The sequence below is a fragment of the Aeromonas sp. 600724 genome (genome assembly GCF_049175135.1).
GTDB lineage: Bacteria > Pseudomonadota > Gammaproteobacteria > Enterobacterales > Aeromonadaceae > Aeromonas > Aeromonas veronii_A.
The window spans coordinates 1-57671 of record NZ_JAAKUM010000022.1 but is presented as its reverse complement, the minus strand read 5'-3'; the positions used below and the strand labels follow the sequence as shown (position 1 = coordinate 57671).

Genomic DNA, 57671 nt, shown 5'->3' with positions numbered 1-57671 from the left:
AACCTGCTGCCCAGCATGGCGGAAGGGATGGCGACGCCGACCAATATGCGGCAGGCGATCCTCGATGTGCTGAGCAACTTCTTCAACGACCCCAAGGCCAACCCGGAGCAGACGGCGCTGCATCTGGAGCGGGCGATGCGCTCGACCCGCTGATCCGGGCACATTGCCAAACGGCAGAAATGACAAAGGCGGAACTGCTCCGCCTTTGTTGTTGAATCATCATCCGATTCAGGATTGATCGTTCTCGTCCTCATCCTCGTCATAGTAATCGCTGAGCTCGATCCAGAGCCCCAACCCGACCATCACCATGGAGCCGAACCAGGTACCGGTATTCCCGATCGGGCTGCCCATCACTATCATGGCGAAGGACAAGAACCCCATGCCTGCATAGGCTTGTAATCTGCCGTAGGAGACCTGCATATTCACCTCCTTGTTGAATATGGTTCAATTTTTATATTACTCGTCCGGCGCAAGCTGGATAGGGCTGAATAACATTTCGGTTACATATGCTGGTTAATGGGTCGTTTGTTTGATTATTTTTTAGCCCTGAGTATCATTGGCAGCCGAATAGGTTGAAGGTTGATAATAGATGAGTGATTTATTCTGCGGCGCAACCCACGAGTTGGACGCAATCGGGCTTCGTTGCCCGGAACCCGTTATGATGGTTCGCAAGAAAGTGCGGCTGATGGCGGATGGCGAGACCCTGCTGGTCAGTGCCGACGATCCTTCAACCACCCGCGACATCCCCAGTTTCTGCCGCTTTATGGATCACACCCTGGTCGCCAGCGAGACAGAGCAGGCCCCCTACCGCTATCTGATCCGCAAGGGTCAATAAGCCCCCGTACCGGAGCACTCCATGACAACCATTACCCGAATCGGCACCACCCAGCGTTGGTCTGACGTGGTCATCCACAATGGCACCCTCTACGTGGTGGAAGTGCCCGTCAGCGAAGAGGCCGACATCCACCAGCAGACCCGCGAAGTGCTGGCAAGCCTGCAACGCCTGCTGGAAGCCAACGGCTCCGGCGTCGACAAGATCCTGATGGCCAATATCTATCTCAAAGACATTCAGGACATCGCTGCCTTCAACGAGCAGTGGGATGCCTGGATTCCGGCTGGCACCGCACCGGTTAGAGCCTGTGTACAGGCCCGTCTGGCCCACGAAGGCTACAAGGTCGAAGTACAGCTGACTGCAGCTGTCTAAGAGGCGCTTATCCCCACCCCTTCTCCCACGAGGGGAGAAGGGAGCAAACAACAAGGCGCCATTGCTCGCAACTGCGCCAATAGAAAGGCCCCGCCATTACTGGCGGGGCCTTTTCGTTACCGAAACCTGAACGACTTAGGCGGTCGGGGTCAGGGTAATGGTCACGCGGCGGTTCTGGGCTTTGCCAGCGGCGGTGCTGTTGGTAGCAACCGGCTGATCCGGGCCCACGCCGGTGGTGGAGATGCGGCTGCCTGCTACGCCCTGACCAATCAGCTGGGCGGCAACGGCATCGGCACGATCGCGGGAGAGCTTCATGTTCAGATCGCGGGAACCTGTGCTGTCGGTGTGACCGACCACGTTCAGGCGGGTCTTGTCGAACTCGGCAACCACCATGGCCACGCCGGAGAGGGTGTTGGCACCGGCCGCTTTCAGCTGGGAGCTGGAGCTGTCAAAGGTCACGTTGTTCGGCATGTTGAGGATCAGCTCATTGCCATTGCGGGTCACGCTGACGCCGGTGCCCTGCAGCTTCTCGCGCAGCTTGGCTTCCTGCACGTCCATGTAGTAGCCGATACCGCCACCCAACGCTGCGCCAGCAGCAACGCCGGTCAGGATGCCCTTCTTGCGGTCACCCTTGCTGGAGGAGAGCGCACCTACGGCCGCACCGGCAGCGGCGCCAGCCAGCGCGCCCCAGGCACCTTTGGAGGTCTGGGATTCACCTGTGTAGGGGTTGGTGGTACAGCCGCTCAGGGCAACGGTCAGTGCCAGAGCAGGCACCAGGATCTTGGCTCGCATGAAAAAACCTCTGTGAAAACAATCCGGCACCATGCCGGGGGCCGGATTGTAACGCGCTGGCACGCCATTGTCTGACGCAAGCCTGAACAGATGGCGAGAGTGATGTTTTTTTGGGCAATCGACGGGTTGTCAGCGCGGTAACTGACACTCGGTATGGCAAGGACAGCTGACCAGATGATCGTTCACCATCCCCACCGCCTGCATAAAGGCGTAACAGATGGTGCTGCCGACGAAGTTGAAGCCGAGCTTCTTGAGCGCTTTAGACATGGCATCCGACTCCGGCGAGGTCGCCGGAATATCGCCGTTGCCTTGCCGCTGGTTGACGATGGGGGCGCCGCCGACAAAGCCCCACAGGTAGTCGGCGAAGTCGATCCCCTGCTCCTGCAACGCCAGATAAGCGCGGGCATTTCTGATGATCGACTGCACCTTGAGCCGGTTGCGGATAATGCCGGTGTCCAGCATCAACCGCTCCACATCCTGCTCGTCGAAGCGGGCAATCTGCACCGGATCAAAGTCGGCATAGGCGCGGTAATAGCTCTCGGTGCGCTTGAGGATGGTGATCCACGACAGCCCCGCCTGCTGGCCGTCGAGGCAGAGCTTGGCAAACAGCTCGCGGGCGTCATAGACCGGCCTGCCCCACTGTTTGTCATGGTATTCAATGTATTCCGGGTCCTTGGTCACCCAGGCGCAGCGCAGTTCCATTTCCTCTCCCTCGTTATTTCAGCGGTTTCCCCGACCCTGCCCACTCTGCAGGCGGCACTGCTCACATCATATACCGGACAGCCCGCCCGACCAGCCAGAGCGCAGCACCATCCCGCGAATCCGCTGCAATTTCGCCTATTATCCGACCATGCCAGACGGTATACTCCCTCGGTTCACATTCAGCAAATCTTGCTCTGATTTTCACTTCGCGCGAAAAAAATTATGCAAAAATTCGATGTCAAAACCTTTCAGGGCCTGATCCTGCAGCTGCAGGACTATTGGTCCCGCCAGGGCTGTACCATCATTCAGCCGCTGGATATGGAAGTGGGTGCCGGTACTTCCCACCCCATGACCTGTCTGCGTGCCCTGGGCCCGGAGCCCATCGCCTGCGCTTACGTGCAACCGTCCCGCCGTCCGACTGACGGCCGCTACGGTGAAAACCCGAACCGCCTGCAGCACTACTACCAGTTCCAGGTGATCATCAAGCCTTCCCCCGACAACATTCAGGAACTCTATCTGGGCTCCCTGAAAGAGCTGGGCATGGATCCCGAGATCCACGACATCCGCTTCGTGGAAGACAACTGGGAAAACCCGACCCTGGGTGCCTGGGGTCTGGGCTGGGAAGTGTGGCTGAACGGCATGGAAGTGACCCAGTTCACCTACTTCCAGCAGGTTGGCGGCCTCGAGTGCAAGCCGGTCACCGGCGAGATCACCTACGGTCTCGAGCGTCTGGCCATGTACATTCAGGGCGTGGACAGCGTCTACGATCTGGTCTGGTCTGACGGCCCGCTGGGCAAGACCACCTACGGCGACGTGTTCCACCAGAACGAAGTGGAGCAATCCACCTACAACTTCGAACACGCCGATGTGGAGTTCCTGTTCCACTGCTTCGAGCAGTACGAGAAGGAAGCCCAGAACCTGCTGGCACTGGAAAAACCGCTGCCGCTGCCTGCCTACGAGCGCATCCTCAAAGCCGCTCACTCCTTCAACCTGCTGGATGCCCGCAAGGCCATCTCGGTCACCGAGCGTCAGCGCTACATCCTGCGCATTCGCACCCTGACCAAGGCCGTGGCAGAGGCATACTACGCCTCCCGCGAAGCGCTGGGCTTCCCTATGTGTCAGCGCAGTGAGAACAAGCAAGGTTAAGGAACGGACATGGCACAACATACATTTCTGGTAGAGATCGGTACTGCTGAGCTGCCGCCCAAAGCCCTGCGCTCCCTGGCCGAAGCCTTTGCCGACAACTTCAAAGCCGAACTGACCAAGGCCGATCTGGCCTTTGGCGACGTCGAGTGGTTTGCCTCACCGCGCCGTCTGGCGCTGAAAGTGAGCGAGCTGGCTGGCGAACAGCCGAGCAAGAGCGTCGAGAAGCGCGGCCCGGCCGTGGCGCAGGCGTTCGATGCCGAAGGCAAGCCGACCAAGGCTGCCGAAGGCTGGGCCCGTGGCAACGGCATCACTGTTGAGCAGGCCGAGCGTCTGGTCACCGACAAGGGCGAGTGGCTGGTTCACACCGCCAAGGTCGAAGGCCGTCCAGCCAAAGAATTGCTGGGCGAACTGGTTAGCCAAGCACTGGCCAAACTGCCCATCCCGAAAATGATGCGCTGGGGTGACAAGACCATCCAGTTCGTGCGTCCGGTCTTCACCGTGACCCTGCTGCTGGATGGCGATCTGGTTCCCGCCCACATTCTGGGTATCGACTCTGCCCGCACCATTCGCGGTCACCGCTTTATGGGCGAGAGCGAGTTCACCATCGACAACGCCAGCCAGTACCCGCAGATCCTGCAGGAGCGCGGCATGGTGATTGCCGACTTTATGGCGCGCAAGGCCAAGATCAAGGCTGACGTCGAAGCGGCTGCTGCCGCCTTCGGTGGCGTGGCCGATCTGGACGACGCCCTGCTGGAAGAGGTTACCGCACTGGTCGAGTGGCCTGTGGTGCTGACCGCCAACTTCGAAGAGAAGTTCCTGGCCGTGCCGGCTGAAGCGCTGGTTCACACCATGAAGGGTGACCAGAAGTATTTCCCGGTCTACGACAAGAACGGCAAGCTGCTGCCGAAGTTCATCTTCGTCACCAACATCGAGTCCAAAGACCCGAGCCAGATCATCAGCGGCAACGAGAAGGTGGTTCGCCCCCGTCTCTCTGACGCCGAGTTCTTCTTCAAGACCGACCTCAAGCAGACCCTGGCCTCCCGCCTGCCGCGCCTTGAAACCGTGCTGTTCCAGCAACAGCTGGGTACCGTCAAGGCCAAGGTCGAGCGTATCGAGACCGTTGCCGGCTTTATCGCCGAGCGCATCAGTGGTGGCGATAGTGCCGTCGTGACTCAGGCCCGCCGTGCCGGTCTGCTCTCCAAGTGTGACCTGATGACCAACATGGTCGGCGAGTTCACCGACACCCAGGGTGTCATGGGGATGCACTACGCCCGTCACGATGGCGAAGACGAAGCCGTGGCCGTGGCCCTCAACGAACAGTACATGCCGCGCTTTGCCGGTGATGCCCTGCCGTCCGGTCTGGTTGCCTGCGCCGTCGCGCTGGCCGACAAGTTCGACACCCTGGCCGGTATCTTCGGCATCGGCATGCTGCCCAAGGGTGACAAGGACCCGTTCGCCCTGCGTCGCGCTGCCATCGGTGCCCTGCGCATCATGACCGAGAAGCAGCTGGATCTGGATCTGGTTGAACTGGTTGAAGAAGCGGTACGCGTCTACGGCGACAAGCTGACCAACAAAACCGTCGTTACCGACGTGGTCGACTTTATGCTGGGCCGCTTCCGCGCCGCCTATCAGGACGAAGGCATCGGTGCCGACGTGGTGCTGGCCGTACTGGCCCGCCGCCCGACCCGTCCGCTCGACTTCGATCGCCGCGTCAAGGCCGTCAGCCACTTCCGCACGCTGGATGCCGCACTGGCACTGGCTGCCGCCAACAAGCGCGTGAGCAACATTCTGGCCAAGGTCGAAGGCGAACTGCCGACTGCCGTCAAACCGGAACTGCTGGTCGATGCCGCCGAGAAGGCGCTGGCCACCCAGGTTGCCGAACTGCAAGCCGAGCTGGCCCCGCTGTTCGCTGCCGGTGACTATCAGGCTGCCCTCACCCGTCTGGCCGCCCTGCGCGAGCCGGTCGATACCTTCTTTAACGAAGTGATGGTGATGGCCGACGACGAAGCCCTCAAGGCCAACCGTCTGGCACTGCTGAACAACCTGCGCAACCTGTTCCTGCAAGTCGCGGATATCTCCCTGCTGCAGTGATTCTGGTTGAGTCAGTGATATTAAAAACGGCGCCGCGAGGCGCCGTTTTTTATAAAAATAACTTTTAAATAGAAGATGAATAATCTTTAAAATTATTACCTACGAGGACATTCTCTAATACAATAAAATCAACATGATCATTAATTAATGGCGCATTGAGCAATCCAACTACATTCAACCAACAAATTAACGCTGAATACTTGCCTTCATAAAAACCAACAAGCTCATGATCACCATCACTATTTTTATATATAGATAACAAATGGCCATAGCTATTTAACTCAACGTTTATTAATGAGGCACTTTGTTGTAAAAAGCCAGATATAAAACCATCTGGTACATTTGAGTCAGGCACATTAAACGTTTTGTTATACTTCTTGCTCAGTGATAACGTACCCAACGCTGCCAATATGCTAATAAAGCTACCTTCTATATAAGCTTTCATTTTGGGGTCAAGCTCATTTAGTTCTATATATTGATGAGGGTATAACTGTGGACTAGTATAAATTAACACATCTAATCGTTCAGAATGCCTAGAAAGCAAACTAAGAATTTCTTCTAATTTCATTGTGGCTTTCTGTACATCTAATTGCTTCTTTTGATAGTAAACTGCAAACGCAGCGCCAAGGAATGTCAAAAAAGAAAAAATAGTTCCTATTGTGCCGCCAATAAAACTACCAAAATTCGACCACGCTTGATCAGATGTAGATAATGAATAATGTGAGATTGGTGCAAATATATAGATGTAGAGAAGTAACGGAGCACTAACCAAAACCAACACACAAAACATCACAATAATAAAATTTCGCTTTCCCATAGACTTCGCTCCATATTTTAGCAATGCTAATAATAAAGCTACAGGCTTAATTAGCGAAGAATTATCACCTCGGTAGGTTCGATTAGCCGTCAGGCGTAATCGGACGTTCGCGTAAATAGGCTCTCCCGCCATAACCGCCAGCCGAATTTCCAACTCCGGCTGGCCGCCCCGGCTTCACGGCAACAACCGCAACCAAAGCCTCTCGTTCGTCCGATTACGCTGCGCTAATCGAACCTACAGGGGGCAATGAGCTGTTATCATTTGAGACAGTGCCCAGCGCCGCCACGGCCAATCAGAGGAACGTCATGAACATACCTGCCGCCCCCGCCCCGTCAATCTGCCAGCAGTGTCAGGAGCAGGTGGATCTAGACTTCGACTTCACCATGGCTTTTCAGCCCATCGTCGATTGCAGCAAGCGCACTATTTTCGGCTACGAGGCGCTGGTGCGAGGGCTCAACAACGAGCCGGCGCAGAGCGTGATTGCCCGGGTCAACGACGACAACCGCTACCGCTTCGATCAACTGTGCCGCATCAAGGCCATCGCGCTGGCCGCCCGGCTCGATATGCGGGGCATGCTGAGCATCAACTTTCTGCCCAATGCGGTCTACCGTCCGGAACGCTGCATCCGCACCACCCTGCAGGCAGCCCGCGAGCACCTCTTCCCCATCGAGCAGATCATGTTCGAGCTGACCGAGGTGGAGCAGGTGCAGGATAGCCAGCATCTTCGCGGCATCGTCGATCACTATCAGGCGCTCGGCTTCAAAACGGCGATCGATGACTTTGGCGCCGGTTACTCGGGCCTCAACCTGCTGGCCGATTTTCACCCCAACATCGTCAAGCTCGATATGCACCTGCTGCGCGGCATCGACCATGACCCGACCCGGCAAGCCATAGTGCGCCACTGTCTGGCACTGTTTGCGGAGCTGAAGATCACCCCGCTGGCGGAGGGGATCGAGACCCGCGAAGAGATGGCCTGCCTGCGGGAGATGGGCATCAGCCTGATGCAGGGCTATCTGTTTGCCCGCCCCGGCTTTGAAACCCTGCCCGAGATGGATTTCGCCAGCCTGTAAGCCAGTCGGTCTGCACTGCCTCCCCCTCAGCCCACTCCCACCCGAATAAGAAAACGGACACCCGAGGGTGTCCATGTGCATACCCTGTGACCTTGCGCCATGGTTACACAGTCACCCTCCCCGGTTAATGGGTCAGCTGTGGCAACAGTTGCAACAGGTGAGCCCGTATCGCCAGCGGCGTCTGGCTGACCCAGATCTCCAGCAGGCCATACGCAAGCAACGGCAGCACCAGCAGCAACAGGCAGAGCAGCCCCAGCAAACGGCTTGGTGCGAGCCGATGCACCTTGCTGCCAAGGTGCAGGGCCTCGACCCGCTTGGGGCAGGCGGCCACGCAGCTCAGGCAGCCGGTGCACTCCAGGCTGCGTACCGCGATAAGCTGGTGCACCGCAATGCGCGATGGACAGGCCCGGCTGCACTTGTCACAGCCGTGACCCTGGCTTCGCAGGCAGCGGGCCGGGTCGCGGCGAATGCGCAGCGGCGTCAGTAGCCCCAGCAGGGCGAGCCAGGCGCCATAGGGGCAAAGGTAGCGGCAGAATCCCTGACGAAAGGTCGCGGTAAGCAGCAACACCCAGCCGAGGCACAGACCCGAGATCAGGGTCAGGTTGAAGAAGAAAGCCCCCATCTTCATATCCGCCGCCTGATGGTAGGGGCTGGTGAAGTAGCCGGGCAGGGCAGCAGCCGGCACCGCCAGCAGGATGATGAAGAGCAGAAAGCCGAGCACCAGAAATTTCTGGGTGCGCAGGGCAAGATCCAGCCAGCGCGGCGGGCTCCACTCCCCCGGCAGCAACCGGTGGCGCAGGCCATGTAGCCATTCCCCCACCAGCCCGAGCGGACAGAACCAGGCACAGAACGCCCGCCCCAGCAGCAGGGCCGACAGGGAGAGTACCAGTACGGTGACGGTGGCCGCCGGATGGTGGGGATCCACCAACCCCTGCGCGAACCAGGCCCGCAGCCCGAGGCCACCGGCGATGGGCAGGAAGGCATCCACCACGTCCGGGCGCACCAGCCAGGGGCTCATCCCCTGTCCCAACTGCCAGATATGCAGGCTGTATTGCACTGTGACCAGCCCCCAGCAGAGCAGCAGCAGATGGCGAGTGCGCGCCCGCAGCCACTGGCTGTCGAGCGCTTCTAGGGCGGGCAGCGGCCGCCTCTGGTGCCGGGGGGCAAGCACGGCGGTGACCGTCCCCAGTGCGAGCCAGAGCAGGCTATCCGCCACCAGCAACCAGACCAGCCCCAGCAGGCCGAGCGCAAGACGCCCCGGCCAGCCGGTGCGTACCTGCCACGCCAACAGCACCAGATAAACCATACCGGCCACCATGGTTATCGCTTCAATCACGCTCATGCATCCCCCACTGCCTACATCCGGATCCGGCAGCAAGGATAACTAACATTTGAGTTGATTATTTTGATCTGCATGGGCCGAGGGAGGAGTTATGGCCAATGCCTCCCTCGCAGGCTCTCCCCTCTTTCAACGACACGCCGCCTCACCAGCCAGGAACTAGCCGCGGGCACGGTGGAGGTGGTAGTCAACGTGATAGTCGTTGGCATTACGGAACATGATGGAGTAGTTGAGGAACTCTCCGCTCTCGCTGTATGAGAGTGAGGTGAGCCGCAGGATAGGGGCTCCCTGCTCGATATGGAGCTGCTCGGCAGTAACCCGATCCGCCAGCACGGCACTGAAGCACTCATAGTTGCCCGCAATCGCGATGCCGCACTCCCGTTCGATGTAGTCGAATTTGGACCCTTCCAGATGGGCGACCGACAGATTGCGAAACAGTCTGACCGGCATATAGCTCTCTTCCAGCAGCAGAGCCCGACCATCCACCGAGCGGATCCGGCTTGAGTAATAGACGGGTTCATTCACCTTAACCCTCAGCTGACTGGCGATGGCCGGTGGCGCGGGCATGGTACGAAACTCCAGTACCTGGCTGGTCAATGTGCGCCCCTGCTCGCGCATCAGTTCGGTAAACCCGCTCAGACCTTTGGTCTCATGCTGAACATCCTTTTTCGTCACATAGGTGCCGCTGCCGTGGCGCCGCTCGACTAATCCCCACTCGATCAACATATCTACCGCTCTGCGGATGGTCATGCGGGAGACGCCATACTGTTCTGCCAGCGCTTCTTCGCCCGGCAACACATCTCCCACCCGACACTCGGCACCGTTTACCCTGATCCTGAGTCGATCAGCCACCGATTTATAGATCACTGCTAGACATCTCCTGTGGTCACAACGCCAACCATCTTATTCTTAAGCAAGTGGATAAATTGCATAAAAACAATAACTTAAATTTAAACTAAAGCTGCAAGAACATCACAAAACCAAGAGGTACAACAATATCGCAAAAGTTAGACATCTTTGTCTAAATAACTGCATGCGTCAGATCACATTATTCCAAGATATTTCATGAGGTCTCTTTTTATCGTTGCTAATTTGCATCAGGCAACACCGGCAAGGATTCGATTAGCTATTTCAACCAAGGGACAATATATGCTCAGTCAAATTCAACGTTTTGGCGGAGCAATGTTCACTCCTGTACTGCTTTTTCCTTTTGCAGGTATGGTAGTAGGCATTGCAATTATGCTGAAAAACCCGATGTTTGTCGGTGAATCACTGGCAAACCCACAAGGATTATTCTTCCAGATCATCCATATTATTGAAGAAGGTGGCTGGACAGTATTCAGGAATATGCCGCTTATATTTGCGATTGGCCTGCCAATCGGTCTGGCAAATAAGGCACAAGCCAGAGCCTGTCTGGCTGTATTGGTCAGTTTCATGACCTGGAACTATTTTATCAACGCCATGGGCATGACCTGGGGCAGTTATTTCGGGGTCGACTTCAGTCAGGATGTAGGGGGTGAAAGTGGCCTCGCCATGGTAGCGGGGATCAAAACCCTGGATACCAGCATCATAGGAGCCATCGTCATCTCCGGCATCGTGACGGCACTGCACAACCGCCTGTTTGATCGCCAACTGCCGGTCTTTCTCGGCATCTTTCAGGGCAGCTCCTTTGTCACCATTGTCGCCTTCTTCGTGATGATCCCCTGTGCCTGGCTGACCCTGCTTGGCTGGCCAAAAGTACAGATGGGCATCGCCTCCCTGCAGAATTTCATGCTGGTCTCGGGTCCGGTCGGGGTGTGGGTATACACCTTCCTCGAGCGGATTTTGATCCCGACCGGCCTGCATCACTTTATCTACGGCCCCTTCATCTTCGGCCCAGCGGCAGTAGAGGGGGGCATTCAACTCTACTGGGCGCAGCACATGCTGGAGTTCAGCCAGAGCACTCGCCCGCTGATTGAACAGTTCCCTCAGGGTGGCTTTGCCCTGCACGGCAACTCGAAGATTTTCGGTGCCATGGGGATTGCTCTGGCCATCTATGCCACGGCAGCCAAAGAGAACAAGGCCAAGGTGGCAGGCCTGCTGATCCCGGCCACCCTGACCGCCATTCTGGTCGGTATCACCGAGCCGCTGGAGTTCACCTTCCTCTTCATCTCGCCGCTGCTGTTTGCCATCCACGCCCTGCTGGCAGCCACCATGTCGACTGTGATGTACCTGTTTGGTGTGGTCGGCAACATGGGTGGAGGTCTGCTCGACCAGTTCCTGCCGCAGAACTGGATACCCATGTTCCACAACCATGCGGGAATGATGTTCACCCAGATCGCTATCGGGTTGGTCTTTACCGGAATCTGGTTCCTGATATTCCGCGCGCTGATTATCAGACTCAATCTTAAAACACCGGGCCGGGAAGACAGTGAAATAAAGCTTTATTCAAAATCAGATTATCAGGCAGCCAAAAACCAGCGTGGCAGTGATAGTGCAACACAAATTATCGAAGCGCTTGGTGGAATCAAAAATATACACAGTCTGAATAACTGCGCCACCCGCTTAAGAATATCGTTGGTTAACAGCAAGCTGGCAGCAGCAGATGAGGAGTTTATTAAATTGGGTGCCCATGGGGTCGTCCGCCATGGCGATAGTATCCAGGTAATTATCGGTCTGCATGTACCTCAGGTACGTGAAAATATGGAATCGATTATGAACAACAGTCATCAACAATCGTCTTTAGTAATGGAGTCATGATCATGAAAAAATTCTCTGTAGTCATTGCCGGTGGTGGCAGCACTTTTACTCCTGGTATCGTTCTGATGTTGCTGGAAAATCAACATCGCTTCCCGCTCAAGGAGATCAAATTCTACGACAACGATGGTGCCCGTCAGGAGATCATCGCCGAAGCCTGCAAAATCTTGCTGAAAGAGAAGGCTCCCGAGATCGCCTTCAGCTATGGCACCGACCCCAAAGCAGCATTTAGCGATGTAGATTTTGTCATGGCCCATATCCGGGTTGGCAAATATCCGATGCGCGAGCTGGACGAGAAGATCCCGCTGCGTCATGGGGTGGTCGGTCAGGAGACCTGCGGCCCGGGCGGTATCGCCTACGGCATGCGCTCCATCGGCGGGGTGCTGGAGCTGGTCGACTATATGGAGCAGTACTCACCCAATGCCTGGATGCTCAACTACTCCAACCCGGCCGCCATCGTCGCCGAAGCGACCCGTCGCCTGCGTCCCAACGCCAAAATTCTCAACATCTGCGACATGCCGATCGGGATCGAGGGGCGCATGGCCCAGATTGCCGGTCTCAAATCCCGCAAAGAGATGCGGGTACGCTACTACGGCCTCAACCACTTTGGCTGGTGGACCCGCATCGAGGATCTGGAAGGCAACGACCTGATGCCGAAGATCAAGGAGCACGTTGCCCGCCACGGCTATGTGCCCAACAGCGCCAGTCATGCCGAAGCCAGCTGGAACGATACCTTCGCCAAGGCAAAGGATGTATGGGCGCTCGACCCGGATACCCTGCCCAACACCTATCTGAAGTACTACCTCTACCCGGACTATGTGGTGGCCCACTCCAACCCGGAACACACTCGCGCCAACGAAGTAATGGAGCACCGCGAGAAGCAGGTCTTTACCGCTTGCACCGAGATCGTCAAGGCAGGCAACTCAGCAGCTGGCGAGCTGGAGATCGATGAACACGCCTCCTATATCGTGGATCTGGCAACCGCCATCGCCTTCAACACTCAGGAGCGGATGCTGCTGATCGTACCCAATCGCGGCGCTATCCCCAACTTTGACCCGGAAGCCATGGTCGAGATCCCCTGCCTGGTCGGCAGCAGTGGGCCAGAGCCGTTGCAGGTGGGCAGCATCCCGCTGTTCCAGCAGGGCATGATGGGCCAACAGGTCGCGGTCGAGAAACTGGTGGTCGAAGCCTGGGTTGAGCACTCTTACCAGAAACTGTGGCAAGCCATCACCCTCTCCAAGACAGTGCCCAGTGCATCGGTGGCCAAGTCCATTCTCGATGACTTGATAGAGGCCAACCAAGCCTACTGGCCGGAACTGAAATAAACCGCCCATAAACAAAAACCCCCTCGTGACAGAGGGGGTTTTTCGTGTTGGCAACGGGTGTGGATTAACGCAACGGTTTGACCGAGCGACGGACGATCAGCTCCGGCTGTACCGTCATCGATTCCACTTCCAGCTCCTTGTTGCGGATCCGGCTGACCAGATGCTTCACCGCCAGCTGGCCCAATTCCGCCTTCGGGTGACGGATGGTGGTCAGCGGCGGGCTGGAGAAGCGCGCCATCTCCACATCGTCGTAGCCGATGATGGAGATATCGTCCGGCACCTTGACTCCCGCTTCCCAGGCAGCGCAAATCGCGCCGATCGCCATGGGATCGTCGAAGGCAAAGACCGCGGTCGGACGAGGCTGCAGGGCCAGAATGCGCTGCATGGCATCGAAGCCGCTCTGGCTCTCGTAGTCCCCCTCAAAGATCTGTTCATCTTTGAGGGTAAGACCGTGTTCACCCAGCGCATCACGAACCCCGTCCAGTCGCTGCTGGGTGGTCGGCTTGGAGAGCTGACCCGTGATGCAGACGATGTCGCGGTGCCCCAGCTCCAGCAGATGGCGAACGGCCATGCGGGCGCCGATGCGGGCGTTGTCGTTGATGACGTTGGCGAAATCGCACTCCGTCCCCCAATCCAGTACCACCTGCGGCACGTTCTTGTGGATGCGCAGCATGTCGCGCAACGGAGTGTCGATATCGGTCCCCAATACCAGCAGACCATCCACCCGTTTTTCCATCAGCATTCTCAGGTAATGCTGTTGGCGAGGCGGCTGGTTTTCGGTGTTGCAGAGGATCAGGCTGTAGCCCTGTTCGAAGCAGTACGCTTCAACCCCTTGCACCACTTCCGCGAAGAAGGGGTTTACGCTGGTGGTCACCAGCATGCCAATGGTCTTGGTCGAATTTATCTTAAGACTGCGCGCTACCGAGTTGGGCGCGTAGTTGAGTTCTGCCACCGCCTCAATCACTTTCTGGGTCGCGTCTTCGCTGACCCGCCGAGTGTGGTTGAGCACATGTGAGACGGTGGAGATGGATACGCCTGCGCGCGAGGCGACATCCTTGATAGTGGCCATCTCTGTCTCCTGACTGTCAAAGGCGGAACATTAGCAGATTTCCCGAATAAAGGCTTGGTTTTAACGGGCTCTGCCACGGAATTGTCAATGCCGGCTAATTTAGGCGCTCATTTCTGTTTGCGCAAACGATTAATGGTCAAAATGGGAGCACCATCAGAGTAAAATATCACCAGACTAATCCTCTGTGCTTCATCATAATCACCTCTGGTTACCAAGATGTTAAGGCTAAGAATCGATACTAAATTCCAATTAAACACAAATGACAGGTCATTTATTTCAAAATAAGCCCACCCTACCCCCTCTGGTTAGTATCTTTAACAGCTTGTTATTGCCCCGTGAGGAATGATAGAACCATACCTATAGCCGGATGCACGGGATGTCGATCCGGAATGGCACTCGTAAATGAAACAATCCACTGATTAAGGGACGAATCAATGCATAAGTTGAGCAAAATTACAGTAAGCGCAGCGGTTTCTTTGGCTCTGTTTGGATCGATCTCCATCGCACACGCGGCAGACACCATCAAGATAGGTATCGCAGGCCCGCTCACCGGCCCGGTTGCCCAGTACGGGGACATGCAGTTCACCGGCGGCAAGATGGCGGTCGAGCAGATCAACAAGGCTGGCGGCATCAATGGCAAGCAGATCGAAGCCGTCATCTATGACGATGCCTGTGATCCCAAGCAGGCGGTAGCCATCGCCAACAAGGTGGTAAATGATGGCGTCAAGTTCGTGGTCGGTCACCTCTGCTCCGACAACACCCTGCCCGCCTCCGACATCTATGAAGACGAGGGGATCCTGATGGTTACCCCCGCCTCCACCAACCCCAAGATCACCGAACGCGGTTACCAGCTGACCCTGCGCACCATCGGTCTGGATAGCGATCAGGGCCCGACTGCCGCCAAGTACATCATCGAGCAGGTCAAACCCCAGCGCGTCGCCGTTATCCACGACAAGAAGCAGTACGGTGAAGGGATCGCCTCCAGCGTCAAAGCCGCACTCGACAAGGCTGGCGTGAAGGTGGTGGCCTATGAAGGGATCACCGCCGGTGACAAGGACTTCTCCGCCCTGATCGCCAAGCTGCAGAAAGAGAACGTCGATTTCGTCTACTACGGCGGCTATCACCCTGAGCTGGGCCTGATCCTGCGTCAGGCTGGCGAGAAGGGGCTGAAAGCCAAGTTCATGGGCCCGGAAGGGGTGGGTAACAAGGATATCTCCGCCATCGGCGGCCCGGCTTCCGAAGGCCTGCTGGTGACCCTGCCGAACAAATACGATCTGGTACCTGCCAACGCCCCGCTGGTCGCAGCGTTCAAGGCCAAGGGTCAGGACTCCTCCGGCCCGTTCGTCTGGACCACCTATGCCGCGGTGCAGAGCCTGGCTGCCGGTATCGCCAAGGCGGGTGAAGATGACCCGGCCGCCGTTGCCGCCGCCATCAAGGCCGCACCGATCGATACCGTGATGGGCCCCCTGACCTGGGCACCTAACGGTGACCTGAAAGGCTTCGAATTTGGTGTGTTCCAGTGGCACGCTGACGGTACTTCCAGCCAAGTCAAATAATCTGCCGATCGGGGGTGAGTACGCTCACCCCCTCCTCTCTTTGCGGGCAAGTACAGGGAACGCAGTATGTCCGAACACCTCCTTTATCTCGTTCAGCAACTGCTGAACGGATTAACCATAGGCAGCACCTATGCGTTGATCGCCATTGGCTACACCATGGTCTATGGCATCATCGGCATGATCAACTTCGCCCACGGCGAGGTGTACATGATCGGCTCCTATGTCGCTTTTATGGTGATGGCGGGGCTCATGATGATGGGCATCGACAGCACCTTTCTACTGCTGGGGGGCGCCTTCCTGGTCAGTATTATCATCACCGGCACCTATGGCTGGAGCATCGAGCGGGTCGCCTACCGGCCACTGCGCGGTGGCAACCGGCTGATCCCTCTCATCTCCGCCATCGGCATGTCGATCTTCTTGCAGAACATGATGCGGATGGCTCAGGGCTCGCGGGATATCGCCATGCCCAGCCTGATCTCCGGTGGCTGGACCCTGGGGGGGGAGGATGGTTTTCAGGCCAGCCTCTCTTATATGCAGCTGATCATTTTCGTGGTGACTTTCATCACCATGCTGGCGCTGACCCAGTTCATCGGCCGCTCCCGCATGGGCCGCGCCTGCCGCGCCTGTTCGGAAGATATCAAGATGGCCAACCTGCTGGGCATCGACACCCACGTGGTCATCTCCATCACCTTCGTGCTGGGGGCCGCGCTGGCCGCCGTCGCCGGGGTGCTGCTCGGCATGTATTACGGCGTCATCAACCCCTACCTCGGCTTTATGGCCGGTCTGAAGGCCTTCACTGCCGCAGTGCTGGGCGGTATCGGCAGCATTCCGGGCGCCGTACTGGGCGGCCTGCTGCTCGGCGTGGTTGAAGCGCTCACCGCCGGTTATCTCAGCACCGAGTACAAAGATGTGATGGCGTTTGCCCTGCTCATTTTTGTGCTGCTCTTTATGCCGACTGGCATCCTGGGTCGTCCGGAAGTGGAGAAAGTGTGATGAAACATCAATTTATCCACGCCTGTATCGCCAGCCTGGTGTTGCTGGTGCTATCTTTCTGGCTGCTCGGCTTCAAGCTGGAGACCGATGGCGCCAGCCTGCAGGTAGTGAGCCGCCTCGATGTGTCGCTGGCCTGGCTACTGGGGGGCGCCACCCTCGTTTTCTGGTTCCAGATGCTGCGCGGCCAGATCGCCAAGCTGTTTCAGGCCTCCATCAGCGGCTTCTCGGTCGGCTTTACCAAGCTGGTGCTGCCGAGCCCGGAAGAGGCGCCCAAGCTCTATAACCTCACCGCCGTGCTGGTGCTGCTGTTCGCGGTGAGCTGGCCCTTTATGGCCTCTCGCGGCGCCATCGATCTCGCCACCCTCACCCTGATTTACATCATGCTGGGGCTGGGGCTGAACGTGGTGGTCGGCCTCGCCGGCCTGCTCGATCTCGGCTATGTCGGCTTCTATGCGGTCGGCGCCTACAGCTATGCTCTGCTCAACACCTACTTCGGGCTGAGCTTCTGGGAGTGCCTGCCCATCGCCGGGCTGATGGCCGCTACCTTCGGCTTCCTGCTCGGTTTCCCGGTGCTACGGCTGCGGGGGGACTATCTGGCCATCGTCACCCTGGGTTTTGGCGAGATCATCCGCATCCTGCTCAACAACATGACCACCCTGACCGGCGGCCCGAACGGGATCTCCGGCATCCCCAAGCCGACGCTGGGGGGGTTGGAGTTCAACCGCACCGTCAAGGATGGGGGCTTTGATACCTTCCACAACTTCTTCGGCATTACCTACAACGCCAACCACAAGGTGATCTTCCTCTACCTGATGGCGCTGGTGCTGGTGGTGGTGACCCTGTTCGTCATCAACCGCCTGCTGCGCATGCCGCTGGGCCGCGCCTGGGAAGCGCTGCGGGAAGACGAGATCGCCTGCAAATCGCTGGGGCTCAACCCTACCATCATCAAGCTGACCGCCTTCACCATAGGCGCTACCTTCGCGGGCTTCGCGGGGAGTTTCTTTGCCTCGCGGCAGGGCTTTATCAGCCCGGAATCCTTCGTCTTTATCGAGTCGGCCATCGTGCTTGCCATCGTAGTGCTGGGTGGCATGGGCTCGCAGATCGGGGTGGTGCTGGCTGCCATCGTGATGACGGTACTGCCGGAGCTGGCCCGCGAATTCAACGAGTACCGCATGCTGATGTTCGGCCTCTTGATGGTGTTCATGATGATCTGGCGGCCACAGGGATTGCTGCCGATGACCCGTCCGCATCTGGAGTTGAAGAAATGAGTACACATCAGAAGTTATTGGAAGTTTCTGATCTATCGATGCGCTTCGGGGGCCTGCTGGCCGTCAACGGGGTCAAGCTGGATATCGACAAGGGTGAGGTGATCTCCATCATCGGCCCCAACGGCGCGGGCAAGACCACCATCTTCAACTGCCTGACCGGTTTCTACTGTCCGAGCGGCGGCACCATCCGTTACAAGGGTGAGGAAATCCAGGGGCTGCCCGGCCACCTCATCGCACGCAAGGGGATTGTGCGTACCTTCCAGCACGTGCGGCTGTTCAAGGAGATGACGGCGGTGGAGAACCTGCTGGTTGCCCAGCACCAGCACCTCAACACCAGCTTTATCGCCGGCCTGTTCAAGACCCCGGCCTTCCGCCGTGCCGAGCAGGAGGGGCTGGAGCGGGCCGCCTTCTGGCTGGATAAAGTGGGCCTCAAGGATCTTGCCAACCGCGCCGCCGGTAATCTGGCCTACGGTCAGCAGCGCCGCCTCGAGATCGCCCGCTGCATGGCGACCCGTCCCGAGCTGCTGATGCTGGACGAACCGGCCGCCGGTCTCAACCCGAAGGAGACCGACGAGCTGGACGAGCTCATCATGAGCCTGCGAGACGAATTCGGGGTCTCGGTGCTGCTGATCGAACACGATATGAAGCTGGTGATGGGTATCTCCAACCGCATCTTCGTAGTCAGTCAGGGCACCCCGCTGGCCCACGGCAAGCCGGACGAAATCCGCAACAATCCGGCAGTGATCAAGGCCTATCTGGGCGAGTCGTAAGGACAAAAAGATGTTAGAACTTCGCAACGTATCGACCCACTACGGCAAAATTCAGGCGCTGCACGATATCAGCGTCGAGGTGAAAGAGGGTGAAATCGTCACCCTGATCGGCGCCAACGGCGCGGGCAAGACCACCCTGCTGATGACCCTCTGCGGTGAACCCAAGCCCAGCAGCGGCTCCATCTGGTTTGAGGGGGAACAGATCAGCTCCCTCACCACCGCCCGCATTATGCGCAAGGATATCGCCGTGGTGCCGGAGGGGCGCCGCATCTTCGCCCGCCTGACGGTGGAGGAGAACCTGCTGATGGGCGCCTTCTTCGTCGACAAGGCCGAGCAGCATGGCCTGCTGGATCAGGTGTTCACCCTGTTCCCGCGCCTGCACGAACGCTTGCAACAACGGGCGGGCACCATGTCCGGCGGCGAGCAGCAGATGCTGGCCATCGGCCGTGCCCTGATGAGCAAACCACGCCTGCTGCTGCTGGATGAACCCTCGCTGGGGCTGGCCCCCATCGTCATCCAGCAGATCTTCGACACCATTGAGCAGTTGCGCCAGAAGGGGATGACCATCTTTCTGGTGGAGCAGAACGCCAACCAGGCGCTCAAGCTGGCCGACCGCGGTTATGTGCTGGAGAACGGCCACGTGGTGCTGCAAGACACGGGCGCCGCCCTGCTGGCCAACCCGGCAGTGCGGCAGGCCTATCTGGGCGGTTAACCCACTGACCCGCATGCCATATCAACAAGGGAGCCGCTGGCTCCCTTATCTTTTGTGGGGTTAGTTTGCGCCCAAGCTTGCGGTACACTGGCCCGTAATCAACCTATTCGCAGGACATCCCGATGGACCAGTTTGCCCATATCAATGCCCATGATGCCCACCAGAAACTGAGCGCGGGTGAAGCCCGTCTGGTGGATATTCGCGACCCGCAATCCTTTGAAGCGGCCCACGCGGTCGGCGCCTTCCACCTCACCAATGGCACCCTGGTGCGCTTTATGAATGAAGTGGATTTCGATACCCCGGTCATCGTGATGTGCTATCACGGCAACAGCAGTCAAGGGGCGGCCCAATACCTGCTGCAACAGGGTTATGACGAGGTCTACAGTCTGGATGGCGGCTTCGAGGCGTGGCGCAGGGAGTTTCCCATCGAGGCAGGCGAGGCATGATCCAGCTGCTGGTGCTCGACAACGCCCGCATGGCGCAGGCGCTGGTGGACTATCTGGCGACGCTAGGGATCTCCTGCGAGCTGACCCAGTCCGAGCTGGGGGTCACCATCTGGCTGGCGGACGAGCAACGCCTCGCTCAGGCCCAGCTGGAGGTGAAGCGCTTTCTGGCCGAGCCGGGCCACCCGCGCTATATGGAAGCCTCCTGGCAATCCGGCCGCGCCGATGCTCGCATCGACTACAGCAAGGGGATGACGGACCCCATCACCGATTTCCTCCATCAGGCGGGGCCACTGACGCTGGTGGTTATCATCGCCTGTCTCGCCATCTACGGGATCGAGGCCATCGGCCTGCCCATCTACGATGAACTGGCATTCCACCCGACGCTGGCCCAGTTCACCGACTGGCAGGCATGGCGTTATTTCACCCCCGCCCTGATCCACTTCTCGGTGCTCCATCTGGTGTTCAACTTGCTCTGGTGGTGGTATCTCGGCGGCCAGATCGAACAGCGCCTCGGCAGCGGCAAGCTGCTGATCCTGCTGCTGGTGGGCGCCGCCCTGCCCAATATCGCCGAGTTCTTCGCCAGCGGCCCGCTGTTTGGCGGCCTCTCCGGCGTGGTCTATGCCCTGCTCGGCTACTGCTGGCTGCGCAGCAAGCTGCAACCGGCCTGTGGCCTGACTCTGCCACCGGCGCTGATGGGCTTTATGCTGTTCTGGATGGTGCTCGGCTTCTTCGACATGCTCGGAACCAGCACCGCCAACATCGCCCACCTGACCGGTCTGCTGGCCGGCCTGCTGCAAGGCTGGCTGGATCGCAACCACCAGCCGACCTGATTATTCAGCAGTTGCAGAAACGAGAAAGCCGCCCCGAAGGGCGGCGTTTGCTTATGGTCTGCGCAGTTACTGCTTGAGCAGGGTGTCGTCAGTCACCTTGACCGCCGCACCGCCACTCATAAAGAAGCTGGCGAACTGGGTCTGGCTCTCGGTGGTGACCGCGCCAGTCGGATCAAAGTTCTCGTCAGGGGCCAGCAGCGAGCTATGGCCCCCTTTCAGGAAGCGCGCAGCATGGTGACCCGCCGGGAGCACGCCGGAACCCTTCAGCTCTTGCAAACCCAGTACCCGGAACAGCGGCTCGGTACCACCCAAAGGCGCGGAGGCGATGCTGTTGGGGATCACCTGATCCGGTAAGCTGAGCGCCCCATCACCAACAATTTCGGTGGCGAACAGCGGGAAGCTCTTGGCGACGCCACTGCCCAGATTGATCGGGTCCGCAGAGTCCAGCACTGACTGGGCGGCAAAGGTATAGCTCTGCAAGGTGCTCGCAGCCCCCGCCTGAGTAGCCGCATCCAGACTGGGCAGGAACTCGTTCACGAAACAGGTCGGCACCGCCGTCTGGCAACCGGGAGCATAAGCCTCAAACCCGGCCTTCAACTCAGGACTGCCCGAGGTGAGCACGCTCATCTTGATGGTCGGCCCGAAGCTCGGCGAGTTGAGCAGCAGCGGGGCGATGCCGCCACCCGGCATCGCAAGACCGCCGGTATCGAACTTGAACAGGGCATCAGCCTGAGCACTGCCGGTGGTCTGGTTGGCGACAGCCAGCAGATTGGCCCCGGTAATGGCACCGAGTGAGTGACCGAGGAAATGCACCTTTAGACCAGCACCACCCAATTGGCCACCCAGCCCCTTGGCATTGGCCAGACCGACAGCCAGGCGAAGGCCAAGCAGATCGGCCACGCTCTGTTTCAGGTTGTCCCGCGCCACCGTCAGATAACCCAAATTCAGATAGGGAGTCGGGTTCTCGGAGGTGGTGACGGTATCCATGCTGCCGCTCAGGGCATAGCCACGCTCACCGTGCAGCGGGTGATCGATCACCACCACAGCAACCACCTTGTTCACTGATGGGTCTAACCCGGCACCTATCTGGCTCAGCGCCAGCGCATAGGCGTTCTCCTTGATGGAGGTGACCCCGTGCTGATAGATGATCACATCGGTGACAGTGCTGAGGTCAGTGGTGGGGGCAAAGATCCGCAGCGGTACAGATTGTACTTCGGTCAGGGTCGGCAGCGGGTTGAAACGACCGATATTGCGCTCGGCATCCAGCGGCTTGCCACCCGAGGTGAGGGTCACCCCGATCAGCTTGCTCGCCTCCCTCAGCAGATCGGCCTGACGGCTCGGATCGGCGATCAGCTCACCCAGCAGTACTGGGTCCACACCCGCCCCGACCAGCCCACCGATCACCTCGATATCACCCGCTTTCAACGCATTGGCGATGGCATAGAGGCTGGGAATGGCGCCATGCCAAGATTGGGTCTTGGCCTTGTCCCAGGAGCCGGCTATCGCCGGGGTTGAGAGGAAGTAAGGGAGTTTGACGGTGCCGGTATAAACCTTGGTTACCGCTGCGACTCCATTTAGGGTGCCATTAGCCGCCACAGCGGCAGCAATCGCATCACGATCTTTCTGCGGCAAGAATGGCTCGTTCGCCAGCTGGGTCAGAAAATCCACCCCGCCATTGAGCGCATCAATCGTATAGGTCCCCGGCAGGCTGGTGTTGCCTTTGGCGTCCTGCTTCCACAACGATGCGGCATCCAGGGTCGGGCTCTGCAACACGGTGGCCGCAGCTCCCTTCACAGCCAGCAGCACATCGGCGCCAGATTGGGTGGCAAACCAGTCGGAGAAAATTACCCGATCGCCGGTAATCCCGGTAGCGGCCTTGAACAACGCTTCCTGCAGCACAATCAGGCTGCTGATGGTCTGCTCCTGCGCGGTTGCACCAGCCGTCGATTTGAAGTTGCTGTAATCACCGCCGGCCTTGAGCGGCGTACCACGACTGTCCTTGAGGGAGTCGGTCGCCACGATCATGTAGTAGGAAGAGGGATTGAGCGGCTTGAGCGGAACCAGATTGAGTTTGCCGCCACCATCACTCACCACAAAGTCAGTGCCATAGGTCAGAGGCTTATTGTTCTTCACTCCAACGGGTCGCTGAGTCACCGGATCCAGTACCAGCTCCAGCAGGTAGAGGGGCGCAACGGCAGAGACATACTCGCTGGCCGCCGGGGCCGGCACAGAGACACCGGTCACGGTCGCCGGTACCAGCTGGACGGGTTGGGTGGTTGACCAGCCATCAAGGGTGGAGAGGGCAGATACCGGGTTCGACAGATCAGCAGTTTCTGTCGAAAACTTCAGGGTACCATCGCTGGCGCGGGGGGCCAGCACACTCGGGCGAAGTCCATTGGCTCCACTCAGGGCATAGTCCAGGGAGCTGGTAGTATCTCCCTTGTTGTCATCTCCACCACATCCGCTCAGCAGAGCGCTGACAACAGCTGCATAAATTAGCTTCTTCTTCATTTTTTATTCTCTTTTTATAGGGTTGTTATCCATCACCAGCCAACGAGGCCATCACGACCGCGACTGCAAGACGTTAACATAAAACCAACAACCAACGAGACTCATGTTGGTCATCTTCTGCTCAGGTTTGTGGAGAGAATCAAGGTTTTACGTCAACAAAGGGGCGCAAGGGTAACAACAGTGAGTGATTAACCAGACCCGACCAGCCAGCGGGCACCATCACGACTAAAAAGCCGCCGCGATCTCGGCAAAGTGAGGCAATTGTCGGTAGAATGTCCGCCAACGCTTAAGGAGGACATCATGATCGACCCGAAGAAACTGGAAGAGATCGCCAAGCAGGTGCACAACTCCCTGCCACCCGGCATTCGCAGCATGGGTGAAGAGGCCGAGAAGAAGATGCGTCAGGTACTGCAAGCGCAGCTGGGCAAGCTGGATCTGGTCAGCCGTGAAGAGTTCGACGTGCAGACCAAGGTGCTGCTGCGTACCCGGGAAAAACTGGCCGCCCTCGAAAGCAAGCTGGCTCAGCTCGAGCAGCAGCTCGGCGCCAAAGGCGAATAACGAAAACCCCAGCTCAGCTGGGGTTTTTGCTTTGTATTGAACCTGTAAAAAGCATCACACCTGAAGCAGATACCAGGCCCGCTTGCCGCGCGCCTTGGCCTCGTACATGGCCCGGTCGGCCACCTCCAATGCCTGTCGGAAGCTCAATGGTTGCTCCTCCCACAGGGCGATGCCGATACTCAGCCCCACCCGCTGCGGGCAACCGGGTTTGGGCACGTAACCATGCATCCGGCAGATCAGGGCATCGGCCAGATGAGCCAGAGCATGGTTTGATACATCACGATGCAGATAAACCACAAACTCGTCACCGCCGTAACGGCCGCACAGGGCAGAACCCGGCATAATGAGACGCAACCACTCCGCCATCTGCTGCAGTACCTGATCACCACAAGCGTGGCCCAACTGGTCATTGATCCCCTTGAAGTCATCCAGATCGATAAAGAGCAGTGCCCCCGTCCCTTGTGGCGGCTGTAGAGCGAACGCCTTGCCAAATCCCTGCCGGTTGAGCAGGCCGGTGAGCGCATCGCAGTTGGCACGCTCTGCCAGCCGCTGCTCATAAGCCTTGCGCTGGGTGATATCGATATGGGAGCCCATGATCCGCAATGGCCTGCCCTCATCATCCCACTCCACGACGCGACCACGATCCCACAGCCAGGTGATCTCCCCGCCCGGGCTGATGGTGCGGTATTCAGCTTCGTAGAAGGGCGTTTTCCTCTCAAGGTGGGCAAAGTAGCTGCCCATGGCATGGGCGCGATCGTCGGGATGGAGCTTGGCGCTCCACTGATCGAAATGAGGGGCCATGTCACCGGCCTGAAAGTTCTGCAGATTGAAGACCCGCAGCTCACCGGTGGGAATGGTGCCCTGCCAGAGGCAAATGCCGGTGCCATCGAGGGCGGCATTGAGCTTCTCCTGCAACAGACCATTGTCATGCTTTAGCGCGGCGATATCAGCCTGCAAACGGGCAAACGCATCACCACCGGAGGAGGGTTCCGGCATGGCGGCCAGCTCAGTCGCGCAGGGTGCCTCCCGATCATACCCGGGCTGCCCCCTTGCCTCTTTGCTTAACACTGCGCCTCCTTGTGCTTGCTCTATGGATACTCTTGTCAATCCAAACAAAGATGCCACCAGCCAAGCCAGATTAGTAGCCATTCATAGCCAAAATATTGAAAAATAATGGGATAACGCCGCGATAATCCAACCATTCGGTACGATCAGGTACTGCGGCAGCCACAAAAAAAGCCCCCGGCAAAACCGGGGGCTGCGTCATCCAAGCGGGGATCCCGTCAGATAAATTCGTAGGCATCACCAAAGATGCGCTCCGGCTCGGCGCCAAGGATCTTGAACTCCTCACGCGCGGCACCCGCCATCTCGAAACGGCCGGCGACATAGATGTCGTAGTCGTGGAGGCTGACGAAGTCATCCATGATCGCCTTGTGCACCAGTCCGTTCTTGCCGGTCCAGTCGGCGTCAGGCTCCTGCACCACCGGAATAAAGGTGAGCGGCGCATAGTCACGCTCCCACTGCTGCATCTGCTCCAGTTCGTAAAGCCAGTGAGCCTGACGCACACCCCAGTAGAAGAACACCGGACGCTTGCTGCCCGTGTCGATCAGGTACTCCAGAATGGAGCGGGCGTAAGAGAAACCGGTGCCGCCCGCCATCAGGATCAGCGGACGGGGGGATTCATCGCGCAGGAACGCCTTGCCAGCCGGCAATTCAACCTCGATCTCCCCCTGCTCGCGCATGCGGGCCAGCACCTGACCGGCGTAGGCGTTCTCGGGAGTGGCGCCGATCTGCAGCTCCAGCACGCCCGGGCGGGTCGGCGAGTTGGCGATGGAGAAGGGGCGCTTGTCCGAATCGCTCATCACCACCAGCAGATACTGGCCCGGCTTGAAGCTGATCGCTTGCTGCGGCGTCAGGGCCACATGCCAGATGGTGTCGACATATTCGCGCAGTTCCTCTACGCGGCATTTGATACGTTGCATTCTTGTCCTTGTGGCGGGCTCGCTCGGCCCGCTTCGCTCATTGTTTCACTATGGAGTGACGACCAGCAGCCCTGGCCCCGTCAGTCGAGAATACTCAAATCAGTGCGGATCGCATCACTTTTTGCAGCAAAGCTGTCATGTTTGCCTCATCCGAGGATATTGAGCTCATCCCAGATGGCATCCACCTTCTGCTTCACCGCCTCATCCTGCACTATGGGCTGACCCCACTCCCGATTGGTCTCGCCCGGCCACTTGTTGGTGGCATCCAGCCCCATCTTGGAGCCGAGGCCGGAGATCGGCGAGGCGAAGTCCAGATAGTCGATCGGGGTGTGCTCGATCAAGGTGGTGTCCCGTGCCGGGTCCATCCGGGTGGTGATGGCCCAGATCACATCCTTCCAGTCGCGAGCGTTGACGTCATCGTCACACACCACCACGAACTTGGTGTACATGAACTGGCGCAGGAATGACCAGACTCCCAGCATCACCCGCTTGGCATGGCCCGGGTAGCGTTTCTTGATGGTCACCACCGCCATCCGGTAGGAGCACCCCTCCGGCGGCAGATAGAAGTCCACAATCTCGGGGAACTGCTTCTGCAGCAGCGGCACGAACACCTCGTTCAGCGCCAGACCCAGCACCGCCGGTTCATCAGGCGGACGGCCGGTGTAGGTACTGTGATAGATGGCATCGCGCCGCTTGGTGATGTGGGTGATGGTGAAGACCGGGAACTCGTCCACCTCGTTGTAGTAACCGGTGTGGTCGCCATAGGGCCCTTCCGGCGCCATTTCGCCCGGTTCCAGATAGCCTTCCAGCACGATTTCTGCGCTGGCGGGCACCTCCAGATCGCAGCTGATGGCCTTGATCACCTCGGTACGACTGCCACGTAGCAGACCGGCAAAGGCATATTCGGAGAGAGTATCCGGCACCGGCGTCACCGCGCCGAGAATGGTCGCGGGATCGGCGCCAAGTGCCACCACCACCGGGAATCGCTCACCGGGATGGGACTCCTGCCACTCGCGAAAATCGATGGCACCGCCACGATGATCCAGCCAGCGCATGATCAGCTTGTTTTTGGCGATCTTCTGCTGGCGATAGATGCCGAGGTTCTGGCGCTTCTTGTAGGGGCCACGGGTGATGGTGAGGCCCCAGGTGACCAGCGGTGCCACATCGCCGGGCCAGCAGTGCTGGATCGGGATCTGGTCGAGATCGACCGCATCTCCCTCCTGCACCACCTGCTGGCAGGGGGCGGAAGAGAGCCGCTTGGTCGGCATGTTGAGCACCTGCTTGAAGATCGGCAGCTTCTCCATCAGCTCCTTGAATCCCTTGGGCGGCTCGGGCTCCTTGAGATAGGAGAGCCAGACCCCGACCTGACGCAGGGCGCCCACATCGGGCTGCCCCATGCCCATGGCAACCCGATCCGGGGTACCGAACAGGTTGGTCAGCACCGGCATGGTGTAGCCTTTGGGATTTTCGAACAGCAGAGCCGGGCCACCCGCACGCAGGGTGCGATCGCTGATCTCGGTCATCTCCAGATAGGGATCTATCTCGCGGGTGATGCGCTTGAGTTGTCCGTTTTGTTCCAGCTGCGCGATGAAATCACGCAAATCCTTGTATTTCATGCAAGTTCCCAACCGGGTTCAGGAGGTCACGCATTATAACCCTGGCTGCCCATCGGGTGTACCCGAATCGGGCAGCAGACTCGGTGCAATGGGTGGCATGTCACGCTGGCCGAGGCGTCTGGCCAGCGCAGAGAGCAGCTGGGGCTCGTCCACCTCCATCAACAGACCGGCCACCAGCGCCCCGTATTGACGGTTGGAGAGTTCCGCCAGCAGGTATTTCTGGGCCTGCGGCGGCAAGGGGGAGAGCGCGCTCAGTTGGCGCAGGGCCGGCTCTCTCAAACCGGGATTGCCGCTGGCGGCAATCAGCAGGGAGCTGGCCGTATTGCCATGATGGAAGCGGTTGATGGTGGCGAGTGCGCGCAGCGCATCCTGATCTGCCGGCCGCCGCCACAACATGCCATAGAGCGCCGGTTCACCTGTGCGCAGCAGCAGATGGAGCAACAGCTGATTGTCGGGCAGATAGATATTCCGGCTGGCCAGCGCTTGCGCCTCCCGCATCCAGATCGATTGCGGCAAGGCGTCGAGGGCCAGCAACAGGGCTTGCTGCTGCATGGCAATATCGGGGTTACTGCTGTAATAGAGGGACTTTAGCTGGAAGCTACCTTGGGCAAGCTGCTGCTGATAGCGCTGCACCAATGAGTGCAGTTGCCACTCCCCCAGCAACTGACGGGCCTGCGCGGCAAAATCGTAGACAGGTTGCTGCACCAGAAAACCGTCTACCTGCTGCTCCAGCAGCCACTCGGGAGCCTTGTCGGCCTGTGCCTCGACCCAGCGTTGCAACGCGGGGGACGCAGGAGCGGTAACCGGAATATCCCGCAGCAGCTGCAACAGCAGGAACTCCCGCTGCTCGCGGCTCAGGGTCGCCAGCAGAGAGTCGATGGCGGCAAATTGTCCTTGCTGCAGACGGCTCGCCAGATAGCGCTGGTGCGTTTGCAACGTCTCGGCTGTCACCGTAGCCGGAGCACTCTGCGCACAGACTGGCATTGCACTCAGCAATCCCAGCAATAACCAGACAACAGGCTTCATGACGTCTCCATCCATGCGACATCGGGATCTCATACTACTAGGGCAACCGGAAAACAGATAAACAAAAACCGCGACCAGGGCCGCGGTTTCGTCATTTTCTGACCGGACTTACTTCTGCTGGCGCCGCATGGCGTCGAAGAACTCGTCGTTGGTCTTGGTCATCGCCAGCTTGTCGATGAGGAACTCGATACCGTCGATCTCGCCCATCGGGTGGACAATCTTGCGCAGGATCCACATCTTCTGCAGCTCGTCACCAGTGGTCAGCAGCTCTTCCTTGCGGGTGCCGGAGCGGGTGATGTCGATGGCCGGGTAGACACGCTTCTCGGCAATCTTGCGCGAGAGGTGCAGTTCCATGTTGCCTGTACCCTTGAACTCTTCGTAGATGACTTCATCCATCTTGGAGCCGGTATCGATCAGCGCGGTGGCGATGATGGTCAGGCTGCCGCCCTCTTCCACATTACGCGCGGCACCGAAGAAGCGCTTGGGACGGTGCAGGGCGTTGGCGTCCACACCACCGGTCAGTACTTTGCCGGATGACGGGATAACGGTATTGTAGGCACGGGCCAGACGGGTGATGGAGTCCAGCAGGATCACCACGTCTTTCTTGTGCTCGACCAGACGCTTGGCCTTCTCGATCACCATTTCAGCAACCTGAACGTGACGGGAAGCAGGCTCGTCGAAGGTGGAAGCGATCACTTCGCCCTTCACCATGCGCTGCATCTCGGTCACTTCTTCCGGACGCTCGTCGATCAGCAGAACGATCAGTTCACAGTCTGGGTGGTTGTAGGCGATGCTCTGGGCGATGTTCTGCAGCAGCATGGTCTTACCGGCCTTGGGCGGCGCCACGATCAGGCCACGCTGGCCTTTACCGATGGGGGAAGCCAGGTCCAGTACACGGGCGGTGATATCTTCAGTAGAGCCGTTACCCCGTTCCATACGCAGACGTTCGTTGGCATGCAGAGGGGTAAGGTTTTCAAACAGGATCTTGTTGCGGGAGTTTTCCGGGCGGTCGTAGTTGACCTCGTTGACCTTGAGCAGTGCGAAGTAGCGTTCGCCCTCTTTCGGTGGCCGGATCTTGCCGGAGATGGTATCGCCGGTACGCAGGTTGAAGCGGCGGATCTGGCTCGGGGAGACGTAGATATCGTCAGGGCCTGCCAGATAGGAGCCGTCTGCACTACGCAGGAAGCCGAAACCATCGGTCAGGATTTCCAGCACACCGTCGCCAAAGATATCCTCGCCACCCTTGGCGTGCGCCTTGAGGATGGCAAAAATGATGTCTTTCTTGTGCGCCCGAGCCAGATTTTCCAACCCCATGGATTCGCCAAGCTTGACCAGCTCGGACACAGGAGTGTTCTTTAATTCAGTCAGATTCATAGTGGTGAAAGTCTGTAAGCAAGGATTGAAATGAGGAGACAGTCTGCTGGATTGATGCTGATCGGATTTGATTGCCAGGCTGTGGTTAGCAAAGAGTCAGGCAAAAAGGTTAGCAAACGAGCGATAAACTAGCACCAATCGGGATGAGCGTCTAGGTGATAAAACAGAAGGAGCGCATTATTGCAATGCGCTCCTCTTTAATTATTACAGGTTGCCGTCCAGGAACTCTTTCAGCTGAGTCTTGGACAGTGCACCGACCTTGGTCGCTGCCACTTCGCCATTCTTGAACAGCAAGAGGGTCGGGATACCACGAATGCCGTACTTCGGCGGAGTATCAGAGTTATGGTCGATGTTCAGTTTGGCTACGGTCACGCGACCTTCGTACTCTTGGGCAACTTCTTCCAGGATCGGGGCAATCATCTTGCACGGACCACACCACTCGGCCCAGAAGTCGACCAGAACGGCGCCATCGGCTTTGATTACATCTGCCTCGAAGCTGGCATCGCTCAGCTGAACAATCTTGTCACTCATCTCCAACTCCAGTCAGTAAATAAGGCTTTATTGACTCGTCAATAAAGGCAATAGTTGCCCTATTTGAAATGATCCTGTTTATTATTGCAAGCCTAACCTGATAACCTACCGCCATGAGCAAAACACACTTAACGACCGACAAATTCGCCCAAATGGGCCTCGAACCCGAAGTTCTGGCTGGTCTGGAATCAAAGGGATTTCACTATTGCACCCCCATCCAGGCACTCTCCCTGCCACTGCTGGTAGAGGGCCATGACCTCGCCGGTCAGGCCCAGACAGGAACCGGCAAGACCATTGCCTTCCTGGCCGCGACATTCAACTATTTGCTGACTCACCCGCTGACCAAGCCCCGTCTGGTTAACCAACCCAGAGCCATCATCATGGCCCCCACCCGGGAACTGGCAGTACAGATCTATAACGATGCCGACAGCATCGCCGCCTCTACCGGCCTGAAACTCGGCCTCGCCTACGGTGGCGAAGGTTACGACAAGCAGCTGGCCGTGCTGGAGCAGGGCGTCGACATCCTGATCGGCACTACTGGCCGCATCATCGACTACTTCAAGTCCAAGGTCATCGACCTGAGCAACATTCAGGTCGTGGTACTGGACGAAGCGGATCGCATGTTCGATCTGGGCTTCATCAAGGACATCCGCTTCCTGTTCCGCCGCATGCCGCCCGCGACCGAGCGCCTTAGCATGCTGTTCTCCGCCACACTCTCCCTGCGCGTGCAGGAGTTGGCCTACGAACACATGAACCACCCGGAACATGTGCAGGTCGAGCCGGAGCAGATGACCGGTGTGCGGATCAAGGAGGAGCTGTTCTACCCCTCCAATGAAGACAAGATGTTGCTGCTGCTCTCCCTGATGGAAGAGGAGTGGCCGGAAAAAGCCATCGTCTTCGCCAACACCAAGCATGTCTGTGAAGACGTCCATGCCTGGCTGGAGAATGACGGCCACCGCGTCGGTCTGCTGACCGGTGATGTGCCGCAGAAGAAACGGATGAAGATCCTCGAGGATTTCACCAAGGGTGCGCTCGATATTCTGGTCGCCACCGACGTGGCCGCCCGTGGTCTGCACATCCCTGACGTGACCCACGTCTTCAACTATGACCTGCCCGACGACGCTGAAGACTATGTACACCGCATCGGTCGTACCGGTCGTGCCGGCAAGAGCGGTCACTCCATCAGCCTGGCCTGTGAAGACTATGCCTTCAACCTGCCGGCCATCGAGGAGTACATCCACCACGCCATTCCGGTCAGCAAATATGATCGCGAAGCGCTGCTGGATGACGTGACCCCGCCGAAACGGGTGTTCCGCAACCGTCAGCCGGTGAACCGCAACATGCGGGATCGTCAGGGCGGTGGCAACAGCAACAACCGTCGTCGTCCGCCGCGCAAGAGCTAAGGACAGGCCCGTTGCACAACTCGCCTCTCTATGCCGCCATCGACCTCGGCTCCAACAGCTTTCATATGCTGGTGGTGCGCGAGGTCGCCGGTGCCCTGCGCACCGTCGCCAAGGTCAAGCGCAAGGTTCGCCTCGCAGCAGGGCTTGATCCGGAATTTCGTCTCAGCCGTGCCGCCATGGAGCGGGGCTGGGACTGTTTGCGTCTCTTCTCCGAACAATTGCAGGACATTCCGGCCGACAACATCCGGGTGGTGGGCACCGCAACCTTGCGGCTTGCCACCAACGTCGACGAGTTCCTCAGCGAAGCTGAACGGGTGCTCAACCACAGCATCGAGATCATCTCGGGCGAGGAAGAGGCCAAGACCATCTATGAAGGGGTCTCCTGGACCTCTGCCGGGGAAGGCAACCGGCTGGTGATCGACATCGGCGGTGCCAGTACCGAACTGGTGATCGGCGAACATAGCGAAGCAAAACTGCTCAACAGCCTGCACATGGGCTGCGTTACCTGGCTCAACAATCACTTCGGTGATGGCGAGCTCTCCGAAGCCCGTTTCGAGCAGGCGATTGCTGCCGCCAAGGCGGTGCTAGAGAAGGTGGCGGATGATTACCGTGCCCTCGGCTGGCGTACCTGTGTCGGCGCCTCCGGCACGGTGCAGGCGCTGCAAGAGATCATGCTGGCGCAAGGGAAAAGCGAACGGGTCACCCTGCCGAAACTGCAGGAGCTGATGGGTCAGGCCATCGCCTGCGGCAAGCTCGACCGGCTGCAACTGGAAGGGCTGGCGGCCGAGCGGCTGACCGTGTTCCCCTCCGGCCTCGCCATCCTGATCGCCATCTTCGAAACCCTCGATATCGAGAGCATGACCCTCGCGGGGGGCGCCCTGCGTGAAGGACTGATCTACGGTCTGCTTGGCAACAATCACGACTGTGATGCCCGGGATCGCACCGCCGACAGCCTGATCAGCCGCTATCAGCTGGATAAAGAGCACGCCGAACGAGTACGCGATACCGCCGTCGAGGCGTTCAACCAGCTGCAACCGGCCTGGCGACTATCGAAACGCTACGGTCGTCCGATCTTGCGTTATGCGGCCCTGCTGCACGAGATCGGCCTCTGTATCGAGTACAAGAAGGCGCCGCAACACGCCGCCTACATCATCGACAACATCGACATGCCGGGCTTTACTCCCGCGCAAAAGAAGCTGTTGTCGGCCCTGCTGTTCAACCAGCGGGACGAATTCAAGCTGGAACCGCTGGAGAAACAGGGTGCCGTCACCGGTCGTCAGGCGATCCGGCTGGCCCGTATCCTGCGCATCGCGCTGATCCTCTGCATGCGCCGCACCCAGGGCACAGTGCCCAGCTTCACCCTGCAGGCAGAAGAGGAGTCACTGACCCTGACCCTGCCCAAGGGCTGGATGGATGAACACTACCTGCGCGCCAGCGAGCTGCGCCTCGAAGTGGAGCGCCAGCAGAAGATGGGCTGGCCCACCCGCCTGCTGGAAGCCTGATTGGGCCACGCCCAATCAGTGCCCCGGCGTTCCGACAATCTCTTTCGCAGCCAACACTGGTGCTACTCAGGCCTGCACCTTGATGTTATTGGGCTGACGGGCAGATCCCGCCCTTGCGTCTGGGCCCAGCCTCCCCTTCATGACCAACGTTCGACTAGAGTTGGGGTGTCTTCATAACCAACCGGAATGGACGCCATGAAATCCTTGACTCTGATCGGACTGACCACCCTGCTCACCGCCTGCGGCGGTGGTGGCGACAGCAATAGCCAACCACAACAAGCCAAGCTCTCGCTGGCCTTCTCCGACGCCCCGGTGGATGCGGTCAGTAAGGTCTGCATCGCCGTCGCCAACATCAGCATCCACCCCGTCGCCGGCAACGAACAGATCTGGACCACCGCCAGTTTTCTCACCTCGGCCCAGGACGATGGCTGCACCCCGAGCGGCGAGACGATACCGCTCGACAGTGCAGACCGGCCGCAGTTCACCTACATCGACCTGCTGAGTTATCAAGGATCCGCCAGTCGCCCCCTGCTGTCCGGTCAGAGCGTGATGCCCGGTGACTACAGCCAGATGAGGTTGCGGATACTGGATGGACGGGAGGTCAGCAACCAATTTCTGAATGGCACCCCCTACTCCTACGTCAAACGGGATGATGGGGGGATCAAGCCGCTGGAAGTGCCAAGCAGCGAGCTCAAGCTGGATGCCTTCACCATCGCAGCAAACGGCCTCAGCGCCTTCACCACCGAGTTCGACCTGCGCCAGGCCATGGTGCTGCCCGGCCACGAGCAGTACTACAAGCTCAAGCCCAGAGGGGTACGGCTGGTGAATAACACCCAGGTCACCATCGCCAGGGGCACGGTAGCAGCTGGCTTGTGTGGCGGCCTGCTGACCGACAAGGCTTTCGTCTACTTCTACCAACCCAGAAGTGACGACAACTACCCCGACATGGCGGACAGCGACAACGGCTTCTATGCCAGCGCGCCCGTGTTGCCGCAAAGCGGTGGCGGCTTTGGTTACGAGTTGGGATTTGTTAATCTCGGTAGCTACGATCTGGCGCTGGTCTGCAATGGCCACGAGGACGATCCGGCGCTGGCTGGCGACCCGCTGCAATTGGAACAGGTGCAGAAAGCCCAAGCGGTGGTGGCGCCCGCCACCATCATCAATTTCCAGTAACCGGCGACAAGAGGGCAACCCGCACATGAACACCTACCAACCCATCAGTTGCGATCTCTACGACTGGCTGGAGATCGCCGCCAGCTGGCAGTTGCCGGTCACCCTCACCGACCGAGATGGCCGCCAGTGGGCGGACAAGATCCGCACCATCGAGGCCAGAGAAGGGATCGAGTACCTGCTGCTGCACAGTGGCGAACGGCTCAGTCTGGCGGAGCTGGTCACCATGGTGCTCAGCTGGCAGGGGGAGGAAAAACTGATCCGCTTTACCCCGCCGGCCCCAGCCGACGGCCAATAGATGGCAAGAGGGCCAACCCCATCGGGTTGGCCCTCTTCTTTTACCCCTCGCGTGCGGCGTTATCCCGCCAGCGCCGCCATCACATAGACATCGAAGCGGTTGCTCTTGGTCTCGATAGCCATGCTGGGTTTGTGCTCATTGAGCCAGCCAGCATAGTCCGGTCGCTTCACCACTACCCGCTTTTGTGCCATCTTCAGCGCCGCCGGCAGCAGGGCATCGGCGTCGAGATCCGGCCCCACCAGCGACTGAAACACCCGCATCTCTTTTTTCACCAGCGCCGACTTCTGTTTGTGGGGGAACATGGGGTCGAGGTAGATGACGTCAGGCCGCTCGGTTAGCCCTAGCAAGGTCTCCACCGCCGGGCCGTGCAGCAACTGCATCCGCTCGCGCACCCAGGGGCCAATCTCCGGGTCTTCGGCGGCTCGAGCCAGACCATCCTGCAGCAGGACGGCTACCACAGGGCTGCGTTCGATCAGGGTCACCTTGCAACCAAGAGAAGCCAGAACGAAGGCATCACGCCCCAGTCCGGCAGTGGCATCCACTACGGTCGGTTTGGCGCCGGCCTTGAGCCCCACTGCCTTGGCGATGGACTGGCCACGACCGCCGCCAAATTTGCGGCGATGGGCGACGGCCCCTTCGACGAAATCCACATAGACGGCACCCAGCTTGGGCTCGTCCAGCTTGCGCAGTTCCAACCTTTCCGGGGTAAACACCAGGGCAAACTGGGGAAGGTCGAGCTGGGCAAGCTGGCTGGCCAGCGCGTCAGCCTGCGCGGCCTTGGCGGGGTCTTCGAGGAGGATTTGCATGGTCTCTGGATGCGTTCTAAGTTCAGTGAACCGAGTGTACCACAGCCCCTTCAAGTCGCTGTAGGGAGGAAATCCCATGAACCTGTTCATTGCCCTGCTCCTCGCCGCCCAGAGCGGCACAAACCTGAAGGTCTGCGGCGTAGACTGGCCTCCCTTTTCCTATGCCGAACAGGGCAACCTGAAAGAGGGCATTTCGGTGGAGATCCATCAAGAGGTGGCGCGCCGCCTTGGCATGCACCTCACCCTGCTTGAACTGCCTTGGGGGCGCTGCGAGCAATATGTCAGCACCCAGTTGGCGGATGGCATTCTCGACAATGCCCCTCTCCCCGGTTGCTATCACTCTGACCTTGCCACCGCCTTCTATCCTCTGGCAGCCTATGTGCGTACCGACAGTCCGTTACAGAACTTCTCGTGGGAGATGGCCAAGGGGCTGAAAGTAGGGATGGTCAGGGGCTATGACTATACCGACAAGATCAGGAACTTCACCGGATGGGACCCCATCAAGGCCCATTCAGACAAGCAGTTGCTGCTGTTGCTTGAGAAGAGCCGGGTTGACCTCATCATCCTCGACTACTTCTCGGCCCCCATCCTCTCCAGGGAGCAGGACGTCAAGATCCGCCCCCTCACCCCCTTTATCGACTCGACACCGCTCTACCTCTGTTTTGGCAAGCAGAAAGCAGACCTTTTGCCTGCCTACAACAAGGCGCTGCAACAGATGCTGGATGAAGGGGTACTGGATCGCATCTATCTGCGCTATCTCGGCGAGAATTACCGGACACTGCAAACGAAGCAGGCAGAGATGACATCGAAGGAGTAAACCCCCTAACTGATCTGCAGAAACATCCCCTTGTCATTGAGCTGCAGATATTCGGTGAGATCGTCATAGGCCAGCGGGCGGCTGAGCAGATAACCCTGGGTGAAGGCACACCCCTTCTGACAGAGGAAATTGAGTTGCTCGCGGGTTTCTACCCCCTCAATCACCACCTGCATACCGAGGTTGTGCACTATGTTGATGATGCCGTCCAGCAGCATCCGATCCTGCTCGTTGAAGGGGATATGGCGCACAAAAGAGCGGTCGATCTTGACCAGATCCACCGGGAAAGAGCGCAGATAGTTGAGGGCCGAGTAGCCGGTACCGAAATCATCGATAGCCAGCTTGCAACCCGCCTCGCGCAGGGCATCGATCCGCACCCTGTGCTGATCACTGCTCTCCATCAGCAGAGATTCGGTGATTTCGATGACGATGTCGGCAGGATCGAGCCCGAAGTGCTGGATCACCTTGAGCCACTCGCTCGCCTCGGGGTCGATAGTCTGGAACTCCATGGTGGAGCGGTTGATCGACATCTGCAGATCAGGGAAGCCGGACTGCTGCAACCGAGCCAGATCCCGGCATGATTGCCACAACACCAGCGCACCCAGCCCCTGAATCAACCCCGCCTCTTCCGCCAGCGGGATAAACTCGGCTGGCGACACCTGTCCCCATTGGGGGTGATACCAGCGCACCAGCGCCTCCAGCTTGGCGACCCGTCCGCTGCGATTGTCCCAGATCGGCTGGTAGGCCATGGTTAACTGCTCCAGCTTGATCGCCTCCGCCAGATCCTGCTGCATCTGGTGGCGCTGACGCACCTCTTCCCGCATTGAGGAGCAGTAGGTACCGATCAACCGCCCCTGCCGCTTGGCGGCAAACAGCGCTTGTTCGGCGTTGCGCAGCAGCTCGTCACTCTCGCTACCATCGACGGGGCAGAGGGTCATCCCCACGGTTGCCGTAACATAGAGATGCTGGTTGGCCAGCATGAAGGGACGGGTAAAGCTACCGATAACCTGCTTGGCAAACACTTCGGCCTGACGACGGGTGACGATGCCTGGCACCAGAAAGGCGAACTCGTCACCACCGATGCGGGCCACCAGGTCCTCGGTGCGCACCCGGCTCACCAGCCGGTCCGACACCTCCCGCAACAGGGCGTCACCGGCATGGTGATCCATGCTGTTGTTGACCGCCTTGAAGTTGTTGAGGTCGAGCACCATCAAGGCGAAGCGCTCGCCCCGCTCGCAGAAGCGGCTGAGACAGCGACTGAACAGCCAGCGGTTGGGCAGGCTGGTGAGGTTGTCATAGTTGGCCTGTGCGGCGATCTTCTGCTCGGCCAGTTTGGTTTGGGAGAGGTCGCTGAAGATGGCGATGTACTGGCTGATCCTGCCCCCTTCCCGCAGGGTGCTAATCATCAACTGCTGTGGATAGAGCTTGCCATTCTTGCGCTTGTTCCACACCTCACCACGCCATACCCCCACCCGCTCCAGCGCGTGGTACATGTCGGCATAGAAGGTCTGATCGTGCAGCCCCGACTTGAGCAGGCTGGGGCGCTGGCCTCGCACCTCGTCACTGCTGTAGCCGGTGATCTGCTCGAAGGCCGGATTGACCGAGATGATGCGGCTATCGGCATCACAGACCAGGATCGCCTCGGAGAGATTGTCATAGACCCGGTGGGAGAGCTTGAGCTGCTCCGCATGGCGCTTGAGAGGATCGATATTCTCCAGCAGCACCATCAGGTAGTCCGGCTGCTGCTGCTTGTCACGGATCAGGGTGACGGTTACCCGCCCCCACAAGATCTGCCCCCCCTTGCAGAAGTAGCGCTTCTCCCGGGTGAAACTGCTGCGCTCGCCACGGCGGATCTCTTCGTAGCAAACGAGGCTGCCCTGCCAATCCTCGGGATGGTTGATGTCGGAGATGGATCGCTGCAGCAACTCGTCGAGGGGATAGCCAAGCATCTGCTCGATGGCCGGGTTGGCCCAGAGGATACGGCCAGCCAGATCCAGCTTACCGATCCCCACCGGAGCCTGGAACAGCATGCTCTGCAATGCATGGGACGGTTCAGGCAGAGGGGGGGGCAGCTGTCGTTGCAGCATCAGCGCCAGCTCACGACCCGCCAACGGAGCCAGCAACCGGAGTAACCCAATCACCTTGCTCATATTGGCCTGCGGCAGACGATAAAGCAGGGCGCAGATACCTATGGTCTCGCCATCTGCATTCCTGAGGGCAATCCCGGCATAGGCCTGAGGTTGCCACTCCTGTGCAAGGGGAACGTTGGCAAAGAGCTGAAGCAGACGATCGCTGAACCAGGCTTCCCCCTCCTGCCAGGTAATGGCATCGGGAGAGTCAGTCAGTGGCAGCGTCAGGGTATCGGGGTCAAGAGAGGAGGGATGGGCAGCCTGAACCGTCAGGTGGGTAGCATTTGATTCCCTGCTGACGATCAGGACGACATCAGCCATCACAGCAGCGGCGATTTCACTCACAAAGGTATCGAAATATCCCTGGCCGCTCGAATGAGCCAGACTGGAGATGATTTGATAGACGGAATCGAGTGCTCGCCTCATGGCAAGTGGCTTTCTCTCCTTGAAGGTTAGAACACGACTCTACTGAAGAGCCGTGGGCAGTGCAAATATGCAATCAGCAAGATATTAAAAAGCCTTGAAAAAAGGGACCAAAAGGTCCCTTTTTGTCGCAGAAATCACGACTCGATCCCACTATGCCGCAAAACAGTGTACCTGGTTGAAGCTCACACAGGCGGCGGGTCAGGAATCTCAGGCAGCGATCCCGCTGTGTCGCAGCAGTGCATCCACCTTGGGCTCACGGCCACGGAAGGCTCGGAACAGCTCCATCGGCTCCTTCGAGCCCCCCTTCTCCAGAATATTCTTCAGGAAGGATTGGCCGGTCGCCGGGTTGAAGATCCCCTCCTCCTCGAAGCGGGAGAAGGCATCGGCAGAGAGCACCTCGGCCCACTTGTAGCTGTAGTAGCCCGCTGCATAGCCGCCCGCGAAGATGTGGGAGAAGCTGTGCTGGAAGCGGTTGAACGCCGGTGGCGTCATCACTGCTACCTGACTGCGCACCTCATCCAGCAGCGCCGGAAGCTGCGCCGGATTGGCCGGATCAAACTCCTGATGGAGACGGAAGTCGAACAGGGCGAACTCCAGCTGGCGTAGCATCTGCATGGCGGCCTGGAAGTTGCGGGCGGTCAGCATCTTCTCCAACAGATCGGCAGGCAGCGGCTCGCCTGTCTCGTAATGGCCGGAGATAAAGGCCAGCGCCTCGGACTCCCAGCACCAGTTCTCCAGGAACTGGCTCGGCAGCTCCACCGCATCCCACGCCACGCCGTTGATACCGGCGACACCGGCCACATCGATGCGGGTCAGCATGTGGTGAATGCCGTGGCCAAACTCGTGGAACAGGGTGACCACTTCGTTGTGGGTGAACAGCGCAGGCTTGCCATCCACCGGGCCGTTGAAGTTGCAGGTCAGGTAGGCCACCGGTTTTTGCAGCGAGCCATCCTGACGGTAGCGACGACCCAGACAGACATCCATCCAGGCCCCGCCCTGCTTGTGCTCGCGGGCGTAGAGGTCGAGGTAGAAGCTGCCGCGCAGCTCGTCGTCGGCATCGAAGATGTCGTAGAAGCGCACGTCAGGATGCCAGGTGTCGATGCCGAGGCGCTCGCGCACCTTCATGCCGAACACCCGCTTCACCACTTCGAACAACCCCTTCACCACCTTGCTGGCGGGGAAGTAGGGGCGCAGCTGCTCGTCAGAGATGGAGAACTTGTGCTGTTTGAGCTTCTCGGCGTAGTAGGCGAGATCCCAGGCTGCCAGCTCGCTCTGACCGTGCTGCTCGGCGGCGAAGGCGCGGATCTCCTCCAGCTCGGCCTTGCCTTGCGGCAGGGATTTGGCCGCCAGATCGGTGAGGAAGCTCACCACCTGTTCGGTCTTGTCCGCCATCTTGGTGGCCAGGGAGAGCTCGGCATAGTTGGCAAAGCCCAGCAGCTGGGCCAGTTCGCGGCGCAGGGTGAGCAGCTCGCTCATGATGGCGGAGTTGTCCCACTTGCCCGCATTGGGGCCCTGATCGGAGGCACGAGTGGTGAAGGCTTCGTACATCTCGGCGCGCAGCTCGCGGTTGTCGGCATACATCATCACCGGCAGATAAGAGGGGATATCAAGAGTGAACAGCCACCCCTCTTTGCCTTTAAGTTCAGCCATCTGACGGGCAGCGGCACGCACGCTGTCGGGCAGACCGGCCAATTCGGCTTCATCGGCCACCAGCTTGTGCCAGCCCTGGGTGGCATCCAGCACGTTGTTGCTGAAACGGGATGCCAGCTCGGAGAGGCGGGCCTGAATTTCGCCGTAACGCTGCTGCGCCTCGGCAGGCAGACCGATGCCGGAGAGGCGGAAGTCACGCAGGGTATTCTGGATCTCCTTGCGCTGGGCGCCGCTGAGCAGCGGGAAATCATCGCTCTGGGAGAGGGCCAGATAGGCCTGATAGAGCCCTTCATGCTGACCAACATAGGTCTGGAATTCGGAGAGCAGCGGCAGGCAGGCATCATGGGCCTCGCGCAGCGCTTCGCTGTTGAGTACGGAGTTGAGGTGGCTGACCGGTGACCAGATCCGTGACAGGCGGTCATTTACCTCTTCCAGCGGGGCAATCAGGCTATCCCAGGTATGGGGATCACGCTGGGCCAGCACATCGCTGATCTTCTGCTTGCAGTCAGCAATCGCCTGAATCACGGCAGGCTGAACCTGCTCCGGCTTGATCTGGCTGAAAGGGGGCAGCGAATCCATTGTCAGCAAAGGGTTATTCATCCCGGTTACCTCTTGTTTGGTCTTGAACAGACCGCTTTAGCAGCTCTGTATGGCTTTCTAACATGTGGCCAAGCCACGCAATAATCAAGCGGGAATCCGCCGCAACCCTGTACTTTTCCAGCCATTGCGACCCGGATCTCTGCCGTTGCTGCAGTTTTGCCATCAACAGCCAGTAACAGAATGAATCTGTGGGCCTTTTTTGGCTCTTACCGCTACTTTCAAGGGGCAAAAAGTCGCCATTTACCGGCGCCACAGCTGCCAGCCAAGTACCCTCATGCTCAATCATGGAAACGGATAAAATGTGGGGGCGTGTAACAAATTATCAATATTTTTCAGTTAATTAGAATCAAAACCAACTATTGATTAATTTATTTTCAAGCATCTATCATAGGCAACCTGCCATGCAGGTCACTTGATTCTCTGTGCTGCACAGAAATCGGGTGAAAAAGGCAAAGTGACCCGAAAGGGCGCGACGCAAAGCCACCGGTCTAAGGGAAAACACCTATGACAGCGGGGCTGCCCCCGGGGACGTCCGATCACAATCGACGCCCCATTTGCACCGTACGGAGAGATGATGAACAAACTCAAATTATCCTTGCTTGGCTGCCTGCTCGGCATGGGCGCCCCCATGGCATATGCCGCCAGTGCCGGTCAGGCGATGGTCAACCCCCAGTCCGGCGTAGTGGTCGGCTACTGGCACAACTGGTGTGACGGCTCGGGCTACAAGGGCGGTATCGCCCCCTGCGTCAAGCTCGATCAGGTCAACCCGCAATACAACGTGGTCGATGTCTCCTTCATGAAGGTGTATGGCAGCGATCCCATCCCCACCTTCAAGCTCGACCCGGCCATCGGCATGAGCGAAAGCCAGTTTATCGAGCAGATTGCCGAGCTGAACCGTCAGGGCCGTGCCGTGCTGCTGGCGCTGGGCGGTGCCGATGCACACATCGAGCTGCGCAAGGGTCAGGAGCAGGCCTTTGCCGACGAGATCATCCGTCTGGTGGAGACCTACGGCTTCGACGGGCTGGATATCGATCTGGAGCAGGCCGCCATCACCGCCGCCGACAACCAGACCGTGATCCCGGCGGCCCTGCGGCTGGTCAAGGATCACTACCGCGCCCAGGGGAAAAACTTCCTCATCACCATGGCGCCGGAGTTCCCCTATCTGACCCAGACTGGCGCCTACATCCCCTATATCCGCAATCTGGAAGGCTACTACGACTGGATCAACCCCCAGTTCTACAACCAGGGTGGCGACGGTATCTACATCGATGGGATCGGCTGGATTGCCCAGAACAACGATGCCCTGAAAGAAGAGTTCATCTACTACATGGCGGATTCGCTGAGCAACGGTACCCGCGGCTTCTACAAGATCCCCCATGACAAGCTGGTGTTCGGCATTCCGACCAACATCGACGCAGCCGCCACCGGCTATGTGCAGGATCCGCAGAAGCTCTACAACGCCTTCAACCGCCTGAAGAGCGAGGGGCAACCGCTGCGTGGCGTGATGACCTGGTCCATCAACTGGGACATGGGCCGCAACGCCGCCGGTCAGTCCTACAACGAATCCTTCATAAAGAGCTACGGCCCCTTCATCCACGATCAGGAGATCACGCCGCCGGTCGACAACGGCAAGCCGGTGTTTAGCGGCCTGAGCGATACCCGCATCAAGCAGGGTACCGCCTTTGATCCGCTGGCAGGTGTCAGCGCCAACGACAAGGAAGATGGCGACCTGACTGGCCAGATCCAGGTGGAAGGCTCGGTAGACAGCCAGCGCATCGGCCTCTACCCCCTCACCTACAAGGTGAGCGATCGCGATAACAACGTCACTGAGCAGGTACGTACCATCGAGGTCTACAGCATGAAGCCGGTATTCAGCGGAGTCACCGACACCACGCTGGAGCTGGGTACCCCCTTCGATCCGATGAGCGGCGTCAGCGCCCACGATGAGGAAGATGGCGACCTGACCGCCCAAATCAAGGTCAGCGGCAACGTCGACAGCAGCAAGGTCGGCCGCTACATCCTCACCTATCAGGTGAGCGACAGCGCCGGTCAGCAGGTAACCCAGCAGCGCAACGTAACCATCAGGGAGCAGGGCGCCGTCTGTGAAAACAGCTGGGATGCCAAGAAGGTCTACGTGGGCGGCGACATCGTCAGCCACAACGGCAAGAACTGGCTGGCAGGCTGGTGGACCCAGAACGAAGAGCCGGGCACCACGGGTGACTGGGGCGTCTGGCGCGTACAGGGCGACAGCGACTGCGGCGGCACAACGCCACCCGCCGAAGGCAGCAGCGACTTCACCGTCAGCGCCATGGCGAGCGAGTACACCATCGTCAACGGTCAGGTCAGCATCCGCTTCAACGTGACCACCGCCAACCCGGTGCAGATCACCGCGACTCTGGGGCAGAACGGCCGCAGCTATGGCAACACCACCAGTCTGGTTAACGGCACCAGCTCGCTGGTTTTGCAGGGCAGCAATGTCACCGATGGCAGTTACGAAGTAGTCATCACCGGTCTGGCTGACGGCCAGCAGCCGGTGGTGCAGCGCTTCCCGGTTGCGCTGACCGAAGAGAGCAGCGGCGGTGGCGAGGGTGACTACCCGGCCTACGCCCCCAACACCAGCTATCAGGCCGGTGATCGGGTCAGTAATGCCGGTGGCAACTATGAGTGCAAACCCTGGCCCTACAGCGGCTGGTGTGGCGGCTCGACCAGCCACTATGCGCCGGGTACCGGCAGCGCCTGGAGCGATGCCTGGATCAAACTCTGACCTTGCCCCAACCACTAACGGAGGCCGACAGGCCCCCGCCCATATCCTGCCCGTCGGCCACGCTGCCGATGGGCAGGATGCACTGACCCGGACGGGTTAGCCCCTCTCTTTTACATGCTTGCCAAGCACCAAAAAACGTCCAACAACAACCAAGATAAGGAAATCACCATGCCAAGAACCACCAAGCTTGCCACCCTGCTCGGACTGCTGCTGTCGGCCCATGTCGTGGCCGATGAGCGCGAACAAGCCTATTTCAAACAAACCTATCAGGAGCACTACGAGCAGATGACGGCGCGTCTCGCCGCGCTGCATCAGAGTGCGGCTGACGAGCAGAACGTGATCATCAAGGATGGCAAGCGCCACCTTGCCATCAACGGCCTGCTCTACCCGCTGACAGCGGATAACCACATCCTGTTCGATCTGCCCAAACCCCACTTTTTCGACGAAACAGCCATTCGTAACGTCTTTGATTTCTTCGATGAGGAGTGGGAGCTGACCTGGTACGACGGTGGGGTCGTAGCGGTCAACAAGCGCTTTGGCAACTATGACTACGGCAACGGCTGTCTGCTGGAGTACTTCCCCCACGGCCAGATCCAGAATGGCGAACGCACCCGGGTGGTGATGGAGACCAGCTCCTGCAGCGTCAACTCGTTTGCCACCTCGCTGCAATATCTGGACAAAGGTGAGGAGCTGACGGCCGCCCAGCTGGGGCTGGACGCCAGCCTGATTACGGCGGTCGAGCGCTATCAGGATCGGCTCTATGTCAGCCAGAACGGCAATCCGGGCCATGTGGCCATTATCGATATCCCGAGCCGCCAGCAGATTGGCGAGATCCGCGGCACCGAAACCGGCAGTGCCACGGCCTACAACCAGGTCAGTGAATTGTTTGTCCGCAACAACCTGCTCTACGTGGTCTCGCGCTACTCGCACCGGGTCGATATCTTCGATCTGGCCGACGAGCATCGCTATGTCACCACCCTGGGAACCGGTCGGGATTCCGGCAGCAACAGCCTGCACCGCACCCAGGCCGTCTTTGCCAATCAGGATTACGTGCTGGTGGCCGATGCGCTGAGCGAGATCAAGGTCTACCGCCAGCAGGATGTGACGCCGGAGAACAGCCTCAAAACCCCCATCGCCGGTCGGCTCGCCTTTGAAGGAAAATACAGCCACCGTCTGGTGCAACTCCATCAGGTGGGTGACTATCTCCTGGCCCACACCGCCGGCAAAAACTACTACATCTATGACCTGCGTAAACTGGCTGATGCCATCGCCAGCAACACACCGCTGGCGCCTGAGCAGGTGATCGCCGACAGCAATCTGCAAAAAATCGACATGGATGGCGATCGGCTGGTGGTGAACTTCAAGGACCGCATCGAGTGGCATGATGCCGATACCCTGATCGCCAACGACTTTCAGTTCAAGAACCCGACCTTTACTGTTCGGGAGATCAACCAGCAGCCCGTGGCGGCGCTGAAAGATCTCCAGCTGGCGGGCTCGGCGCTTGTCACCGCCAACGAGCGTGGCCTGGGTTTCAACCAGCTGCTGAGCAAGGAGATCAGCTTCACGGCCGACGAGCAGTTGCCGGCTCGCCCGCTGATCTTCGATCAGCTGATGCCGGCCGCAGTCAGCTACATACTGCGCAATGACGAACCCTACGAGGTGCTGATCGATCGCGCCCAGCGTTCGGTCAACATCAATTCGCTGGTCAAGACCGAGCTGCTTGATAACGACACGGTGCGCATCACCAACTATGCCGCCAGAGAGCTGCATGACATCAATATCGAGTCACGCCTGAACGGTATCAACAAGTGGCTGATCCTGGGCCAGCTCGATCGCCTGCCCGCCTATGCCCAAATCACCCTGCCACTGAGCGCCTTTGGCGAGCAGGGACGCTTCAACAGCGCCAGCCGCGATGGCGTGTTTGATCTCAACAACCTGCTCGACAACAGCATCAATCTGCCTGCCCAGTTCGAGCACAGGTTCAGCTCCAGCTCGGATCCGTTTGCCCAGAAGCTGGCACGCCTCAAGCCAAGCTGGAACGTGCGCTTCGCCACCAACACCAGCGGCTCCTGGCGCCCCATCAATGCCCTCTACGCCCGCGAATGGCTAATCATCGCCACCAACCTGGCCTACATGGTCTCGACCGAGGAGTTCAAACACGTCTGGTACAACTTCAAGGCGGTAAACGGCTACGAGATGTTCGGCAATGGCGGCAACAGCTATGTGCCGAACGGGATCTTTACCGCAGCCGATTATGACTACTACTACCACAGCCTGATGACGCGCCCCTACCTCAACCTAGGGATCACCGCCATGGGGGGCGGGCTGGGGAGTGGTGGCATCACCGGGGTCGATACCTTTAACTTTGTCAGCCACTACTACGGCAGCTGGGGCATCATTGCCCACGAATTTGGCCACGGCTTCGATGGGAAGTCCTACAGCCATGAGAGCGCGTTTGCCCGTGGCAGCCATGGCTGGCATCCCCTGATGACGGGCATGGCCAACTACCATATCCGCAAGGGCGACCTGCCCTATCTGGACGATGATCTCAACGGCTTCCACAAGCCGGAAAACGACATCTATCGCTACAACTCGGTCAGCCAGGGGGCTCGCAAGCATCGCGCTGACAGCCACATGTACTATACCGACCACTACTTCATGCAATTCTCTGCCATGCCGCAAGGCTGGGTAGCCAACGGCAGCGACTTCAGTGCCGGGCAGCTGGCGGCCCTGACCAATCAGGAGCGACTGCTGATGGGCTGGATCCCCAAAGAGTCGGAGAAAGGCAATCTCTGCCGGTTCACCTTCCAGGATGGCGAGCAGTACTACGGCTACGTAGAACAGCAGGCTGAGGGTCTGCTCTGTGATGCCGGTTCCCTGATCCGCTATCTTCAGCCCGATGGCCAGTTTGTGCCGCTGGTCTCGGCCATCAACCAGTTTGACTGGCTGTCACTCCACCACAAGGGCAAGCTGGATCAGCCAGTACTGCACCAGAATGGTCGCCAGCTCTGCTACAAGAATGTGGCGGGCTTTTACGGTATCGGCTTCGTCAATGACAACAACCAGTGCACCCAGTTGCCCAACGTCTATCAGACCAATGGCAAACACTGGCTGACCAGCTCTGGCTGGACCGGTCTGACCTACCTGAGCGGGGACTTCATCCTGCCCACGACCGGTAGCAGCAGTGACTTCACCGTCACCGATCTGGCGTCCGAATATCTCATCGTCAACGGCGCGCTCGACTTCAGCCTGACGCTGACCACCGCCAACCCGGTGACCGTCACCGCGACCCTGTTGCAGGATGGCAATCCGGTCGCCACCGGCAGCGCCCTGATCGATGGTCAGGGTTCCCTGCAGCTGGCACAGTCTGGCCTAGCGGCTGGCAGTTACGAGCTGTTGCTGGCGGGCATGGCTGAGGGGAGCAAACAGGGCTTCGAGCGCCGCTTCACCCTGGCATTGGTGGAACAGGCACCGGGTGGTGACAGTGACGGTGGTAACGGCAGCTACCCGACCTATGTTGCGGGCACCGCTTATCAGAGTGGCGAACGGGTCAGCAATGCCGGTGGCGACTACGAGTGCAAACCCTGGCCCTACAGCGGCTGGTGTGGCGGCTCGACCGGCCACTATGCACCGGGTACCGGCAGCCACTGGAGCGATGCCTGGATCAAGCTGTAATCATCCGCTCGTGACCAAAAGAGAGCCATAACGACAGAGGGGGAGCCATCGGCTCCCCCTCTCGTTTATCTCTTCAACCCGGCTTAACGGGCATCTTCCTTCAGCCACTGCGCTACGCGCTTGGCGAAGTAGGTGAGGATGCCATCGGCCCCGGCCCGCTTGAAGCAGAGTAGAGACTCCATGATGGTCTCCTTCTCTTTCAGCCAGCCGTTCTGGATCGCCGCCATGTGCATGGCGTACTCGCCGCTGACCTGATAGGCGAAAGTCGGCACGCCGAACTGATCCTTCACCTGACGAACCACGTCCAGATAGGGCATGCCCGGCTTGACCATCACGCTGTCGGCCCCTTCCTGAATATCCAGCGCCACTTCGTGCAGGGCTTCGTTACTGTTGGCCGGATCCATCTGATAGGTGGCCTTGTTGCTCTTGCCGAGGTTGCCGGCAGAGCCAACCGCATCGCGGAATGGGCCGTAGTAGCAGGAAGCGTACTTGGCGGAGTAGGCCATGATCTGGGTGTTGATGAAGCCATTCTCTTCCAGCGCGGCGCGGATGGCGCCGATGCGGCCATCCATCATGTCGGACGGCGCGACGATATCGACCCCGGCCTCGGCATGGGAGAGCGCCTGCTTGATCAGGATCTCGGTGGTGATGTCGTTCAGCACATAGCCTTCGTCATCGATAATGCCGTCCTGCCCGTGGGTGGTGAACGGATCGAGCGCCACGTCGGTGATGACCCCGAGCTCCGGGAAGCGGGCCTTGAGGGCACGCACGGTGCGCTGGGCCAGTCCGTTTGGATTGTAGGCCTCTTCCGCCATCAGGCTCTTGCTCTCCAGCGGGGTGACCGGGAACAGGGCGATGGCAGGTACGCCCAGCTCCACTAGCTCGGCAGCCTCGATCAGCAGCAGATCGATGGAGAGACGCTCCACCCCCGGCATGGAGGGAACGGCTTCACGGCGATTCTCCCCCTCCAGCACAAACACCGGATAGATGAGATCGTTGACGGTCAGTACGTTCTCGCGCACCAGACGACGGCTGAAATCATGTTTGCGCAGACGGCGCAGGCGGCGGCCCGGAAAGGCGCCCGGAAGAGTTGTAGCCATGAATCACTCCTGGAGAGGAAGTTGGAAGAACGCGGCGGAGGTGGCCCGGGTATGGGCCAGCAAGGCCTCGGGCGCTTCACCACGACAGGCCGCCACCACCTGGGCGATGTGCGGCAAAAAAGCGGGTTCATTGCGTTTCGGGCGCGGTTTCAGATCCCGCGGCACCAGATAGGGGGCATCGGTCTCGATCATCAGCCGACCGGCCGGAATACGCGCTACCTGTTCGCGCAGCAGCTGACCACGGCGCTCATCGCAGAGCCAGCCGGTCACCCCGATATGCAGCCCCAGCGCCAGACACTCGTCCAGCTCCTCGTCGGAACCGGTGAAGCAGTGCAGCACGGCTCCCGGTAGTTTCGGCAACCAGGGACGGAGGATCTCGATAAAACGGGCGTGCGCATCGCGGCAGTGGAGAAACACCGGCATCCGGAGCTCAGCAGCCAGTGCCAGCTGGGCGTCGAATACCGCATCCTGCACCGGGCGGGGGGAGAAGTCGCGGTTGTAGTCGAGACCGCACTCGCCAATAGCCACCACCTGCGGCAAGGCTGCCAGCTCGCGCAAGGCGGGCAGGGTCGCCTCATCGACACTCTTGGCATCGTGAGGGTGTACCCCGGCGGTGGAGAAGCAGTAGCCCGGCCAGCGGGCGGCCAACTCGGCGCTCTCGCGGCTGCCAGCCAGATCGGTACCGGTGAGGATAAGCGCTTCCACCCCGGCGGCACGGGCACGGGCCACCAGCTCAGGCTGTTCACCGGCGAACTGGCTGCTGGTCAGATTTAAGCCGATATCGATCATGGGATGAGACGTTCCGAACAAAAGGAATGCATATCAGGTATTTGAAAACCATCTACCGAATGGGGTCTTACCATACGCCTCGAACGGGAGCATGAAAAGAGGAAGGGAGCCTCAGCTCCCCTCGTTCTGCTATTCCTGCGGACGTCGTCATCCTCTCGCCGTCCGGCAAACAGGTGACGAACAGTGCCTCAGCTCTCCCCATCCGGTTGTTCCTGTTGCTCTTCATCTTCTTTCTTCACGTAGAAGCGGGCAAAGAACAGACCTATCTCCCACAGCGCCCACATCGGGATGGCGAGCAGGGTCTGGGAGAAGACATCAGGGGGCGTCAGCAGCATGCCGACCACAAACACCCCGACGATAACGTAGGGACGTTTCTCCTTCAGGTTTTGCGGTGTGGTCACGCCGGTCCAGCAGAGCAGTATGGTGGCCACCGGAATTTCGAACGCCACCCCGAACGCGAAGAACAGGGTCAGTACAAAGTCCAGATAGCTGGCGATATCGGTCGCCACCGTCACCCCTGCGGGTGCTGTGCTGGTGAAGAAACCGAACACCAGCGGGAACACCACGTAGTAGGCGAACGCCATGCCCGCATAGAACAGCAGGGCACTGGAGACCACCAACGGCATGATCAGGCGCCGTTCGTGCTGGTACAGACCGGGGGCGATAAAAGCCCAGGCCTGATAGAGCAGATAGGGGATCGCCACGAAGAAGGAGACCACCAGGGTCAGCTTGATCGGCGTCAGGAAGGGGGTCGCCACATCCGTCGCTATCATGCTGGTCCCTTCCGGCAGCTGGCTGAGCAGCGGCTGGGCCACGAAGTCGTAGATGTTGTTGGAGAAGTAGATCAGCGCCAGAAACACCACGAGGATGGCGGTAATGGAGCGCAGCAAACGGGTTCTCAGCTCAACCAGATGGCTGATCAGGGGTTGTTCGGCCTGACTCATGACTTCACCTCCCCTTTTACTGCGGAGTCGCTGACCGGCACCGGCTCACTCTCTCGCTGGCTATTGACCGGCGGCACGTCGTGGCTCAGTTGCACCGCAGGCTCCACCGGCGTGGCAGGCTCAGCCTGGGCGACCGGCTCGGGGCGCGGCGGACGGATCTCGTTCTCTACCTGATAGGGGCGATTGACCGACTGGGCCGCCGCCTTGAGCTGTTCGATGGACTCCTGCAGCTCGGGGCTCAGGTTGCTCATCTGCAACTGTTCCGCCTTCTTGAGGTCGTTATGCAGCTCTTGCAACTTGAGCTCCTGCTCCAGCTCGGACTTGACCGAGTTCGCGGTCGAACGAATGAGGCGGATCCAGTGGGTAGCCGTGCGGATGGCAACCGGCAGCCGCTCGGGCCCCAGTACCACCAGTGCTACCACACCGATAACGACCAGCTCCCAAAAACCGATATCGAACATGGCTTAGGCCTGGTCTTTGTCTTTCTGTTTGGCGGTCTCACTGCTCTGAGTGGCCGCTTCGTTCAGCTGTTTCGGGGGAAACTCGGCATCTTTCTGCTCGGCCTTGGCATCAGCCGGCTCGTCGGAGAGGGCTTTCTTGAACCCTTTGACCGCCGCGCCCAGATCACCGCCAATGCCGCGCAGTTTCTTGGTACCGAACAGCAGCACGACGATGACTGCAATGATCAACAATTGCCAAATACTGATACCACCCATGATTTTCTCTCCAGAACAGGCGCCTGACGGCGCGGTTGTTGATTAATGGGAACGGGTTCGCAACCAGCCGACCAGCCAGCAGAGGGCTGCACCGGCGAGACTGGCTTGTCCCCACTCAATGTGTTGTTTTTGGGTCAGCAAGAATACACCCGCCAATAGCAGGCTGGCTCCAACCCCTAAGAGGTAGCGGGCCTGCCCCTGCCGACGGCTGTGACGGCGGAACTCGGCAAACATCTGGTCGAAATGACGCTGCTGATGACGGGTCTGACGCAGGGTCTCATAGACCAGCTCCGGCAGCTCCGGCAGCTTCTCGGCCCAGAATGGCGCCTTCTCCTTGATGGCGTTCAATACCGACTTGGGCCCTACCTGTTCGTGCATCCAGTTTTCGAGGAACGGCTTGGCGGTCTGCCACAAATCGAGCTGCGGGTAGAGCTGACGCCCCAATCCTTCCACATAGAGCAGGGTCTTTTGCAGCAGCACCAGCTGTGGCTGCACCGTCATATGGAAGCGACGCGCGGTGTTGAACAGGTTGAGCAACACGTGACCGAACGAGATCTCGGAGAGCGGCTTCTCGAAGATGGGCTCCAGCACGGTGCGGATGGCGAACTCGAACTCGTCCACCTTGGTGTCTGCCGGTACCCAGCCCGACTCCACGTGCAGCTCTGCCACCCGACGATAGTCGCGGTTGAAGAAGGCGAGGAAGTTCTCCGCCAGATAGCGTTTATCTTCCCGATTGAGGGTACCGACGATGCCGCAGTCGATGCCGATCCAGAGCGGGTTTTCCGGATGTTCGTAAGAGACGAAGATGTTGCCCGGGTGCATGTCGGCATGGAAGAAGCTGTCGCGGAACACCTGGGTGAAGAAGACCTCTACCCCGCGCTCGGCCAGCAGCTTCATGTTGGTGCCGTTGGCTTCCAGCGCCGGTATATCGGAGACCGGAATACCGTAGATGCGCTCCATCACCAGCACCTGCTCGCGGCAGAGGTCGGTGATGATTTCAGGCACATAGAGCGCCTCGGAGCCGGTGAAGTTGCGGCGTAGCTGGATAGCGTTGGCCGCTTCGCGCATCAGATTCAGCTCGTCGAGGATGGTCTTGCGATACTCCTCCACCACCTCGATGGGGCGCAGCCGCGCGCTCTGGGGCACGAAGCGGGCCACCAGACGGGCCAGCGCCTGCATCAACCGCAGGTCAGCCTCGATGACAGGCTCGATGTCGGGACGGATCACCTTGATGACGATCTCGCGGCCACTCTCCTTCAAGCGGGCGGTATGCACCTGCGCGATGGAGGCCGACGCCAGCGGCGTCTCGTCAAAGTCATCAAACAGGGTTTCGATGGGACAACCCAGGCTCAGCTCGATCTGCTGGCGCGCCGCCTGACAACAGAAGGGGGGCACCCTGTCCTGCAGCAGGGCCAGCTCCTCGGCGATATCCGGCGGCAGCAGATCGCGGCGGGTCGAGAGCATCTGGCCAAACTTGATGAAGATGGGGCCAAGAGCCTCGAAGGCGAGGCGGATGCGGGCACCGCGGCTGAGATCCGGCTGCTTGTTCTTGAGCCAGAACAGGGAACGACGGGCCAGACGACCCGGCCAGGGCTGATAGCGGGCGGGCACCAGTTCGTCGATGCCCTGCTCCAGCAGGATGGTGATGATGCGATAGAGGCGTTTGAACTCCTTCGGGGTCATCAGGTCACCTGCTGTTCGAAGCGGGCCAGCCGCAGTTCGACGGCCTTGAGCTGCTGGGCCAGCACCTCGACGTCATCGTTGAAACTAGCCACTTCCAGCGGGCCGGGGGCGAGGCGGGCCTCTTCGGTCAGATATTCCGCCAGCTGGCTGCGGGTGCGGCACAGCTCGCGACCGACCAGGCGACGCGCCTGACGGGCACCGCTGAACAAGGTGTGGGCCAGCACGTCGCCGGTATAGCGCGACAGCTCCTCTTCCCAGTCGATATCCAGCTCACCCAGCAGCACGCTGAATGCCTGTACCAGCTGGGGATCACCGCTCAGATCCAGCTTCTCCTCGCGGATATAGCGGGTCAGAGCGGACGGGTCTTTCAGCAGACCGAGGGCGGTCAGCGACAGGCTGAGCACCGCATCGGCCTCCCCTTCATGCTGGGCCAGCACATCCAGTCGACGCTCGGAGAAGACGAACCAGAGCGGCTTGAGTTCACGCAGCTCCAGCTTGAGCACCTTGCCCACCAGTTTGCGCAGCCGCTCCGGGCTCTGTTTGTCCAGTGCCAGCAACTGGTTGAGGCTGGTTTCGATCACCGCGGTGACCATGGCATCCATCGGCATAGGCAACCTTAAAACTTGTAACCGCGGTGCAGGGCGACCACACCCTGAGTCAGATTGAAGTACTCCACCTGCTCGAAACCGACATTTTCCATCATGCCAGCCAGGGTCTGCTGATCCGGGTGCATGCGGATGGACTCTGCCAGATATTTGTAGCTTTCACTGTCGTTCGCGACGATTTCGCCCATTTTCGGCAGCAGTTTGAAGGAGTAGAGGTCATAGAGCTTGGCGATCACTTCACTGACCGGCTTGGAGAACTCCAGCACCAGCAGACGGCCACCCGGCTTGAGCACCCGGAACATGGAGGCGAGCGCCTTGTCCTTGTCGGTGACGTTGCGCAGGCCGAAGCCGATGGTGATGACGTCGAAGTGGTTATCCGGGAAGGGGAGCGCCTCGGCATTGGCCTGCACGTAGGAGACGTTGTTGGCGACCCCCAGATTGCGCAGCTTGTCGCGGCCCACTTTCAGCATGGAGTCGTTGATATCCGCCAGTACCACCTGACCAGTCTCGCCGACGATGCGGGAGAACTTGGCGGTCAAGTCACCGGTACCACCGGCCAGATCCAGCACCTTCTGGCCCTTGCGCACACCGGAACAGTCGATGGTGAAGCGCTTCCACAGGCGGTGGATGCCGAACGACATCAGATCGTTCATCAGATCATACTTGGCTGCCACCGAATGGAAGACACCTGCTACCAGAGTTTCCTTCTCGGTCGCGGCCACGGTTTTAAAGCCAAAATGCGTTGTCGTTGCTTGTTCTGACATCCCTTAAACACCCATAGAGCAAAGAATGGCCGCCAGTTTACCAGAGCCACTGGCGTCCGGACACCTTAAACCCGGCTCGCAACCAACTGCATGCCCAGCACCACCATGGCCAGACAGAGGAAGAGATTGAGACCGATATTGAGCAGCGCTTTCAGATAGGCCCCATGTTGAGCCAGCACCACCGTATCGAGGGCAAAGGAAGAGAAAGTAGTCAGGGCACCGAGGATCCCCACCATCAGCAGCGGCTTCATCGGGTGTTCTACCACATGACCATGACTAATGAGGGCGAATGCCACCCCCATGATGAAAGAGCCCACCACGTTGACCACCAGAGTCCCGTAAGGAAAGTGGCGCCCCAGCAGCAAGGCCATCAGTTCGGCAATCCCAAAACGAAGGCAGGCGCCGATGGCGCCCCCTGCAGCAACATAGAACCAGGTTTGCATGGTGTCACTCCCTCAGGGTCAGACCGCCATTATGTCGCAATGGCGGCCCTTGTGCCCAGAGGCGGAACTAATCGACATCCAGCCTGATTGAAATCTCAGCGGCGAAAATCGATGGGCTCTGGCTCACCCAGCACGATTTCGGTCTGGGCCGGGCGGGTCTGGGCAATCACCTTGCCGTGGCGGATCGAGTAACGCACCGGCACCTGACGGCGCACCGCATCGAAGCCGTTGTCGGCAGGCAGGATCAACAGGTTGGCCGGTTTGCCCACCTCTATGCCATAACGATCCTGCACGTTCAGGGTGCGGGCGCTGTGGCTGCTGATCAGCTTCAGACCGTCGTTGATCTGCTCGTAGCCCATGATCTGGCAGACATGCAGCCCCATGTGCAACACCTGCAACATGTTGGCGGTGCCCATGGGGTACCAGGGATCGAACACATCGTCGTGACCGAAGCAGACGTTGATGTTCGCCTCCAGCATCTCCTTCACCCGGGTAATGCCGCGGCGTTTGGGATAGGTATCGAACCGTCCCTGCAGGTGAATGTTCACCAGCGGATTGGCCACGAAGTTGATGTCCGCCATCTTCAGCAGCCGGAACAGGCGGGAAGCATAAGCGCCGTTGTAGGAGTGCATGGCGGTGGTGTGACTGGCGGTGACTCTATGACCGATACCCCGCTCGTAGGCCAGGGTCGCCAGCGTCTCGATAAAACGGGACTGCTCGTCATCGATCTCGTCACAGTGCACATCGACCAAAACCTGATACTTCTCGGCAAGATCGAAGATGTAATGCAGACTTTCGACCCCATATTCCCGGGTAAACTCGAAGTGGGGGATCGCACCAATCACGTCGGCACCCAGCTTGAGCGCCTCCTCCAGCAGTGCCTTGCCATTCGGGTAGGAGAGGATCCCCTCCTGCGGGAAGGCGACGATCTGCAGCTCCACCCACTCCTTCATTTCTTCCCGCACCTCCAGCATCGCCTTGAGCGCGACCAGATTGGGATCGGAGACATCGACGTGAGTACGGACAAACTGGATGCCGTTGGCGATCTGCCACTTCAGCGTCTGGATGGCGCGCTGTTTCACATCCTCATGGGTCAGCAGCGCCTTGCGCTCGGCCCAGCGCTCGATCCCCTCGAACAGGGTGCCGGAGAGGTTCCAGCTCGGCTCGCCCGCTGTCTGGGTGGTATCGAGGTGAATGTGGGGTTCGATAAAGGGAGCGATCGCCAGACCGCCCTCCCCGTCCAGCACCCGACCGGCGACGGCATGTTCGTCATGGGGTTCGATGGCTGTGATGACCCCATCCTGACAACGGATCTGCCACAACCCTTCCCGATCGGCCAAACGAATATGTTGAATCAGCATTTGTTAGCTTCCTGTACCAGAACCGGCCGCTGGGTGAGGCGAACCAGAATGAAATAGGTGAAGGCGGCGCCCAATACCGCGTTGAGTGGCACTATGCCCGGCAGCCACTTGCCGACAGCCACCCCGACTGCCGTGGCGACCAGCGCCTGCCAGCGCACCGTCTCGAACTGCTGATCGGCAAACTTACGGTAACGCTCACGATTGAGCAGGAAATCCATGATGATAATGCCACCAATCGGGGGAATTGCCGTACTCAAAAAGGCCAGCCAGCCGACAAAGTTGTTGTAAAGCCAGAGGGCGCAAGCCGTACCGATGAGCCCGTTGATCACGCTGAGCGGCTTGCTCTTGAGGCCGGTAATGTTGGCAAATCCGAGACCGGAGGCGTAGAGAGCGTTGTCGTTGGTGGTCCAGATATTGAGACCCAGCACCAGAATGGCGGGGATCAGTAAACCCTGCATCAACATCACTTCCGATATATCGGCCTGCCCGGTCACCGCCGCACCGGCAGCACCGAAGACGAACATTAGCGTGTTGCCCAAAAAAAACGCCACCATGGTAATCATGACGGCGCCCCAGGGTTTGCGACCAAAGCGAACAAAGTCGGCGGTCAGGGTTCCTGCACTGATAAAGGAACCAACCACCATGGTCAACGCCGTGGTGAACTCGATGGGATTGCTTGGTTGTACTTGCTGCAGTGCAGCCATGCCACCGGTCGAGGTCACCGCCAGCCAGACCGAGTAGCCGCCAAGCAGTGCAATGGCCGGTACGGCCACAAAGCTCAGCACCATCAGGGCGGAGATGCCGAAGTAGACGGTCACCGTCATCAAAATGCCCGAAATGGCGATCAGCCAGTTCACATCTATGCCGGTCGCCTTCTGCACCGGCAGGGCAAACATCGCCACGCCAACGCCAAACCAGCCGACCTGAGTACCGCCGAGCAGCAGGGATGGCAGCCAGGAACCTTTCACCCCAAAGGAGTAACGAGCCAGCAGATGGGTAGAGAGGCCGGTTGAGGCACCGATATAACCGAGACAAGCGGTGTAGATACCCAGCAGCAAGTTGCCGATCAGTACCGCCTTGATGAAGTCATCGAATACCAGCCCGGTACCAAGCGTACCACCGGTCCACATGCTGGCAGAGAAGAAGGTCAGGCCGAGCATCACCAGCATCAGCGACAGCACACCTTTGCGCCCTTTGGCGGGTACCGCCCCCAAACAGTATTCGTTATCCTGCGCCATGATCTTTCTCCACGTAATAGGCAAAACGCGCCGGATTTTACATGTAAAACGTTTTACGTCAATCAATCATGGTTAAATATCTGGATAAAACCATCAATAACAGTCAAATGAGTAACCCATCGAGTCTCAAATCAGCAGATAAACAGTGTCGACTGCAAGCAGAGGGGGTTGCTGGAATAGGAAATGTAAGGGGATATAACAAAAATGACAGATGCAAAAAAGCCTCCCTTTTCAGGGAGGCTTTCTATTTAATGGTGCTGATACCCAGAATCGAACTGGGGACCTCATCCTTACCAAGGATGCGCTCTACCGACTGAGCCATATCAG

At 59.2% G+C, this 57671-nt stretch carries 51 protein-coding genes and 1 riboswitch (1 of these 52 running past the window's edge); of the genes, 23 read left to right on the top strand and 28 right to left on the bottom strand.

Going from position 1 to position 57671, the window contains the following annotated elements:
- Nucleotides 1-153 carry the 3' portion of an ABC transporter substrate-binding protein gene (locus tag G5168_RS18670; protein ID WP_421252565.1) on the top strand. 1086 nt of this gene lie to the left of the window's left edge, so only the last 153 of its 1239 coding nucleotides appear in the window; its start codon lies off the left edge, out of view; it ends in the stop codon at nucleotides 151-153.
- A gap of 75 nt (nucleotides 154-228) precedes the next feature.
- Here the strand turns inward: G5168_RS18670 and G5168_RS18665 are convergent, their stop codons facing one another.
- Nucleotides 229-420 (bottom strand): hypothetical protein, encoded by a 192-nt coding sequence (locus tag G5168_RS18665; protein ID WP_005339471.1) that lies wholly within the window; start codon nucleotides 418-420, stop codon nucleotides 229-231.
- 169 nt (nucleotides 421-589) lie between these two features.
- Here G5168_RS18665 and tusA point away from each other — a divergent pair, with 169 nt between their 5' ends.
- Both tusA and G5168_RS18655 read left to right on the top strand, forming a co-directional pair.
- On the top strand, nucleotides 590-835 hold the full coding sequence (gene tusA / locus G5168_RS18660; protein WP_005339470.1) for a sulfurtransferase TusA: 246 nt from the start codon (nucleotides 590-592) through the stop codon (nucleotides 833-835).
- Nucleotides 836-856: 21 nt separating this feature from the next.
- Entirely contained in the window at nucleotides 857-1204 is a 348-nt protein-coding gene (locus tag G5168_RS18655) for a RidA family protein (protein WP_005355943.1), read from the top strand.
- Between the two features lie 135 nt (nucleotides 1205-1339).
- Here the strand turns inward: G5168_RS18655 and G5168_RS18650 are convergent, their stop codons facing one another.
- Nucleotides 1340-1996 (bottom strand): OmpA family lipoprotein, encoded by a 657-nt coding sequence (locus G5168_RS18650; protein WP_005339468.1) that lies wholly within the window; start codon nucleotides 1994-1996, stop codon nucleotides 1340-1342.
- Nucleotides 1997-2125: 129 nt separating this feature from the next.
- Nucleotides 2126-2698, bottom strand: a complete 573-nt coding sequence (locus tag G5168_RS18645) for a DNA-3-methyladenine glycosylase I (RefSeq protein ID WP_421252564.1) — start codon at nucleotides 2696-2698, stop codon at nucleotides 2126-2128.
- 222 nt (nucleotides 2699-2920) lie between these two features.
- Here G5168_RS18645 and glyQ point away from each other — a divergent pair, with 222 nt between their 5' ends.
- A complete protein-coding gene (glyQ, locus tag G5168_RS18640) occupies nucleotides 2921-3844 on the top strand; it encodes a glycine--tRNA ligase subunit alpha (RefSeq protein ID WP_005339464.1) in 924 nt (307 codons plus the stop codon).
- Nucleotides 3845-3853: 9 nt separating this feature from the next.
- A complete protein-coding gene (gene glyS / locus G5168_RS18635) occupies nucleotides 3854-5935 on the top strand; it encodes a glycine--tRNA ligase subunit beta (RefSeq protein ID WP_421252563.1) in 2082 nt (693 codons plus the stop codon).
- Between the two features lie 64 nt (nucleotides 5936-5999).
- Here glyS and G5168_RS18630 read toward each other — a convergent pair whose 3' ends face one another.
- A complete protein-coding gene (locus G5168_RS18630; protein ID WP_216993381.1) occupies nucleotides 6000-6905 on the bottom strand; it encodes a hypothetical protein in 906 nt (301 codons plus the stop codon).
- Nucleotides 6906-7057: 152 nt separating this feature from the next.
- Between G5168_RS18630 and G5168_RS18625 the strand changes: the two genes are divergently transcribed.
- Nucleotides 7058-7822, top strand: a complete 765-nt coding sequence (locus tag G5168_RS18625) for an EAL domain-containing protein (protein WP_421173137.1) — start codon at nucleotides 7058-7060, stop codon at nucleotides 7820-7822.
- A gap of 124 nt (nucleotides 7823-7946) precedes the next feature.
- On the opposite strand, the gene G5168_RS18620 is transcribed toward G5168_RS18625, so the two are convergent.
- On the bottom strand, nucleotides 7947-9164 hold the full coding sequence (locus G5168_RS18620; protein ID WP_216979829.1) for a 4Fe-4S binding protein: 1218 nt from the start codon (nucleotides 9162-9164) through the stop codon (nucleotides 7947-7949).
- Between the two features lie 156 nt (nucleotides 9165-9320).
- Entirely contained in the window at nucleotides 9321-10028 is a 708-nt protein-coding gene (locus G5168_RS18615) for a GntR family transcriptional regulator (RefSeq protein ID WP_421252562.1), read from the bottom strand.
- Between the two features lie 282 nt (nucleotides 10029-10310).
- Here G5168_RS18615 and G5168_RS18610 point away from each other — a divergent pair, with 282 nt between their 5' ends.
- Together G5168_RS18610 and G5168_RS18605 are read left to right on the top strand one after the other, a co-directional pair.
- On the top strand, nucleotides 10311-11900 hold the full coding sequence (locus G5168_RS18610) for an alpha-glucoside-specific PTS transporter subunit IIBC (protein ID WP_216980251.1): 1590 nt from the start codon (nucleotides 10311-10313) through the stop codon (nucleotides 11898-11900).
- Nucleotides 11897-13222 (top strand): 6-phospho-alpha-glucosidase, encoded by a 1326-nt coding sequence (locus tag G5168_RS18605; protein WP_337073718.1) that lies wholly within the window; start codon nucleotides 11897-11899, stop codon nucleotides 13220-13222. The genes G5168_RS18610 and G5168_RS18605 overlap by 4 nt, the downstream gene beginning before the upstream one ends.
- Before the next feature lie 64 nt (nucleotides 13223-13286).
- On the opposite strand, the gene G5168_RS18600 is transcribed toward G5168_RS18605, so the two are convergent.
- Complete coding sequence (locus tag G5168_RS18600) at nucleotides 13287-14291, bottom strand: substrate-binding domain-containing protein (RefSeq protein ID WP_005342437.1); 1005 nt, start codon at nucleotides 14289-14291, stop codon at nucleotides 13287-13289.
- 434 nt (nucleotides 14292-14725) lie between these two features.
- Here G5168_RS18600 and G5168_RS18595 point away from each other — a divergent pair, with 434 nt between their 5' ends.
- From G5168_RS18595 to glpG, 7 genes are all read left to right on the top strand, one after another.
- Entirely contained in the window at nucleotides 14726-15847 is a 1122-nt protein-coding gene (locus G5168_RS18595) for a branched-chain amino acid ABC transporter substrate-binding protein (RefSeq protein ID WP_005342436.1), read from the top strand.
- A gap of 66 nt (nucleotides 15848-15913) precedes the next feature.
- Nucleotides 15914-16840 (top strand): high-affinity branched-chain amino acid ABC transporter permease LivH, encoded by a 927-nt coding sequence (gene livH / locus G5168_RS18590; protein WP_005339439.1) that lies wholly within the window; start codon nucleotides 15914-15916, stop codon nucleotides 16838-16840.
- Nucleotides 16840-18108 carry a high-affinity branched-chain amino acid ABC transporter permease LivM gene (locus G5168_RS18585; protein ID WP_162515240.1) on the top strand — a complete coding sequence of 423 codons (1269 nt, stop codon included), beginning with the start codon at nucleotides 16840-16842 and terminating at the stop codon, nucleotides 18106-18108. Before livH ends, G5168_RS18585 begins: the two co-directional genes overlap by 1 nt.
- Nucleotides 18105-18878, top strand: coding sequence for a high-affinity branched-chain amino acid ABC transporter ATP-binding protein LivG (livG, locus tag G5168_RS18580; RefSeq protein ID WP_110304531.1), 774 nt, complete (start codon nucleotides 18105-18107; stop codon nucleotides 18876-18878). The genes G5168_RS18585 and livG overlap by 4 nt, the downstream gene beginning before the upstream one ends.
- Before the next feature lie 10 nt (nucleotides 18879-18888).
- The gene (locus G5168_RS18575; protein WP_236297787.1) at nucleotides 18889-19590 is read left to right on the top strand and encodes an ABC transporter ATP-binding protein; all 702 of its coding nucleotides are present in this window, start codon (nucleotides 18889-18891) and stop codon (nucleotides 19588-19590) included.
- A gap of 122 nt (nucleotides 19591-19712) precedes the next feature.
- Nucleotides 19713-20036: a thiosulfate sulfurtransferase GlpE gene (gene glpE / locus G5168_RS18570; protein ID WP_005355913.1), complete on the top strand. Its 324-nt coding sequence runs from the start codon at nucleotides 19713-19715 to the stop codon at nucleotides 20034-20036.
- Nucleotides 20033-20866 (top strand): rhomboid family intramembrane serine protease GlpG, encoded by an 834-nt coding sequence (glpG, locus tag G5168_RS18565; RefSeq protein WP_236297786.1) that lies wholly within the window; start codon nucleotides 20033-20035, stop codon nucleotides 20864-20866. Before glpE ends, glpG begins: the two co-directional genes overlap by 4 nt.
- Nucleotides 20867-20932: 66 nt before the next feature.
- Here the strand turns inward: glpG and G5168_RS18560 are convergent, their stop codons facing one another.
- Complete coding sequence (locus G5168_RS18560) at nucleotides 20933-23377, bottom strand: VolA/Pla-1 family phospholipase (RefSeq protein ID WP_421252561.1); 2445 nt, start codon at nucleotides 23375-23377, stop codon at nucleotides 20933-20935.
- A 300-nt stretch (nucleotides 23378-23677) separates the two neighbouring features.
- On the opposite strand from G5168_RS18560, the gene ubiK reads away from it, so the two are divergent.
- Nucleotides 23678-23935, top strand: coding sequence for a ubiquinone biosynthesis accessory factor UbiK (gene ubiK, locus G5168_RS18555; RefSeq protein ID WP_005339429.1), 258 nt, complete (start codon nucleotides 23678-23680; stop codon nucleotides 23933-23935).
- Nucleotides 23936-23989: 54 nt separating this feature from the next.
- Here ubiK and G5168_RS18550 read toward each other — a convergent pair whose 3' ends face one another.
- From G5168_RS18550 to trxA, 6 genes are all read right to left on the bottom strand, one after another.
- The gene (locus tag G5168_RS18550) at nucleotides 23990-25003 is read right to left on the bottom strand and encodes a GGDEF domain-containing protein (RefSeq protein ID WP_374996239.1); all 1014 of its coding nucleotides are present in this window, start codon (nucleotides 25001-25003) and stop codon (nucleotides 23990-23992) included.
- Nucleotides 25004-25218: 215 nt separating this feature from the next.
- Entirely contained in the window at nucleotides 25219-25917 is a 699-nt protein-coding gene (gene fre, locus G5168_RS18545; protein WP_257701113.1) for an NAD(P)H-flavin reductase, read from the bottom strand.
- Nucleotides 25918-26063: 146 nt separating this feature from the next.
- Entirely contained in the window at nucleotides 26064-27533 is a 1470-nt protein-coding gene (gene ubiD, locus G5168_RS18540; RefSeq protein WP_421249954.1) for a 4-hydroxy-3-polyprenylbenzoate decarboxylase, read from the bottom strand.
- 33 nt (nucleotides 27534-27566) lie between these two features.
- Nucleotides 27567-28559 carry a hypothetical protein gene (locus tag G5168_RS18535; RefSeq protein ID WP_421249955.1) on the bottom strand — a complete coding sequence of 331 codons (993 nt, stop codon included), beginning with the start codon at nucleotides 28557-28559 and terminating at the stop codon, nucleotides 27567-27569.
- A gap of 108 nt (nucleotides 28560-28667) precedes the next feature.
- A complete protein-coding gene (gene rho, locus G5168_RS18530; RefSeq protein WP_005342418.1) occupies nucleotides 28668-29933 on the bottom strand; it encodes a transcription termination factor Rho in 1266 nt (421 codons plus the stop codon).
- Nucleotides 29934-30137: 204 nt separating this feature from the next.
- The gene (gene trxA, locus G5168_RS18525; RefSeq protein WP_005339416.1) at nucleotides 30138-30464 is read right to left on the bottom strand and encodes a thioredoxin TrxA; all 327 of its coding nucleotides are present in this window, start codon (nucleotides 30462-30464) and stop codon (nucleotides 30138-30140) included.
- A 113-nt stretch (nucleotides 30465-30577) separates the two neighbouring features.
- Between trxA and rhlB the strand changes: the two genes are divergently transcribed.
- The 4 genes from rhlB (at nucleotide 30578) to G5168_RS18505 (ending at nucleotide 34837) form a co-directional block, all read left to right on the top strand.
- A complete protein-coding gene (rhlB, locus tag G5168_RS18520; RefSeq protein ID WP_005339414.1) occupies nucleotides 30578-31867 on the top strand; it encodes an ATP-dependent RNA helicase RhlB in 1290 nt (429 codons plus the stop codon).
- A gap of 11 nt (nucleotides 31868-31878) precedes the next feature.
- Nucleotides 31879-33369, top strand: coding sequence for a guanosine-5'-triphosphate,3'-diphosphate diphosphatase (gene gppA / locus G5168_RS18515; protein ID WP_323913207.1), 1491 nt, complete (start codon nucleotides 31879-31881; stop codon nucleotides 33367-33369).
- A gap of 195 nt (nucleotides 33370-33564) precedes the next feature.
- Nucleotides 33565-34542, top strand: a complete 978-nt coding sequence (locus G5168_RS18510) for a DUF4382 domain-containing protein (RefSeq protein WP_323913208.1) — start codon at nucleotides 33565-33567, stop codon at nucleotides 34540-34542.
- A gap of 25 nt (nucleotides 34543-34567) precedes the next feature.
- Nucleotides 34568-34837 (top strand): Rho-binding antiterminator, encoded by a 270-nt coding sequence (locus G5168_RS18505; protein WP_323913210.1) that lies wholly within the window; start codon nucleotides 34568-34570, stop codon nucleotides 34835-34837.
- 59 nt (nucleotides 34838-34896) lie between these two features.
- Here G5168_RS18505 and G5168_RS18500 read toward each other — a convergent pair whose 3' ends face one another.
- Nucleotides 34897-35643: a class I SAM-dependent methyltransferase gene (locus tag G5168_RS18500; protein ID WP_323913212.1), complete on the bottom strand. Its 747-nt coding sequence runs from the start codon at nucleotides 35641-35643 to the stop codon at nucleotides 34897-34899.
- Nucleotides 35644-35719: 76 nt separating this feature from the next.
- Here G5168_RS18500 and G5168_RS18495 point away from each other — a divergent pair, with 76 nt between their 5' ends.
- Nucleotides 35720-36460 (top strand): transporter substrate-binding domain-containing protein, encoded by a 741-nt coding sequence (locus G5168_RS18495; RefSeq protein ID WP_323913214.1) that lies wholly within the window; start codon nucleotides 35720-35722, stop codon nucleotides 36458-36460.
- A 5-nt stretch (nucleotides 36461-36465) separates the two neighbouring features.
- Here G5168_RS18495 and G5168_RS18490 read toward each other — a convergent pair whose 3' ends face one another.
- Both G5168_RS18490 and prlC read right to left on the bottom strand, forming a co-directional pair.
- Entirely contained in the window at nucleotides 36466-39012 is a 2547-nt protein-coding gene (locus G5168_RS18490) for a putative bifunctional diguanylate cyclase/phosphodiesterase (protein WP_323913215.1), read from the bottom strand.
- A 207-nt stretch (nucleotides 39013-39219) separates the two neighbouring features.
- The gene (gene prlC, locus G5168_RS18485; protein ID WP_042054692.1) at nucleotides 39220-41262 is read right to left on the bottom strand and encodes an oligopeptidase A; all 2043 of its coding nucleotides are present in this window, start codon (nucleotides 41260-41262) and stop codon (nucleotides 39220-39222) included.
- A 438-nt stretch (nucleotides 41263-41700) separates the two neighbouring features.
- A riboswitch (cyclic di-GMP riboswitch) is annotated at nucleotides 41701-41786 on the top strand.
- A gap of 50 nt (nucleotides 41787-41836) precedes the next feature.
- Here prlC and G5168_RS18480 point away from each other — a divergent pair.
- Nucleotides 41837-44026, top strand: coding sequence for an immunoglobulin-like domain-containing protein (locus tag G5168_RS18480; RefSeq protein WP_421252560.1), 2190 nt, complete (start codon nucleotides 41837-41839; stop codon nucleotides 44024-44026).
- Nucleotides 44027-44194: 168 nt separating this feature from the next.
- Nucleotides 44195-47701, top strand: coding sequence for a hypothetical protein (locus G5168_RS18475; RefSeq protein ID WP_421252559.1), 3507 nt, complete (start codon nucleotides 44195-44197; stop codon nucleotides 47699-47701).
- 83 nt (nucleotides 47702-47784) lie between these two features.
- Here G5168_RS18475 and hemB read toward each other — a convergent pair whose 3' ends face one another.
- The 11 genes from hemB to codB form a co-directional block, all read right to left on the bottom strand.
- Nucleotides 47785-48801, bottom strand: a complete 1017-nt coding sequence (gene hemB, locus G5168_RS18470) for a porphobilinogen synthase (protein WP_005339394.1) — start codon at nucleotides 48799-48801, stop codon at nucleotides 47785-47787.
- Between the two features lie 3 nt (nucleotides 48802-48804).
- Nucleotides 48805-49590, bottom strand: a complete 786-nt coding sequence (locus tag G5168_RS18465; RefSeq protein WP_101530640.1) for a TatD family hydrolase — start codon at nucleotides 49588-49590, stop codon at nucleotides 48805-48807.
- A 188-nt stretch (nucleotides 49591-49778) separates the two neighbouring features.
- A complete protein-coding gene (gene tatC, locus G5168_RS18460) occupies nucleotides 49779-50534 on the bottom strand; it encodes a twin-arginine translocase subunit TatC (protein ID WP_058058793.1) in 756 nt (251 codons plus the stop codon).
- The gene (gene tatB, locus G5168_RS18455) at nucleotides 50531-50995 is read right to left on the bottom strand and encodes a Sec-independent protein translocase protein TatB (protein ID WP_115522059.1); all 465 of its coding nucleotides are present in this window, start codon (nucleotides 50993-50995) and stop codon (nucleotides 50531-50533) included. Before tatB ends, tatC begins: the two co-directional genes overlap by 4 nt.
- A 3-nt stretch (nucleotides 50996-50998) precedes the next feature.
- Nucleotides 50999-51250, bottom strand: coding sequence for a Sec-independent protein translocase subunit TatA (tatA, locus tag G5168_RS18450; RefSeq protein ID WP_005339385.1), 252 nt, complete (start codon nucleotides 51248-51250; stop codon nucleotides 50999-51001).
- 42 nt (nucleotides 51251-51292) lie between these two features.
- On the bottom strand, nucleotides 51293-52933 hold the full coding sequence (ubiB, locus tag G5168_RS18445) for a ubiquinone biosynthesis regulatory protein kinase UbiB (protein WP_421252558.1): 1641 nt from the start codon (nucleotides 52931-52933) through the stop codon (nucleotides 51293-51295).
- On the bottom strand, nucleotides 52933-53541 hold the full coding sequence (locus G5168_RS18440; RefSeq protein ID WP_005339380.1) for a ubiquinone biosynthesis accessory factor UbiJ: 609 nt from the start codon (nucleotides 53539-53541) through the stop codon (nucleotides 52933-52935). Before G5168_RS18440 ends, ubiB begins: the two co-directional genes overlap by 1 nt.
- Before the next feature lie 8 nt (nucleotides 53542-53549).
- Nucleotides 53550-54302: a bifunctional demethylmenaquinone methyltransferase/2-methoxy-6-polyprenyl-1,4-benzoquinol methylase UbiE gene (ubiE, locus tag G5168_RS18435; protein WP_005342396.1), complete on the bottom strand. Its 753-nt coding sequence runs from the start codon at nucleotides 54300-54302 to the stop codon at nucleotides 53550-53552.
- 65 nt (nucleotides 54303-54367) lie between these two features.
- The gene (crcB, locus tag G5168_RS18430) at nucleotides 54368-54745 is read right to left on the bottom strand and encodes a fluoride efflux transporter CrcB (protein ID WP_005339378.1); all 378 of its coding nucleotides are present in this window, start codon (nucleotides 54743-54745) and stop codon (nucleotides 54368-54370) included.
- A 95-nt stretch (nucleotides 54746-54840) separates the two neighbouring features.
- Nucleotides 54841-56106 (bottom strand): cytosine deaminase, encoded by a 1266-nt coding sequence (locus tag G5168_RS18425; protein WP_106844567.1) that lies wholly within the window; start codon nucleotides 56104-56106, stop codon nucleotides 54841-54843.
- On the bottom strand, nucleotides 56100-57344 hold the full coding sequence (codB, locus tag G5168_RS18420; protein WP_421252557.1) for a cytosine permease: 1245 nt from the start codon (nucleotides 57342-57344) through the stop codon (nucleotides 56100-56102). The genes G5168_RS18425 and codB overlap by 7 nt, the downstream gene beginning before the upstream one ends.
- Nucleotides 57345-57671 lie beyond the last annotated feature (327 nt).

Coding starts and splice junctions, on each gene's coding strand:
- G5168_RS18665 (WP_005339471.1), bottom strand. CDS start 420: ATGCAGGTCTCCTACGGCAGATTACAAGCCTATGCAGGCATGGGGTTC.
- tusA (WP_005339470.1), top strand. CDS start 590: ATGAGTGATTTATTCTGCGGCGCAACCCACGAGTTGGACGCAATCGGG.
- G5168_RS18655 (WP_005355943.1), top strand. CDS start 857: ATGACAACCATTACCCGAATCGGCACCACCCAGCGTTGGTCTGACGTG.
- G5168_RS18650 (WP_005339468.1), bottom strand. CDS start 1,996: ATGCGAGCCAAGATCCTGGTGCCTGCTCTGGCACTGACCGTTGCCCTG.
- G5168_RS18645 (WP_421252564.1), bottom strand. CDS start 2,698: ATGGAACTGCGCTGCGCCTGGGTGACCAAGGACCCGGAATACATTGAA.
- glyQ (WP_005339464.1), top strand. CDS start 2,921: ATGCAAAAATTCGATGTCAAAACCTTTCAGGGCCTGATCCTGCAGCTG.
- glyS (WP_421252563.1), top strand. CDS start 3,854: ATGGCACAACATACATTTCTGGTAGAGATCGGTACTGCTGAGCTGCCG.
- G5168_RS18625 (WP_421173137.1), top strand. CDS start 7,058: ATGAACATACCTGCCGCCCCCGCCCCGTCAATCTGCCAGCAGTGTCAG.
- G5168_RS18620 (WP_216979829.1), bottom strand. CDS start 9,164: ATGAGCGTGATTGAAGCGATAACCATGGTGGCCGGTATGGTTTATCTG.
- G5168_RS18610 (WP_216980251.1), top strand. CDS start 10,311: ATGCTCAGTCAAATTCAACGTTTTGGCGGAGCAATGTTCACTCCTGTA.
- G5168_RS18605 (WP_337073718.1), top strand. CDS start 11,897: ATGATCATGAAAAAATTCTCTGTAGTCATTGCCGGTGGTGGCAGCACT.
- G5168_RS18600 (WP_005342437.1), bottom strand. CDS start 14,291: ATGGCCACTATCAAGGATGTCGCCTCGCGCGCAGGCGTATCCATCTCC.
- G5168_RS18595 (WP_005342436.1), top strand. CDS start 14,726: ATGCATAAGTTGAGCAAAATTACAGTAAGCGCAGCGGTTTCTTTGGCT.
- livH (WP_005339439.1), top strand. CDS start 15,914: ATGTCCGAACACCTCCTTTATCTCGTTCAGCAACTGCTGAACGGATTA.
- G5168_RS18585 (WP_162515240.1), top strand. CDS start 16,840: ATGAAACATCAATTTATCCACGCCTGTATCGCCAGCCTGGTGTTGCTG.
- livG (WP_110304531.1), top strand. CDS start 18,105: ATGAGTACACATCAGAAGTTATTGGAAGTTTCTGATCTATCGATGCGC.
- G5168_RS18575 (WP_236297787.1), top strand. CDS start 18,889: ATGTTAGAACTTCGCAACGTATCGACCCACTACGGCAAAATTCAGGCG.
- glpE (WP_005355913.1), top strand. CDS start 19,713: ATGGACCAGTTTGCCCATATCAATGCCCATGATGCCCACCAGAAACTG.
- glpG (WP_236297786.1), top strand. CDS start 20,033: ATGATCCAGCTGCTGGTGCTCGACAACGCCCGCATGGCGCAGGCGCTG.
- G5168_RS18560 (WP_421252561.1), bottom strand. CDS start 23,377: ATGAAGAAGAAGCTAATTTATGCAGCTGTTGTCAGCGCTCTGCTGAGC.
- ubiK (WP_005339429.1), top strand. CDS start 23,678: ATGATCGACCCGAAGAAACTGGAAGAGATCGCCAAGCAGGTGCACAAC.
- fre (WP_257701113.1), bottom strand. CDS start 25,917: ATGCAACGTATCAAATGCCGCGTAGAGGAACTGCGCGAATATGTCGAC.
- ubiD (WP_421249954.1), bottom strand. CDS start 27,533: ATGAAATACAAGGATTTGCGTGATTTCATCGCGCAGCTGGAACAAAAC.
- G5168_RS18535 (WP_421249955.1), bottom strand. CDS start 28,559: ATGAAGCCTGTTGTCTGGTTATTGCTGGGATTGCTGAGTGCAATGCCA.
- rho (WP_005342418.1), bottom strand. CDS start 29,933: ATGAATCTGACTGAATTAAAGAACACTCCTGTGTCCGAGCTGGTCAAG.
- trxA (WP_005339416.1), bottom strand. CDS start 30,464: ATGAGTGACAAGATTGTTCAGCTGAGCGATGCCAGCTTCGAGGCAGAT.
- rhlB (WP_005339414.1), top strand. CDS start 30,578: ATGAGCAAAACACACTTAACGACCGACAAATTCGCCCAAATGGGCCTC.
- G5168_RS18510 (WP_323913208.1), top strand. CDS start 33,565: ATGAAATCCTTGACTCTGATCGGACTGACCACCCTGCTCACCGCCTGC.
- G5168_RS18505 (WP_323913210.1), top strand. CDS start 34,568: ATGAACACCTACCAACCCATCAGTTGCGATCTCTACGACTGGCTGGAG.
- G5168_RS18500 (WP_323913212.1), bottom strand. CDS start 35,643: ATGCAAATCCTCCTCGAAGACCCCGCCAAGGCCGCGCAGGCTGACGCG.
- G5168_RS18495 (WP_323913214.1), top strand. CDS start 35,720: ATGAACCTGTTCATTGCCCTGCTCCTCGCCGCCCAGAGCGGCACAAAC.
- G5168_RS18490 (WP_323913215.1), bottom strand. CDS start 39,012: ATGAGGCGAGCACTCGATTCCGTCTATCAAATCATCTCCAGTCTGGCT.
- prlC (WP_042054692.1), bottom strand. CDS start 41,262: ATGAATAACCCTTTGCTGACAATGGATTCGCTGCCCCCTTTCAGCCAG.
- G5168_RS18480 (WP_421252560.1), top strand. CDS start 41,837: ATGAACAAACTCAAATTATCCTTGCTTGGCTGCCTGCTCGGCATGGGC.
- G5168_RS18475 (WP_421252559.1), top strand. CDS start 44,195: ATGCCAAGAACCACCAAGCTTGCCACCCTGCTCGGACTGCTGCTGTCG.
- hemB (WP_005339394.1), bottom strand. CDS start 48,801: ATGGCTACAACTCTTCCGGGCGCCTTTCCGGGCCGCCGCCTGCGCCGT.
- G5168_RS18465 (WP_101530640.1), bottom strand. CDS start 49,590: ATGATCGATATCGGCTTAAATCTGACCAGCAGCCAGTTCGCCGGTGAA.
- tatC (WP_058058793.1), bottom strand. CDS start 50,534: ATGAGTCAGGCCGAACAACCCCTGATCAGCCATCTGGTTGAGCTGAGA.
- tatB (WP_115522059.1), bottom strand. CDS start 50,995: ATGTTCGATATCGGTTTTTGGGAGCTGGTCGTTATCGGTGTGGTAGCA.
- tatA (WP_005339385.1), bottom strand. CDS start 51,250: ATGGGTGGTATCAGTATTTGGCAATTGTTGATCATTGCAGTCATCGTC.
- ubiB (WP_421252558.1), bottom strand. CDS start 52,933: ATGACCCCGAAGGAGTTCAAACGCCTCTATCGCATCATCACCATCCTG.
- G5168_RS18440 (WP_005339380.1), bottom strand. CDS start 53,541: ATGCCGATGGATGCCATGGTCACCGCGGTGATCGAAACCAGCCTCAAC.
- ubiE (WP_005342396.1), bottom strand. CDS start 54,302: ATGTCAGAACAAGCAACGACAACGCATTTTGGCTTTAAAACCGTGGCC.
- crcB (WP_005339378.1), bottom strand. CDS start 54,745: ATGCAAACCTGGTTCTATGTTGCTGCAGGGGGCGCCATCGGCGCCTGC.
- G5168_RS18425 (WP_106844567.1), bottom strand. CDS start 56,106: ATGCTGATTCAACATATTCGTTTGGCCGATCGGGAAGGGTTGTGGCAG.
- codB (WP_421252557.1), bottom strand. CDS start 57,344: ATGGCGCAGGATAACGAATACTGTTTGGGGGCGGTACCCGCCAAAGGG.